General features: G+C 46.8%; 69 protein-coding genes and 1 other annotated feature (1 of these 70 cut by a window edge). Of the genes, 1 reads left to right on the top strand and 68 read right to left on the bottom strand.

The window, feature by feature from the left end; genetic code table 11:
- The 60 genes from AAIH57_RS28640 to AAIH57_RS28345 form a co-directional block, all read right to left on the bottom strand.
- Positions 1 to 369, bottom strand: partial view of a phosphoadenylyl-sulfate reductase gene (locus tag AAIH57_RS28640; protein ID WP_175394087.1) — the 5' portion only. Its footprint begins 324 nt before the window's first position; the window shows 369 of its 693 coding nt (coding positions 1–369); its start codon is at positions 367 to 369; the stop codon falls past the left edge of the window.
- Positions 370 to 980: 611 nt separating this feature from the next.
- Positions 981 to 1,373 (bottom strand): 30S ribosomal protein S9, encoded by a 393-nt coding sequence (rpsI, locus tag AAIH57_RS28635; RefSeq protein WP_056697740.1) that lies wholly within the window; start codon positions 1,371 to 1,373, stop codon positions 981 to 983.
- A gap of 19 nt (positions 1,374 to 1,392) precedes the next feature.
- Complete coding sequence (gene rplM / locus AAIH57_RS28630) at positions 1,393 to 1,830, bottom strand: 50S ribosomal protein L13 (RefSeq protein ID WP_175394088.1); 438 nt, start codon at positions 1,828 to 1,830, stop codon at positions 1,393 to 1,395.
- Between the two features lie 205 nt (positions 1,831 to 2,035).
- Positions 2,036 to 2,809: a tRNA pseudouridine(38-40) synthase TruA gene (gene truA, locus AAIH57_RS28625; RefSeq protein WP_175394118.1), complete on the bottom strand. Its 774-nt coding sequence runs from the start codon at positions 2,807 to 2,809 to the stop codon at positions 2,036 to 2,038.
- Between the two features lie 157 nt (positions 2,810 to 2,966).
- Positions 2,967 to 3,332, bottom strand: a complete 366-nt coding sequence (gene rplQ / locus AAIH57_RS28620) for a 50S ribosomal protein L17 (protein ID WP_017692102.1) — start codon at positions 3,330 to 3,332, stop codon at positions 2,967 to 2,969.
- Between the two features lie 34 nt (positions 3,333 to 3,366).
- Positions 3,367 to 4,311, bottom strand: coding sequence for a DNA-directed RNA polymerase subunit alpha (locus AAIH57_RS28615; protein WP_024633566.1), 945 nt, complete (start codon positions 4,309 to 4,311; stop codon positions 3,367 to 3,369).
- A gap of 136 nt (positions 4,312 to 4,447) precedes the next feature.
- Entirely contained in the window at positions 4,448 to 4,843 is a 396-nt protein-coding gene (rpsK, locus tag AAIH57_RS28610) for a 30S ribosomal protein S11 (protein ID WP_017692100.1), read from the bottom strand.
- A gap of 19 nt (positions 4,844 to 4,862) precedes the next feature.
- Positions 4,863 to 5,231, bottom strand: a complete 369-nt coding sequence (rpsM, locus tag AAIH57_RS28605; protein ID WP_095293406.1) for a 30S ribosomal protein S13 — start codon at positions 5,229 to 5,231, stop codon at positions 4,863 to 4,865.
- 20 nt (positions 5,232 to 5,251) lie between these two features.
- Entirely contained in the window at positions 5,252 to 5,365 is a 114-nt protein-coding gene (gene rpmJ / locus AAIH57_RS28600) for a 50S ribosomal protein L36 (protein ID WP_003333770.1), read from the bottom strand.
- A gap of 150 nt (positions 5,366 to 5,515) precedes the next feature.
- A complete protein-coding gene (gene infA / locus AAIH57_RS28595; RefSeq protein WP_017692098.1) occupies positions 5,516 to 5,731 on the bottom strand; it encodes a translation initiation factor IF-1 in 216 nt (71 codons plus the stop codon).
- A gap of 3 nt (positions 5,732 to 5,734) precedes the next feature.
- Positions 5,735 to 6,043 (bottom strand): KOW domain-containing RNA-binding protein, encoded by a 309-nt coding sequence (locus AAIH57_RS28590; protein ID WP_024633568.1) that lies wholly within the window; start codon positions 6,041 to 6,043, stop codon positions 5,735 to 5,737.
- A gap of 10 nt (positions 6,044 to 6,053) precedes the next feature.
- Positions 6,054 to 6,806, bottom strand: a complete 753-nt coding sequence (gene map, locus AAIH57_RS28585; RefSeq protein ID WP_175394089.1) for a type I methionyl aminopeptidase — start codon at positions 6,804 to 6,806, stop codon at positions 6,054 to 6,056.
- 4 nt (positions 6,807 to 6,810) lie between these two features.
- Positions 6,811 to 7,455: an adenylate kinase gene (locus AAIH57_RS28580; protein WP_175394090.1), complete on the bottom strand. Its 645-nt coding sequence runs from the start codon at positions 7,453 to 7,455 to the stop codon at positions 6,811 to 6,813.
- A 90-nt stretch (positions 7,456 to 7,545) separates the two neighbouring features.
- Positions 7,546 to 8,844, bottom strand: a complete 1,299-nt coding sequence (gene secY, locus AAIH57_RS28575) for a preprotein translocase subunit SecY (protein ID WP_095293410.1) — start codon at positions 8,842 to 8,844, stop codon at positions 7,546 to 7,548.
- Positions 8,844 to 9,284, bottom strand: a complete 441-nt coding sequence (rplO, locus tag AAIH57_RS28570) for a 50S ribosomal protein L15 (RefSeq protein WP_095293411.1) — start codon at positions 9,282 to 9,284, stop codon at positions 8,844 to 8,846. The genes secY and rplO overlap by 1 nt, the downstream gene beginning before the upstream one ends.
- 43 nt (positions 9,285 to 9,327) lie before the next feature.
- Complete coding sequence (rpmD, locus tag AAIH57_RS28565; protein WP_017692092.1) at positions 9,328 to 9,513, bottom strand: 50S ribosomal protein L30; 186 nt, start codon at positions 9,511 to 9,513, stop codon at positions 9,328 to 9,330.
- A gap of 12 nt (positions 9,514 to 9,525) precedes the next feature.
- Positions 9,526 to 10,023 carry a 30S ribosomal protein S5 gene (gene rpsE, locus AAIH57_RS28560; RefSeq protein ID WP_017692091.1) on the bottom strand — a complete coding sequence of 166 codons (498 nt, stop codon included), beginning with the start codon at positions 10,021 to 10,023 and terminating at the stop codon, positions 9,526 to 9,528.
- Between the two features lie 27 nt (positions 10,024 to 10,050).
- The gene (gene rplR, locus AAIH57_RS28555; RefSeq protein ID WP_175394091.1) at positions 10,051 to 10,419 is read right to left on the bottom strand and encodes a 50S ribosomal protein L18; all 369 of its coding nucleotides are present in this window, start codon (positions 10,417 to 10,419) and stop codon (positions 10,051 to 10,053) included.
- Between the two features lie 117 nt (positions 10,420 to 10,536).
- Positions 10,537 to 11,079 carry a 50S ribosomal protein L6 gene (gene rplF / locus AAIH57_RS28550; protein WP_017692089.1) on the bottom strand — a complete coding sequence of 181 codons (543 nt, stop codon included), beginning with the start codon at positions 11,077 to 11,079 and terminating at the stop codon, positions 10,537 to 10,539.
- A 30-nt stretch (positions 11,080 to 11,109) separates the two neighbouring features.
- Entirely contained in the window at positions 11,110 to 11,508 is a 399-nt protein-coding gene (gene rpsH / locus AAIH57_RS28545; protein ID WP_095293413.1) for a 30S ribosomal protein S8, read from the bottom strand.
- A 32-nt stretch (positions 11,509 to 11,540) separates the two neighbouring features.
- Entirely contained in the window at positions 11,541 to 11,726 is a 186-nt protein-coding gene (locus tag AAIH57_RS28540; RefSeq protein ID WP_013312154.1) for a type Z 30S ribosomal protein S14, read from the bottom strand.
- Between the two features lie 73 nt (positions 11,727 to 11,799).
- Positions 11,800 to 12,342, bottom strand: coding sequence for a 50S ribosomal protein L5 (gene rplE, locus AAIH57_RS28535; protein WP_111271027.1), 543 nt, complete (start codon positions 12,340 to 12,342; stop codon positions 11,800 to 11,802).
- Between the two features lie 32 nt (positions 12,343 to 12,374).
- Complete coding sequence (gene rplX, locus AAIH57_RS28530) at positions 12,375 to 12,728, bottom strand: 50S ribosomal protein L24 (protein ID WP_024633578.1); 354 nt, start codon at positions 12,726 to 12,728, stop codon at positions 12,375 to 12,377.
- A 46-nt stretch (positions 12,729 to 12,774) separates the two neighbouring features.
- Positions 12,775 to 13,143 (bottom strand): 50S ribosomal protein L14, encoded by a 369-nt coding sequence (gene rplN / locus AAIH57_RS28525; protein WP_090905289.1) that lies wholly within the window; start codon positions 13,141 to 13,143, stop codon positions 12,775 to 12,777.
- Between the two features lie 35 nt (positions 13,144 to 13,178).
- Entirely contained in the window at positions 13,179 to 13,445 is a 267-nt protein-coding gene (gene rpsQ, locus AAIH57_RS28520) for a 30S ribosomal protein S17 (protein ID WP_175394093.1), read from the bottom strand.
- A 48-nt stretch (positions 13,446 to 13,493) separates the two neighbouring features.
- Entirely contained in the window at positions 13,494 to 13,691 is a 198-nt protein-coding gene (rpmC, locus tag AAIH57_RS28515; protein ID WP_017692083.1) for a 50S ribosomal protein L29, read from the bottom strand.
- On the bottom strand, positions 13,681 to 14,115 hold the full coding sequence (gene rplP / locus AAIH57_RS28510; RefSeq protein WP_076292170.1) for a 50S ribosomal protein L16: 435 nt from the start codon (positions 14,113 to 14,115) through the stop codon (positions 13,681 to 13,683). The genes rpmC and rplP overlap by 11 nt, the downstream gene beginning before the upstream one ends.
- A gap of 2 nt (positions 14,116 to 14,117) precedes the next feature.
- On the bottom strand, positions 14,118 to 14,783 hold the full coding sequence (rpsC, locus tag AAIH57_RS28505; protein ID WP_090924673.1) for a 30S ribosomal protein S3: 666 nt from the start codon (positions 14,781 to 14,783) through the stop codon (positions 14,118 to 14,120).
- Between the two features lie 15 nt (positions 14,784 to 14,798).
- Positions 14,799 to 15,131: a 50S ribosomal protein L22 gene (gene rplV / locus AAIH57_RS28500; protein WP_095293416.1), complete on the bottom strand. Its 333-nt coding sequence runs from the start codon at positions 15,129 to 15,131 to the stop codon at positions 14,799 to 14,801.
- Between the two features lie 35 nt (positions 15,132 to 15,166).
- A complete protein-coding gene (rpsS, locus tag AAIH57_RS28495) occupies positions 15,167 to 15,445 on the bottom strand; it encodes a 30S ribosomal protein S19 (RefSeq protein ID WP_056697694.1) in 279 nt (92 codons plus the stop codon).
- Positions 15,446 to 15,516: 71 nt separating this feature from the next.
- On the bottom strand, positions 15,517 to 16,347 hold the full coding sequence (rplB, locus tag AAIH57_RS28490; protein WP_175394094.1) for a 50S ribosomal protein L2: 831 nt from the start codon (positions 16,345 to 16,347) through the stop codon (positions 15,517 to 15,519).
- Between the two features lie 31 nt (positions 16,348 to 16,378).
- The gene (gene rplW, locus AAIH57_RS28485) at positions 16,379 to 16,669 is read right to left on the bottom strand and encodes a 50S ribosomal protein L23 (RefSeq protein ID WP_024633586.1); all 291 of its coding nucleotides are present in this window, start codon (positions 16,667 to 16,669) and stop codon (positions 16,379 to 16,381) included.
- On the bottom strand, positions 16,669 to 17,292 hold the full coding sequence (gene rplD, locus AAIH57_RS28480; RefSeq protein ID WP_095293419.1) for a 50S ribosomal protein L4: 624 nt from the start codon (positions 17,290 to 17,292) through the stop codon (positions 16,669 to 16,671). Before rplD ends, rplW begins: the two co-directional genes overlap by 1 nt.
- A 25-nt stretch (positions 17,293 to 17,317) precedes the next feature.
- The gene (gene rplC / locus AAIH57_RS28475; protein WP_175394095.1) at positions 17,318 to 17,941 is read right to left on the bottom strand and encodes a 50S ribosomal protein L3; all 624 of its coding nucleotides are present in this window, start codon (positions 17,939 to 17,941) and stop codon (positions 17,318 to 17,320) included.
- A 44-nt stretch (positions 17,942 to 17,985) separates the two neighbouring features.
- A complete protein-coding gene (gene rpsJ / locus AAIH57_RS28470; protein ID WP_017692074.1) occupies positions 17,986 to 18,294 on the bottom strand; it encodes a 30S ribosomal protein S10 in 309 nt (102 codons plus the stop codon).
- 436 nt (positions 18,295 to 18,730) lie between these two features.
- A complete protein-coding gene (tuf, locus tag AAIH57_RS28465) occupies positions 18,731 to 19,921 on the bottom strand; it encodes an elongation factor Tu (RefSeq protein ID WP_175394096.1) in 1,191 nt (396 codons plus the stop codon).
- 97 nt (positions 19,922 to 20,018) lie between these two features.
- Positions 20,019 to 22,097: an elongation factor G gene (fusA, locus tag AAIH57_RS28460; RefSeq protein ID WP_175394097.1), complete on the bottom strand. Its 2,079-nt coding sequence runs from the start codon at positions 22,095 to 22,097 to the stop codon at positions 20,019 to 20,021.
- A gap of 47 nt (positions 22,098 to 22,144) precedes the next feature.
- On the bottom strand, positions 22,145 to 22,615 hold the full coding sequence (gene rpsG, locus AAIH57_RS28455) for a 30S ribosomal protein S7 (RefSeq protein ID WP_007432586.1): 471 nt from the start codon (positions 22,613 to 22,615) through the stop codon (positions 22,145 to 22,147).
- 88 nt (positions 22,616 to 22,703) lie between these two features.
- Positions 22,704 to 23,126 carry a 30S ribosomal protein S12 gene (gene rpsL / locus AAIH57_RS28450; protein ID WP_017692070.1) on the bottom strand — a complete coding sequence of 141 codons (423 nt, stop codon included), beginning with the start codon at positions 23,124 to 23,126 and terminating at the stop codon, positions 22,704 to 22,706.
- Between the two features lie 154 nt (positions 23,127 to 23,280).
- The gene (locus tag AAIH57_RS28445) at positions 23,281 to 23,529 is read right to left on the bottom strand and encodes a ribosomal L7Ae/L30e/S12e/Gadd45 family protein (protein WP_175394098.1); all 249 of its coding nucleotides are present in this window, start codon (positions 23,527 to 23,529) and stop codon (positions 23,281 to 23,283) included.
- Between the two features lie 205 nt (positions 23,530 to 23,734).
- Entirely contained in the window at positions 23,735 to 27,349 is a 3,615-nt protein-coding gene (rpoC, locus tag AAIH57_RS28440; RefSeq protein WP_175394099.1) for a DNA-directed RNA polymerase subunit beta', read from the bottom strand.
- A gap of 112 nt (positions 27,350 to 27,461) precedes the next feature.
- Complete coding sequence (rpoB, locus tag AAIH57_RS28435; protein ID WP_175394100.1) at positions 27,462 to 31,007, bottom strand: DNA-directed RNA polymerase subunit beta; 3,546 nt, start codon at positions 31,005 to 31,007, stop codon at positions 27,462 to 27,464.
- A 393-nt stretch (positions 31,008 to 31,400) separates the two neighbouring features.
- Entirely contained in the window at positions 31,401 to 32,018 is a 618-nt protein-coding gene (locus tag AAIH57_RS28430) for a class I SAM-dependent methyltransferase (RefSeq protein ID WP_430023819.1), read from the bottom strand.
- 96 nt (positions 32,019 to 32,114) lie between these two features.
- Entirely contained in the window at positions 32,115 to 32,477 is a 363-nt protein-coding gene (gene rplL, locus AAIH57_RS28425) for a 50S ribosomal protein L7/L12 (protein ID WP_175394102.1), read from the bottom strand.
- Positions 32,478 to 32,550: 73 nt separating this feature from the next.
- On the bottom strand, positions 32,551 to 33,054 hold the full coding sequence (gene rplJ, locus AAIH57_RS28420) for a 50S ribosomal protein L10 (RefSeq protein ID WP_095293427.1): 504 nt from the start codon (positions 33,052 to 33,054) through the stop codon (positions 32,551 to 32,553).
- A gap of 24 nt (positions 33,055 to 33,078) precedes the next feature.
- Positions 33,079 to 33,225 (bottom strand) — a sequence feature (ribosomal protein L10 leader region).
- Positions 33,226 to 33,292: 67 nt separating this feature from the next.
- Complete coding sequence (gene rplA / locus AAIH57_RS28415) at positions 33,293 to 33,985, bottom strand: 50S ribosomal protein L1 (RefSeq protein WP_175394103.1); 693 nt, start codon at positions 33,983 to 33,985, stop codon at positions 33,293 to 33,295.
- 95 nt (positions 33,986 to 34,080) lie between these two features.
- Positions 34,081 to 34,506: a 50S ribosomal protein L11 gene (gene rplK / locus AAIH57_RS28410; RefSeq protein WP_175394104.1), complete on the bottom strand. Its 426-nt coding sequence runs from the start codon at positions 34,504 to 34,506 to the stop codon at positions 34,081 to 34,083.
- A gap of 68 nt (positions 34,507 to 34,574) precedes the next feature.
- Complete coding sequence (gene nusG / locus AAIH57_RS28405) at positions 34,575 to 35,108, bottom strand: transcription termination/antitermination protein NusG (protein WP_056697652.1); 534 nt, start codon at positions 35,106 to 35,108, stop codon at positions 34,575 to 34,577.
- Positions 35,109 to 35,130: 22 nt separating this feature from the next.
- Positions 35,131 to 35,322 (bottom strand): preprotein translocase subunit SecE, encoded by a 192-nt coding sequence (secE, locus tag AAIH57_RS28400; protein ID WP_024633600.1) that lies wholly within the window; start codon positions 35,320 to 35,322, stop codon positions 35,131 to 35,133.
- 21 nt (positions 35,323 to 35,343) lie between these two features.
- The gene (gene rpmG / locus AAIH57_RS28395; RefSeq protein WP_072735843.1) at positions 35,344 to 35,493 is read right to left on the bottom strand and encodes a 50S ribosomal protein L33; all 150 of its coding nucleotides are present in this window, start codon (positions 35,491 to 35,493) and stop codon (positions 35,344 to 35,346) included.
- Between the two features lie 306 nt (positions 35,494 to 35,799).
- Complete coding sequence (gene sigH / locus AAIH57_RS28390) at positions 35,800 to 36,444, bottom strand: RNA polymerase sporulation sigma factor SigH (protein WP_024633601.1); 645 nt, start codon at positions 36,442 to 36,444, stop codon at positions 35,800 to 35,802.
- A gap of 171 nt (positions 36,445 to 36,615) precedes the next feature.
- Positions 36,616 to 37,137 carry an NYN domain-containing protein gene (locus tag AAIH57_RS28385; RefSeq protein ID WP_430023818.1) on the bottom strand — a complete coding sequence of 174 codons (522 nt, stop codon included), beginning with the start codon at positions 37,135 to 37,137 and terminating at the stop codon, positions 36,616 to 36,618.
- 5 nt (positions 37,138 to 37,142) lie between these two features.
- Positions 37,143 to 37,889, bottom strand: a complete 747-nt coding sequence (gene rlmB, locus AAIH57_RS28380) for a 23S rRNA (guanosine(2251)-2'-O)-methyltransferase RlmB (RefSeq protein ID WP_175394106.1) — start codon at positions 37,887 to 37,889, stop codon at positions 37,143 to 37,145.
- A gap of 76 nt (positions 37,890 to 37,965) precedes the next feature.
- Positions 37,966 to 38,400 (bottom strand): Mini-ribonuclease 3, encoded by a 435-nt coding sequence (locus tag AAIH57_RS28375; protein ID WP_430023824.1) that lies wholly within the window; start codon positions 38,398 to 38,400, stop codon positions 37,966 to 37,968.
- Between the two features lie 83 nt (positions 38,401 to 38,483).
- Complete coding sequence (gene cysS / locus AAIH57_RS28370; protein WP_430023817.1) at positions 38,484 to 39,884, bottom strand: cysteine--tRNA ligase; 1,401 nt, start codon at positions 39,882 to 39,884, stop codon at positions 38,484 to 38,486.
- A gap of 27 nt (positions 39,885 to 39,911) precedes the next feature.
- Positions 39,912 to 40,580: a serine O-acetyltransferase gene (gene cysE / locus AAIH57_RS28365; protein ID WP_175394108.1), complete on the bottom strand. Its 669-nt coding sequence runs from the start codon at positions 40,578 to 40,580 to the stop codon at positions 39,912 to 39,914.
- Positions 40,581 to 41,190: 610 nt separating this feature from the next.
- Positions 41,191 to 42,654 carry a glutamate--tRNA ligase gene (gltX, locus tag AAIH57_RS28360; RefSeq protein WP_175394109.1) on the bottom strand — a complete coding sequence of 488 codons (1,464 nt, stop codon included), beginning with the start codon at positions 42,652 to 42,654 and terminating at the stop codon, positions 41,191 to 41,193.
- 35 nt (positions 42,655 to 42,689) lie between these two features.
- The gene (gene ispF / locus AAIH57_RS28355; protein ID WP_095293433.1) at positions 42,690 to 43,166 is read right to left on the bottom strand and encodes a 2-C-methyl-D-erythritol 2,4-cyclodiphosphate synthase; all 477 of its coding nucleotides are present in this window, start codon (positions 43,164 to 43,166) and stop codon (positions 42,690 to 42,692) included.
- Positions 43,163 to 43,855, bottom strand: a complete 693-nt coding sequence (gene ispD, locus AAIH57_RS28350; protein WP_430023816.1) for a 2-C-methyl-D-erythritol 4-phosphate cytidylyltransferase — start codon at positions 43,853 to 43,855, stop codon at positions 43,163 to 43,165. Before ispD ends, ispF begins: the two co-directional genes overlap by 4 nt.
- Before the next feature lie 93 nt (positions 43,856 to 43,948).
- On the bottom strand, positions 43,949 to 45,034 hold the full coding sequence (locus AAIH57_RS28345) for a PIN/TRAM domain-containing protein (protein ID WP_413037735.1): 1,086 nt from the start codon (positions 45,032 to 45,034) through the stop codon (positions 43,949 to 43,951).
- A gap of 173 nt (positions 45,035 to 45,207) precedes the next feature.
- On the opposite strand from AAIH57_RS28345, the gene AAIH57_RS28340 reads away from it, so the two are divergent.
- A complete protein-coding gene (locus AAIH57_RS28340) occupies positions 45,208 to 45,603 on the top strand; it encodes a DUF1573 domain-containing protein (RefSeq protein ID WP_095293446.1) in 396 nt (131 codons plus the stop codon).
- Between the two features lie 133 nt (positions 45,604 to 45,736).
- On the opposite strand, the gene pssA is transcribed toward AAIH57_RS28340, so the two are convergent.
- From pssA to AAIH57_RS28300, 8 genes are all read right to left on the bottom strand, one after another.
- On the bottom strand, positions 45,737 to 46,468 hold the full coding sequence (gene pssA, locus AAIH57_RS28335; RefSeq protein WP_175394112.1) for a CDP-diacylglycerol--serine O-phosphatidyltransferase: 732 nt from the start codon (positions 46,466 to 46,468) through the stop codon (positions 45,737 to 45,739).
- Between the two features lie 61 nt (positions 46,469 to 46,529).
- Positions 46,530 to 47,606, bottom strand: a complete 1,077-nt coding sequence (disA, locus tag AAIH57_RS28330) for a DNA integrity scanning diadenylate cyclase DisA (RefSeq protein ID WP_175394113.1) — start codon at positions 47,604 to 47,606, stop codon at positions 46,530 to 46,532.
- A 13-nt stretch (positions 47,607 to 47,619) separates the two neighbouring features.
- Positions 47,620 to 48,987: a DNA repair protein RadA gene (radA, locus tag AAIH57_RS28325; protein ID WP_095293438.1), complete on the bottom strand. Its 1,368-nt coding sequence runs from the start codon at positions 48,985 to 48,987 to the stop codon at positions 47,620 to 47,622.
- A gap of 213 nt (positions 48,988 to 49,200) precedes the next feature.
- Positions 49,201 to 51,663, bottom strand: coding sequence for an ATP-dependent protease ATP-binding subunit ClpC (gene clpC, locus AAIH57_RS28320; protein ID WP_430023815.1), 2,463 nt, complete (start codon positions 51,661 to 51,663; stop codon positions 49,201 to 49,203).
- Positions 51,664 to 51,845: 182 nt separating this feature from the next.
- Entirely contained in the window at positions 51,846 to 52,919 is a 1,074-nt protein-coding gene (locus AAIH57_RS28315; RefSeq protein ID WP_430023814.1) for a protein arginine kinase, read from the bottom strand.
- Between the two features lie 28 nt (positions 52,920 to 52,947).
- Entirely contained in the window at positions 52,948 to 53,466 is a 519-nt protein-coding gene (locus AAIH57_RS28310) for a UvrB/UvrC motif-containing protein (protein WP_175394115.1), read from the bottom strand.
- Between the two features lie 32 nt (positions 53,467 to 53,498).
- Positions 53,499 to 53,960 carry a CtsR family transcriptional regulator gene (locus tag AAIH57_RS28305; protein WP_095293442.1) on the bottom strand — a complete coding sequence of 154 codons (462 nt, stop codon included), beginning with the start codon at positions 53,958 to 53,960 and terminating at the stop codon, positions 53,499 to 53,501.
- Between the two features lie 481 nt (positions 53,961 to 54,441).
- Positions 54,442 to 55,617 carry a GNAT family N-acetyltransferase gene (locus AAIH57_RS28300; RefSeq protein ID WP_430023813.1) on the bottom strand — a complete coding sequence of 392 codons (1,176 nt, stop codon included), beginning with the start codon at positions 55,615 to 55,617 and terminating at the stop codon, positions 54,442 to 54,444.
- Positions 55,618 to 55,882 lie beyond the last annotated feature (265 nt).

Raw genomic sequence — 55,882 nt, 5'->3', positions numbered from 1 at the left:
AACTTTGCGAATATTGCAGCAAGCATTAGGGTCCGATTTCCATAATTCCTCTCCATGTTGAGCTGCCTGTTCTTCAGGAGTGATTTTGGGAGAGACCCGTACGAAATCAAGATTGTATTTCTCCTTCATGGCGTCACGCGTCTCATACGTTTCCTTAAAATGAAAATCGGTGTCGAGATAAAAAATATCCGTAGATGGACTGATCTTTTGAAGCATATCAACAAGTACAACATCTTCCGCACCAAAGCTGCATGCAAAAGTGATATTTGGGAATGTCTCAACAGCGTAACGGATAATATCCTCAGGGCTTGCGTTTTCCAATTCTTCTGCTTTCACCCGCGCAAGATTTTCTTTTTCCAACAAGTTCATTCTGAATTTCCCCCATTCTGCTTTTCCCCAAAACTTTAATGCCGACTAATCTAATATGAATTAAGTATAGTATAAATCTTTCAGGGGGGATGTCAATGCCTGCCACATGGTAAAATGATTCATTTGCAGCCCATTTTTGTGAGTGGATTACCAATCATTTTGTAAACACTTAGATTCTCTTCAAATGAATCCATTGCAATTAACTTAAGCAGGTTAGAAGGTATTAGAGTCCAATTCGCTATGCTAATTGTGAAATCCTTTGTCCCTACTGGGCTATTTGGATTAAACTGTACTAAAATTCGTAATGATAATGCTCGTGCCAAAAACCAAATATGAGATGCATAGAGATAAACCGAACATGAAAAAACTTTAAATTCTCCGTGCTTACATATAAGTGTCTTTTATTGATTTCATAGGAAATGCTGATGGTTGTGGTCTCGTATACCCTGTCCGGAATGATCTATCTTGAGCCAAGTTTAAGATGAGAAATAAGCTATGTTAGATCACATACATATGACAAATTGTCCGCATCATCCTATTGGATTAACTAATCCATGTTTTATAGACAACAAAAAAGCCTCTGGCTGAAGGCCAGAGGCTTGTAAAACATCTTAACGTTTGGAGAACTGAGGAGCGCGACGAGCGGCTTTGAGACCGTATTTTTTACGTTCTTTCATCCGTGGGTCACGAGTCAGGAATCCTGCTTTTTTCAGGGAAGCACGGTATTCCGGATCTGCTTTCAACAGAGCACGGGAGATACCATGACGGATTGCGCCGGCTTGACCGGAGATTCCGCCACCATGAGCGATAACCAGAACGTCATAGTTGCTGAGCGTTTCTGTCAAAGTCAGTGGTTGTTTTACGATCAGTTTGAGTGTTTCCAAACCGAAGTATTCATTAATATCACGTTTATTGATGACAATGCGTCCTTCACCCGGTACAAGGCGAACACGAGCTACCGAATGTTTACGACGACCTGTCCCATAGTATTGTACTTGTGCCATGAAACTGTCCTCCTTTTAATTAACCGCGAAGTTCGTAAACTTCTGGTTTTTGTGCTGCATGTGGATGCTCAGTGCCTCTGTACGCTTTAAGTCTCAGCTTCATTTTTTCGCCCATGCGAGTTTTAGGAAGCATACCGCGAACAGCCAATTCCAACATACGTTCCGGTTTGTTTTTAACCATCTCTTCAGCAGTAGTTACTTTCAAACCACCTGGGTGCATCGAGTGACGGTAGTATTTTTTGTCTTGCATTTTTTTACCAGTCAATACGATTTTCTCCGCATTGATGATAACTACGAAATCGCCAGTGTCCACATGTGGAGTGAATTGTGGCTTATGTTTGCCGCGGATCAAAGCAGCTGCTTCGCTTGCCAAACGTCCGAGCGTTTTGCCTTCGGCATCAATGATGTGCCATTGGCGCTCAACTTCGTTAGGCTTCGCCATGTACGTGGTACGCATGAAAAGTTCCTCCTTAAAATGTTCAAAATCATCATTTTCATTTATCTTCGTTCATTAAGTGATAACTTTAGGTGTTGATGGATAGTTGTTGCGATGTGAACCTCTTAATTGGGGCTGTGGGAAAGCCATTAAGAAAACACAACTTTTATATTACATGATAGCAGCTTAAATCGCAAGTGTTAATTAACCTTTTCACTCACCAAATTTAATCTTTTTTATATTCAAGATCCCAGAGCATTAAACCGCTGCTTACCGCAGTTGGTCCTGCAGCAGAACGATTGCATGCAGCAATCATATCCGGTACATCAGAGGCTTTCCGTTTACCCTCTCCGATCTCCAGCAGTGTACCAACAATGATGCGTACCATATGCTGCAAAAAGCCGTTGCCGCTCACATAAATATGAATGACACCTTGATCGCGCGGATGGTCTCTGCACATTGAGCGGTCCACATCTATCCATGCATCATATACCGATCGCACATGATTGTCTTTCTGAGACTTGCGAGAAGCAAAGGAGGTGAAATCATACGTACCGATAAAATGACGGAGCCCCTCCTGCATTGCAGTTATGTCCAACCTGGCATGATGGTGGTATTGCAGTCTTCTGTTGAATACATCCGGGAATTGATTTGCATTGACAGTATAGCGGTACGTCTTCGTTTTCGCTGCATAGCGAGAATGAAAATCGAGCGGCACTTCCATGGCGTCAATAACAACAATATCCGAGGGTAGTCTAGAGTTAAGCGCAATACACCAGCGTTCAATCGGGATTTGAGATTCCGTGGTAAAATTGAAGATCTGTCTACGGGCATGAACACCCGCGTCCGTTCTACCAGACCCCGTGATCTTTACCTTCTCACCTGTTAATGCACAAATGGCATCTTCAAGATGATCCTGAATGGTATTCCCTCCCGGCTGTACCTGGAAGCCATAATAAGCAGTGCCATCATAAGTTAGCGTCATGCACAAGTTGCGCATCATTACCACACCTTTGTTCCATACTATACATGCCTATCCCGAACAGCAAAAGAAGCCCCTTCCGGAGCTTCTATTACAGCACGAATTCCGAAATGAAGTGAAAAAAAGGGTTAACCCAGAATCAACGACTCTGTCCCCTTTCCTCATCTCATCTGTTTTACGCGCGGTCAACCAGTTCCAAGTAAACCATAGGCGCAGCGTCACCACGACGAGGTCCCAGTTTCAGGATACGAGTGTATCCACCTGGACGCTCAGCGTAACGACCGGACAATTCGCTAAACAGTTTTTGGATTGCATCTTGCTCCCCATCGATAGTTTCGCGGCGAACATAAGCTGCCACTTGGCGACGGGCATGAAGATCTCCCTTTTTCGCTTTAGTGATCAGTTTTTCAGCAATAGAGCGAACCTCTTTTGCTTTCGCTTCAGTTGTCTGAATGCGTTCGTATAAGAACAGGTCGGTTACCAGGTCACGGAACAAAGCTTTACGTGCGCTGGAGTTACGGCCCAACTTTTGGTATGCCATTGTTTTCCCTCCTTCACTTCAAGCACTCGGCTGTCTATTCTTCTGTACGGAGTCCCAAACCGAGTTCCTCGAGCTTCTCTTGAACTTCTTCCAAAGACTTGCGTCCGAGGTTACGGACTTTCATCATGTCTTCTTCCGTTTTCGTAGTCAGCTCTTGTACGGTATTAATACCGGCACGTTTAAGGCAGTTGTAGGAACGAACAGAGAGATCCAGCTCTTCGATCGTCATTTCGAGTACTTTTTCTTTTTTGTCTTCTTCTTTTTCGACCATGATCTCAGCGTCTTTCGCTTCGTCTGTAAGACCCACGAAGAGCATCAAATGCTCGGTCAAAATTTTAGCGCCAAGGCTTACAGCCTCTTCAGGACGAATACTTCCGTCAGTCCAAACTTCCAACGTGAGCTTGTCATAGTTGGTTACTTGGCCGACACGCGTATTTTCCACAGCGTAGTTAACGCGGCTGATCGGGGTGAAGATGGAATCGACAGGGATGACGCCGATCGGCTGGTCATCGCGTTTATTCCGATCTGCCTGGACGTAGCCGCGACCGCGATTGGCAAAAATACGCATGTGAAGTCTCGAACCTGGTCCGAGCGTAGCAATATGCAAATCCGGGTTAAGGATTTCCACATCAGAGTCAGCACGGATATCTCCAGCCGTGATTGCTCCTTCGCCTTCAGCATCAATCTCGAGCACTTTCTCCTCATCCGAATGAATCTTAAGCGACAAAGCTTTCAGGTTAAGAATAATCTCCGTTACATCTTCCATTACGCCAGGAACTGTAGCAAATTCATGCAGAACGCCATCGATTTGAACCGAAGACACTGCCGCACCCGGCAGTGACGAGAGCAAGATTCGGCGAAGCGAGTTTCCAAGCGTCGTACCGTATCCGCGCTCCAGCGGTTCTACTACGAATTTCCCATAGGTGCCATCATCGTTGACGTCTACCGTCTCAATTTTCGGCTTTTCGATTTCAATCACTGCAATACCCCTCCTTCAAAACGTCGGTCCTCTATGAAACATTTACCTTCTCTTGCGAAAACATGTAGTAGTATGCCTAAACAACCATTATTAGCAGATTGTGCTGGATTTATACCACACGCAGGGGCAAATCTCATTAGACACGACGACGTTTTGGAGGACGGCATCCGTTATGCGGGACTGGAGTTACGTCTTTGATCAGGTTAACTTCAAGACCTGCAGCTTGCAAAGAGCGGATCGCTGCTTCACGGCCTGCGCCTGGTCCTTTAACCATAACCTCAACGGCTTTCATCCCATGTTCCATTGCAGCTTTGGCAGCAGTCTCAGCAGCCATTTGTGCAGCAAACGGAGTCGATTTACGGGAACCTCTGAATCCGAGGCCGCCGGAGCTTGCCCACGAAATTGCATTTCCGTGAGGATCCGTAATGGTAACGATAGTGTTATTGAAAGTGGAACGGATATGTGCCACGCCAGATTCAATATTTTTACGGTCACGACGTTTAGTACGTACGACTTTTTTCGGTTTAGCCATTTTCTCTTATCCCCCCTTATTATTTCTTCTTGTTCGCTACTGTACGACGAGGACCTTTACGAGTACGAGCATTCGTTTTCGTACGTTGTCCACGAACAGGCAGACCACGACGATGACGAACTCCACGGTAACAACCGATCTCCGTCAAACGTTTAATATTCAAAGAGATTTCACGACGCAGGTCACCTTCTACTTTGACCTCTTTGTCGATACTTTCACGCAATTTGCTGACTTCATCTTCCGTCAAATCACGAACACGAGTGTCCGGATTGATGCCTGTAGAGCTCAGAATTTTCTGGGAAGTCGTTTTACCGATTCCGAAAATATAAGTCAAGGCGATCTCAACGCGCTTATCACGTGGCAAATCCACACCAGCTATACGTGCCATTTTACGCTACACCCCCTTCATTAACCTTGTTTTTGTTTGTGTTTCGGATTTTCACAGATAACCATAACATTCCCTTTGCGGCGAATGACTTTGCATTTTTCGCAAATCGGTTTGACCGAAGGTCTTACCTTCATGTGAATTACCTCCTCAAAGTTCTGCTTAGCAAAACTCTCTTCGTAAGCATTGACCTCGTTTTACCATTGTAAAACCGGCTTCGAAGCTTTCGCAAGTTTTGCCGGGCAAAACCCGCTTCAAGCTTCACAGTTCATTGCAACTGTCTACTACTATTTACGGTAAGTTATACGTCCTTTTGTCAAATCATAAGGCGATAACTGAACAACTACTTTGTCACCAGTCAGGATACGGATAAAGTGCATCCGCAGCTTGCCGGAAACGTGAGCGAGAATTTGATGACCGTTCTCAAGCTCAACCTTGAATGTTGCATTCGGCAGCGGTTCAAGAACCGTACCTTCCACTTCAATGACATCTTCCTTGGCCATTAGTCAGTCTCCTTTCTCTTCAGCTTGAATGTTGGTGGATTCCAGAAACGAATGAACCGCATAGCGGAGCTTTCCGTTTGTCACCCGACCACTCTCGTTTAAACTGTTTACGACCTCACTGCTGATCATTGGCTGGAGCTCCAAATGAAGAATATTCTTCTTCTTAGGCTGATCAAACTTTCGTTTGTCTCCATCCGCAATATACACGAACTTACTGTCCGCTATAGCAACAATTACCGCGGCTTGGTCCGCATTGCGGCCTTTACGGATCTTCACAAGTTGACCGAGCTGCGGATTAGACTGATTGTTCATGCCTCATCACCTACGCATTCAGTTTTGTGAAAATTTCCATGCCATCTGGTGTAACTGCTACGGTGTGTTCAAAGTGGGCACATAACGATCCGTCAACAGTTACGACAGTCCAGTTATCTTCCAACGTTTTCACATACCGTCTGCCTGCGTTAACCATCGGCTCTATGGCCAGCACCATGCCCGCTTTAAGCCGTGGTCCCCGATCAGGAAGACCATAGTTCGGAATTTGTGGTTCTTCGTGCAGATCTGCGCCTATGCCGTGACCGACATATTCACGAACTACAGAAAAACCGGCATCCTCAATATATTTCTGAATCGCATGAGATATAGTAAACAAGCGAACGTCCGGTTTAACCAGCGCCAGACCTGCGTATAACGAAGCCTCGGTAACGTCCAGAAGACGACGGGCTTCTTCGGAAATACGGCCGACCGGATAAGTCCAGGCAGAATCTCCATGATACCCCTGGTACTGCGCGCCAATGTCAAACGTAACAATATCGCCCTCGTTCAACTTGCGTTTGCCGGGAAATCCATGCACCAACTCTTCATTTACTGAAGCGCACACACTGGCAGGAAAACCGTTATAACCTTTGAAAGACGGCACAGCTCCTTGACTGCGGATGTATTGATCGGCCATATGGTCAAGTTCTCCAGTCGTAATACCGGGAGCGATATGCTCTGCCAAGAGACGATGCGTTTCCGCAACAATTCTCCCTGCTTCCCTCATCAAGCCCAGTTCCGTTTCGGACTTACCAATGATCATTCAATTAACCTCGCAGTAAGGACACGATCTCTTGAGAGACTTGATCAATATCCTGTTCTCCGTCCATTTGACGAAGAAGACCTTTGTTCTCATAAAACGTGAGGAGTGGTGCTGTTTTGTTGATATATTCGTCGAGACGGGTGCCCACGCTCTCTTCGTTATCATCCGAACGTTGGTACAACTCGCCGCCGCATCTATCACAAATACCTTCCTGCTTAGGCGGATTGAATACGACATGATAAGTGGCGCCACAGTTTTTGCAAATGCGACGACCCGTCAGACGGGCTAGCAATTTGTCGCGGTCCACTTTCAGGTTGATTACATGATCGAGACCTGAGTTCAGTCGGTCCAGAATGCCATCGAGCGCTTCAGCTTGAGACAGGGTTCTCGGAAAACCATCCAAGAGGAAACCTTCTCTGCAGTCAGGCTGCTGCAATCGTTCTTCAACGATGCCAATGGTTACATCATCTGGTACAAGCAATCCTTGATCCATATATTCCTTGGCTTTCAGGCCAATGGGAGTTCCCTGCTTAATCGCGAGACGAAATGCATCGCCTGTTGAAATGTGGGGAATACCGAACTCTTTCACGATGACGTCTGCTTGCGTTCCTTTTCCTGCCCCCGGAGGGCCCATGAATAGGATGTTCACGTTATGTCACTCCCTCCAAGACTACCCTACATCAACAAACAGCACAATAGGTGCCGGCAAGTAAATCTTAGCTTGACCGGTACCTATTGCCTATTTATTGATAAAACCTTTGTAGTGGCGTTTGATCAATTGGCTTTCGATTTGCTTCATGGTATCCAGCGCAACACCGATAACGATCAGGAGAGATGTTCCTCCAATTTGCGCTGATTGAGGCAAACCAGAAAGTGCCCCTAAGAATACAGGCAGAACGGAAATGACTGCCAAGAAGATGGCTCCGGCCATTGTCAAACGAGTCATGACACGGGTCAGATATTTCTCGGTTGCTTTACCCGGGCGAATGCCTGGGATGTAACCGCCGTTCTTTTTCATATTATCAGCCATCTGCTGTGGATTCATCTGTACAAAAGTATAGAAGAAAGTGAAACCGAAGATCATCACAACATACAATAACATACCCAAAGGTTTGTGAGTAGTCAGATTTTGTCCGATCCACTGTGCCCATAAACGATCAGCCCAGAAGTTGGCGATAATCGTAGGGAACATCAACAGAGATGAAGCAAAGATGACAGGGATAACACCTGCTGCGTTAATCTTCAGCGGGATATGTGTATTCTGTCCACCGTACATTTTGTTACCTACAACACGTTTAGCGTACTGTACAGGAATTTTCCGAATCGCCTGCTGAATGTAAATGACACCGATGATAATCAGCACAATAACAATTGCGACGATTACCCCTTTAAGGATGTTCATAAACAACTGATCAGGTTGGATGAAGTCGGACTCGATTGTTTGTTTGATAATGTTAGGCACCGTTGATAGGATACCTGCGAAGATCAAGATCGAGATCCCGTTTCCTATGCCCTTCTCGGTGATCTGCTCACCAAGCCACATCAGGAATGAAGTACCGGCCGTAAGTACAATCGCAATCAAGATATAATCAGCAAAAGTGGCGTTAGGCACCATCTCTGTATTGTACAAGCGGTTGAATCCGATCGACGTACCAAACGCTTGAATCAATGCCAGCCCAATCGTCAAATAACGAGTAAGCTGTGCTGATTTTTTCTTACCTTGTTCACCTTGCTTTGCCCATTCCGCTAACTTAGGGATAACGTCCATGGAAAGCAACTGTACTATGATAGACGCAGTGATGTAAGGTACGATCCCGAGTGCAAAGATCGAGAACTGGAACAGTGCTCCACCCGAGAACGTATTGAGAAGTCCAAAAACTTCTTTACCCGCAGAATTTGTCGCTTCGAAAACCTCTTTGTTAACTCCAGGTACTGGAACGAAGGATCCGATGCGGTAAATGATCAGTACAAAAAGGGTAAATAATACCCTTTTGCGCAGATCTTCAACCCGCCAGATATTCTTTAGGGTCTTGAACATTAAATCACCTCGGTTGTACCGCCGGCAGCTTCAATTTTCTCCACCGCAGATTGAGAAAACTTGTTAGCTTTAACAGTCAGCTTCACAGTGACTTCACCGTTACCCAGGATTTTGATTCCGGATTTAGCGTTTTTAACTACGCCATTCGTCATCAAGAATTCTGGAGTTACTTCAGTACCCGCAGCAAAACTGTTCAGGTCTTCAATATTCACAACCGCATATTCTTTGCGAGTTGGGTTTACGAAACCGCGTTTTGGCAAGCGACGATACAATGGATTTTGTCCACCTTCGAAGCCCGGACGCACACCACCGCCGGAACGAGCGTTTTGTCCTTTGTGACCGCGACCTGATGTTTTACCCGTACCACTACTTGGACCGCGACCAAGACGTTTGCGTTCTTTGCGGGATCCAGGAGCTGGGGAAAGCTCATGTAACTTCATCGTTCGTTGCACCTCCTTAAAGATTTGTGGGATTATCCCGATATTAAGCTTCTACTTCTTTAACAGCAACCAAGTGACTTACTTTGTTAATCATGCCACGAATAGCAGGATTATCGTTTTGAACCACTTTGCTGTTGATTTTGCGCAAGCCCAATGTTTTCACAGTTGTTCTTTGCGTCTCCGGACGTCCGATCAAGCTGCGGACGAGGGTAATTTCTAATTTAGCCATGAGATTCCCTCCTTAACCCAGAAGCTCTTCGACGGATTTTCCGCGCAGTTTAGCCACGTCTTCAGCACGCTTCAAACGGGACAAACCTTCCAAAGTCGCATTGACCATGTTCATGGAATTCGAAGAACCCAGAGATTTTGTCAAAATGTCACCTACACCAGCAAGTTCGAGAACCGCACGTACAGGACCACCAGCGATAACACCAGTACCTTCAGATGCTGGTTTCAACAGAACGCGTCCTGCGCCGAACTTACCTGTTACCAAGTGAGGAATCGATGTTCCTACGAGTGGAACGTGTACAAGGTTTTTCTTAGCGTCTTCAATACCTTTGCGAATTGCATCAGGTACTTCGCCCGCTTTACCGATACCAGCTCCAACCCAGCCGTTGCCGTCGCCGACTACAACCAGTGCGCTAAAGCTGAAACGGCGTCCGCCTTTTACTACTTTAGCTACGCGATTAATATTTACAACTCTTTCAGTCAGTTCCAAAGTATTCGGATCTACACGCAAGTCGTTAACCTCCTTTTGAAAAATATCTTAAAACTCAAGTCCTGCTTCACGAGCCGCTTCAGCCAATGCTGCGATACGACCATGGTACAGATATCCGCTACGGTCAAATACGATGTTGGAAACACCTTTGTCTTTCGCACGTTTAGCAACGAGTTCGCCGACTTTACGAGCTGATTCAACAGATGCACCATTTTTGATGTCGCTGCTCAATTCTTTGTCTACGGTAGACGCGGAAGCGATTGTTACACCAGCTACATCATCGATAATTTGAGCATACATATGTTTACCAGAACGGAATACGTTCAAACGAGGACGTGCTGCCGTTCCTTGGATTTTCTTACGAACACGAAGGTGTCTTTTCAGACGAGCCTTGTTTTTATCTGGTTTCGTAATCATCTCAGGGATTCACTCCTTTCAGGTTACCTCGCTGGCTTCAAACCGGAAGCCACGGGGTATATTAGAAACACACGAAGCAAGCAAGCCGAAAGCCGCGCAAAGGCGGTAAGAGAAATCTTATTTCTTCTTACCGGCTTTACCTTCCTTACGGATGATACGCTCGCCTTCATATTTAATACCTTTACCTTTGTACGGCTCAGGTTCACGAACGGAACGAATTTTAGCAGCGTAAGCACCTACACGCTCTTTATCGATCCCGCGAACGATGATTTTCGTATTCGAAGGAACTTCGAATTCGATTCCCGCTTCCGGTGTAATTTCAACCGGGTGAGAGTACCCAACGTTCAGAACGATTTTATCTCCGGATTTGCTTGCACGATATCCGACCCCAACCAGCTCCAGAGATTTTGCGAATCCTTCAGTAACGCCACTCACCATGTTGTTTACAACGCTGCGCGTTGTGCCGTGCAAAGAACGATGAGTTTTGTTATCGGAAGGACGCACAACTGTAATTTCGTTGTTCTCAACTGTAACCTTCATGTCTTTATGAAGTTCACGAGTCAGAGTTCCTTTTGGTCCTTTTACCGTAATAACGGTGTTGTCCAGTGTGATGTCCACACCACTTGGTACTGTAATTGGTTTGCGACCAATACGAGACATATGTTGCACCTCCTATCTTGTGACGTTATATTACCAAACGTAGCAAACGACTTCTCCGCCGGATTTCGATTGACGAGCTTCTTTGTCCGTCATAACACCTTTGGATGTCGAGATGATCGCGATACCCAGGCCACCAAGTACACGAGGTACTTCGTTGCTTTTCGTGTAAACACGAAGACCAGGTTTACTGATTCTTTTCAGACCAGTGATAACGCGCTCGTTATTTTGACCGTATTTCAGGAAAACACGGATAATCCCTTGTTTGTTATCATCGATAACTTCAGCGTCACGGATGAAACCTTCACGCTTCAGGATATCGGCGATTTGTTTTTTCATTGTCGAAGCAGGCATTTCTACTGTTTCGTGACGAACTGTGTTCGCATTACGAATACGAGTAAGCATATCTGCAATTGGATCAGACATAGTCATTGTGAGTTAACCTCCTTCCCGTTCAGGACTTTTTACCAGCTTGCTTTTTTCACGCCAGGAATCTGGCCTTTATAAGCTAATTCACGGAAGCAAATTCTGCAAATTTTGAACTTCTGCAGTACCGAATGTGGACGTCCGCAACGCTCACAGCGTGTATAAGCACGTACTTTAAACTTTGGTGTGCGTTGTTGTTTAACTTTCATCGAAGTTTTTGCCACTTTAGCCTGACACCTCCTAAATAATTTCGGAGAAAAGGGAGTCCTTCCAGACACCCGGAAACGTTATGCCAACTTATTTTACGAAAGGCATTCCCAGTTGCGTGAGCAATTCACGGGACTCTTCGTCTGTTTTCGCCGTTGTTACAATAACAATATCCATACCGCGGACTTTGTCTACTTTATCGTACTCGATCTCTGGGAAGATCAGTTGTTCTTTCAGACCCAGTGTATAGTTACCACGTCCATCGAACGCTTTGCTCGATACACCACGGAAGTCGCGGACACGAGGCAATGTAACGTTGAACAGTTTATCGAGGAAGTAGTACATACGCTCGCCGCGCAATGTAACTTTCACACCGATAGGCATGTTCTCACGCAGTTTGAAACCTGCGATAGATTTTTTAGCACGAGTGATTACAGGTTTTTGACCTGCGATCAGTTGCAAATCGTTTACTGCGGAATCCAACACTTTGGAGTTTTGGACAGCGTCGCCCACACCCATGTTGATAACGATTTTCTCGATTTTCGGCACTTGCATTACCGTTGTATAGTTAAACTTCTGCATCAAAGCAGGAGCGATTTCTTGCAGGTAACGTTCTTTCATTCTTGATGCCATGAATCATAGCCCTCCTTTCTCATTCGGTTCAATTAGTCGATAATTTCTCCGGAACGTTTAGCAACGCGCACTTTCTTTCCGTTATCCAACACTTTGTAACCTACACGGGTTACTTTTCCGCTCTTTGGATCGATGTGCATTACGTTGGAAACGTGAATCGGAGCTTCCTTCTCGATAATGCCGCCTTGCGGATTTTGCTGGTTAGGCTTCTGGTGTTTTTTGATCATGTTAACACCTTCCACAAGGACGCGGTTCTCACGAGGATAAGCAGCGATGACACGGCCTTTTTTACCTTTGTCTTTACCGCTGATCACCATAACCGTATCTTCTTTTTTAACGTGAAGTTTGTTGTTATGGGATTCCAGAACTTTTTTCACTCTTGGCATTTCGTACACCTCCTGTTTCTAACATCACGAGATTAAGCTTTACGCTTTAGATAACTTCTGGGGCCAAGGAAACGATTTTCATGAAGTCTTTCTCGCGAAGTTCACGAGCAACAGGTCCGAAAATACGTGTTCCACGTGGGCTTCTGTCGTCTTTTACAACAACTGCTGCATTTTCATCAAAACCGATGTAGGAACCGTCTTTACGACGCACAGAACGTTTAGTACGAACGACAACCGCTCTAACTACATCACCTTTTTTGACAACGCCGCCTGGTGTTGCTTGTTTTACAGAACAAACGATCAGATCACCGATTTGTGCTGTACGACGTCCCGTACCGCCGAGTACGCGGATACACATCAGTTCCTTCGCACCGGAGTTGTCGGCTACAGCCAAACGTGTAAATGGTTGAATCATTTAGTATTCCTCCTTTCAGCTATGCTGCTGATGCATTAGATGATAACCGCTTTTTCAACGATTTCAGCAAGTCTCCAGCGTTTATCTTTCGAAAGCGGACGAGTTTCCATGATTTTCACCGTGTCACCGATTTTCGCAGTGTTTTCTTCGTCATGCGCTTTGAATTTTTTAGTGACTTTGATACGTTTATGGTACAATTCGTGTTTTTTGTAGGTTTCTACAGCAACAACGATCGTTTTATCCATTTTATCGCTGACCACTTTACCGATTTGCACTTTACGTGCGTTACGTTCTTCGCTCATTGTTGGCCTCCTTCCTGATTACGGACGGACTGTACATCCGATCCCTAATTAACCGATTCCCAGTTCTCTTTCACGGATAATGGTTTTAGCACGAGCTATTTCTTTCCGCACATCACGGATTCGAGTCGGGTTATCCAGCTGACCGGTAGCGAGTTGAAAGCGGAGGTTAAAGAGTTCTTCTTTAAATCCGGCAATCTTTTGCTCGATTTCAGCAGAGGTTAGGTTGCGAAATTCACTAGCTTTCATTTGCTTCACCACCCAATTCTTCACGTTTCACAAACTTCGTTTTGATTGGCAGTTTGTGAGCGGCAAGACGCATCGCTTCGCGTGCGATATCCTCCGGTACACCAGCAAGTTCAAACATGATCTTACCTGGTTTCACAACTGCAACCCATTTTTCTACGTTACCTTTACCGCTACCCATCCGAACCTCGAGAGGCTTTTGAGTGATTGGTTTGTCAGGGAAAATTTTGATCCAGACTTTACCACCACGTTTGATGTAACGAGTCATCGCAATACGAGCCGCTTCGATCTGACGGTTCGTAATCCAAGCCGGTTCCGTAGCTTGCAGACCGTATTCGCCAAAGTTCAGCGTAGTTCCGCCTTTAGCTTGGCCTTTCATATGTCCGCGTTGTTGCTTACGGTGTTTTACACGTTTTGGTACCAACATGATTAGTTGCCTCCTTCCTTAGCAGCTTGTTTCTTAGCCGTAGGAAGAACCTCTCCACGATAGATCCATACTTTTACGCCGATACGGCCGTAAGTTGTATGAGCCTCTGCTGTACCGTAGTCGATGTCGGCACGAAGCGTGTGCAGTGGAACAGTTCCTTCGCTGTAGCCTTCCGAACGTGCGATCTCAGCTCCGCCAAGACGTCCGCCCACTTGAGTTTTAATACCTTTTGCACCAGAGCGCATAGTTCTTTGAATAGCTTGTTTCAGAGCACGACGGAAAGAAACGCGACGTTCCAGTTGTTGTGCAATGCTTTCTGCAACCAGGATTGCGTCCAGGTCTTGGTTCTTAATTTCAGAGATGTTGATGTGTACTTTTTTACCGCCAGCAATTTTCGTAATTTGATTACGAAGATTCTCAACTTCAGATCCACCTTTACCGATTACCATACCTGGTTTCGCTGTGTGAATCGTTACGTTTACGCGGTTTGCCGCTCTCTCGATTTCAACACGAGACATAGCGGAGTCTTTCAATTTATTTTTCAGGAATTCACGAATTTTCACGTCTTCCATCAAAAGATCACCGAAGTCTTTGCCTGCATACCATTTAGATTCCCAGTCACGGATTACTCCGACACGGAGTCCGACCGGATTTACCTTTTGGCCCACACGTTTTCCCTCCTTCTACTTTTCAGATACCACCAAAGTGATGTGGCTAGTACGTTTGTTAATACGACTTGCACGTCCCATTGCACGAGGGCGGAAACGTTTCATTGTCGGTCCTTGGTTCACGTAAGCTTGCGAGATGACCAAGTTATTAACATCCATAGAATAGTTATGTTCCGCATTCGCAATAGCGGAGTTAAGCAACTTCTCAACGATTGGAGAAGCGGATTTCGGAGTGTGACGGAGAATGGCAACCGCCTCACCAACTTGCTTGCCGCGAATCAAGTCAACAACGAGTTGAACTTTACGAGGAGCAATCCGGATAAACTTAGCATGTGCTTTTGCTTCCATTGTGTAACCTCCTCTCAAACATTAAAGATGATCATTTATCTTCTTGTTTTCTTGTCATCATCAGTATGGCCCTTGTACGTACGGGTTGGAGCGAACTCACCCAGTTTGTGTCCGACCATGTCCTCAGTCACGTATACAGGTACGTGTTTACGTCCGTCATATACGCCAAATGTGTGTCCGATGAATTGCGGGAAAATTGTAGAGCGACGGGACCAGGTTTTAATAACGTTCTTTTTACCGGAAGCTTCCATCTCTTCTACCTTTTTCAGCATGTAGCCATCAATGAATGGCCCTTTTTTCAAACTGCGACTCATGTGGAGATCCTCCCTTCAAACGTAGCTATTGTGCATCCGCAGATGCCTCACGAAGTTATGCACAGTGTGTATTACTTCGTGCGGCGGCGAATGATGTATTTATCAGAAGCTTTATTTTTCTTACGCGTTTTGTAACCAAGAGTAGGTTTACCCCATGGTGACATTGGCGATTTACGTCCGATTGGAGCACGACCTTCACCACCACCGTGAGGGTGATCGTTAGGGTTCATTACTACACCACGAACTTCAGGACGTTGTCCCAACCAACGGCTACGACCGGCTTTACCGATTTTGATGAGCTCGTGGTCTTGGTTACCAACAGATCCGATTGTTGCGCGGCAAACTTTCAGAATACGGCGAACTTCTCCGGAAGAGAGACGAACGGAAACGTATTTATCTTCTTTACCAAGCAATTGAGCTTCTGTACCAGCAGCACGAACCAATTGTCCGCCTTTACCTGGTTTCAACTCGATGTTGTGGATAACGGTACCTACTGGAATATTTTCAAGTGGCAGTGCGTTACCGATTTTGATGTCAGATCCAGGACCGGAGAAGATTTGATCTCCAACTTTCAATCCTTTTGGAGCGATGATGTAACGTTTCTCACCATCAGCATAGTGAATCAGGGCGATGTTCGATGTACGGTTCGGGTCATACTCGATCGTAGCAACGCGGCCCGGTATTCCATCTTTAGTGCGTTTGAAGTCGATGATACGGTATTTACGTTTGTGTCCACCACCGTGGTGACGAACTGTAATTTTACCTTGGTTGTTGCGGCCTGCTTTTTTGCTCAGTGGGGCCAACAACGATTTCTCCGGCTGATCTGTGGTGATTTCCTCAAATGTAGATACGGACATGTTCCGTCTTGCCGGGGATGTCGGTTTATACTTTTTGATTGGCACTGGGTTTCCCTCCTTACTTCAACAATTTCAATTATACAGTTTCAAAGAACTCAAGCGTTTTGCTGTCTTGTGTCAGTGTTACAAACGCTTTTTTCCATTCGCTAGTATATCCGGAATAACGTCCGTACCGTTTTGGCTTAGCTGGAACACGAAGAGTGTTCACGTTTTTCACTTTTACGTTGAAAATAGCTTCCACGGCTTTTTTGATCTCGGTTTTGTTTGCACGGATATCGACTTCAAATACATATTTCAAGTCATTCATCATGTCAGCAGTACGTTCCGTAATAATCGGACGTTTAACAATATCACGAGGATCCTTCATTACGCGAGCACCTCCTCTACCTTCTGAACTGCTTCTTTCGTAATGATCAGTTTGTCGTGCGCAAGCACGTCAAGAACATTAATGCCGTCAGCTGCTACGAATTTCACGCCAGGAATATTCCGTGCGGAAAGAGCCACATTATCATCATAGCTAGGAGCTACGATCAAAGCTTTGCGTCCAACTTTTAAGTTGTTCAAGATGGCTGCGAATTCTTTAGTTTTAGGCGTGCTCAGTGAGAGAGCGTCCAAAACGATAATGTCGTTGTCGAGCACTTTGGATGAAAGAGCTGATTTGATCGCCAGACGGCGAACTTTCTTAGGCAGTTTGTACGCATAGCTCCGTGGTGTCGGACCAAATACGATACCGCCGCCTTTCCATTGTGGAGAACGAATCGAACCTTGACGAGCACGACCTGTACCTTTTTGTTTCCAAGGCTTACGTCCACCGCCACGTACTTCAGAACGTCCTTTTACTTTGTGGGTACCTTGACGAAGGGAAGCGCGTTGCATAAGCACTGCATCGTAAAGAACGGATGTGTTCGGCTCTACTCCGAATACTGCATCGTTCAGTTCAACTTCGCCCACTTGGCTACCATCTACATTGTAAACTGATACTTTTGGCATTTTGTGTTCCTCCTTTCTTCAGTGGTTATTTTTTCACCGTTTCTTTAACTTTTACAAGACTGTTTTTCGGTCCAGGAATGGAACCCTTCACGAGCAACACGTTACGCTCAGCGTCTACTTTTACAACTTCCAGACGTTGAATTGTAACAGTCTCATGTCCCATGTGTCCTGGCAAGTGTTTGCCTTTAGGAACGCGGTTAGCTTGGATCGAACCCATCGAACCCGGGCCACGGTGATAACGAGAACCGTGAGACATAGGTCCAGTGCTTTGTCCCCAACGTTTGATTACGCCGGCAAAACCTTTACCTTTAGAAATACCCGTTACGTCAACGAATTCGCCTTCTGCGAAAATGTCAGCTTTCAATTCTTGGCCAACTTCATATTCCGCGATGTTGATGCCGCGAAGTTCACGAACGTAGCGCTTAGGGGCAGTATTCGCTTTTTTAGCGTGTCCTGCTTCTGGCTTATTGGCATTTTTCTCTTTCTTATCGGAATAACCGATTTGAACTGCTTCATAGCCATCGTTCTCAATATCTTTCTTTTGCAAAACAACACAAGGTCCTGCTTCGATAACCGTTACTGGAACTACGTTACCTTCAGGGGTAAACACTTGAGTCATTCCAAGTTTTTTTCCTAAGATACCTTTCATGTTGACACCTCTTTTCCTTTATACATGGTCTTTGTTGCTTTATATTACAGTTTGATTTCGATATCTACACCGGACGGCAGATCCAAGCGCATCAAGGCATCCACAGTTTGTGGAGTCGGGTTAACGATGTCGATCAAACGCTTATGTGTGCGTTGCTCGAACTGTTCCCGAGAATCCTTGTACTTGTGTACCGCACGAAGAATAGTAATGATTTGTTTTTCAGTTGGAAGCGGAATCGGACCGGATACACCTGCACCCGAACGTTTTGCTGTTTCAACAATTTTCTCCGCGGATTGATCAAGAATTCTGTGGTCGTAAGCTTTCAAACGAATACGAATTTTTTGCTTTGCCATTTTAGTCCCTCCTTCTATCGCCCAATTTATTATCGGACATACTCCGTGAAAATTTTCCGACAACCCTCCCATGGCAAAGGGGCCGGGTGTGCCAGTAACCTCTCACATCATCGCAACGTCTCAGAACAACATTCATTATTATATAGAAAAAATGGGCGTAATGCAAGCATATTTAAGAAAAACATTTAAACTAATCTTTCAATAGAATCGAAGTTGTTTAATGTGCTGTTATCTTAGCTATGCAAGCTGCCTTAACCAATCTCTTTTATATACTTGAATGTCCTTCTTTTTAATGACGCAGGTTCCGAATCCTTTATACATAATAAAAGAGTTCTTTATCCGATGTCGGATAAAGAACTCTTCCGAAGCTTCGTTACAATACAATGTTACTCGTTACAGTACACTGTTGCATATGCTTATTCAGCAGTAGGCTGAATTATTTTTGGATGGATGCTACTGCACCGGCACCAACTGTACGTCCACCTTCGCGAATCGCGAAGCGTGTACCTTCTTCAATCGCGATTGGATTGATCAGTTGTACAGTTACTGTGATGTTGTCGCCTGGCATTACCATTTCAGTACCTTCTGGCAGGTTGATGATACCTGTTACGTCAGTTGTACGGAAATAGAATTGTGGACGGTATCCTGTGAAGAAAGGTTTGTGACGTCCACCCTCTTCTTTAGTCAGAACGTATACTTGAGCTGTAAATTCTGTGTGTGGCTTAACAGAACCTGGTTTGGACAATACTTGTCCACGCTCGATGTTGTTACGGTCAACACCACGCAGCAATGCGCCGATGTTGTCACCCGCTTGAGCGGAATCCAGCAATTTACGGAACATTTCAACGCCCGTAACTACGGATTTTTTAGTTTCTTCGTGGATACCCACGATTTCGATTTCTTCACCGACTTTAACAGTACCACGCTCTACACGACCTGTAGCAACTGTACCACGACCAGTGATGGAGAATACATCCTCAACTGGCATCAAGAATGGTTTGTCAGTGTCGCGCTCTGGAGTTGGGATGTAAGTATCGATCTCTTTGAACATCTCAACGATTTTTTGAGCCCACTCACCATCAGGGTTTTGCAGAGCTTCACGAGCGGATCCACGAGTGATTGGAGTATCGTCACCTGGGAACTCATATTCGTTGAGCAGGTCGCGAACTTCCATTTCAACCAATTCCAACAACTCTTCGTCTTCAACCATGTCGCATTTGTTCAAGAATACAACGATGTAAGGTACGCCTACTTGACGGGAGAGCAAGATGTGCTCACGAGTTTGTGGCATTGGGCCGTCAGCTGCGGATACTACCAGGATAGCTCCGTCCATTTGTGCCGCACCAGTGATCATGTTTTTAACATAGTCGGCGTGACCTGGGCAGTCTACGTGAGCGTAGTGACGAGCGTCAGTTTCGTACTCAACGTGAGCTGTGGAGATTGTGATACCGCGTTCGCGCTCTTCTGGAGCTTTGTCGATTTGATCGAATGCGATTGCTGCACCACCGTAAGTTTTGGACAATACAGTTGTGATTGCAGCAGTCAGAGTTGTTTTACCATGGTCGACGTGACCGATAGTACCAATGTTAACGTGTGGTTTATTACGTTCGTATTTAGCCTTTGCCATTTGAACGTGGCCTCCTTAAAATGTTATATTTTATGTTTTCACCGGACAATAAGGCTCAGAACATTAATCCTATGCGCTTACGTCCAGTGTGAGAAAACTACTCGGTGCCTTTTGTTTTGGCAACGATCTCTTCAGCGATGCTCTTAGGAACTTCTTCATAGTGAGAAAGCTCCATGGAGAATACGCCGCGACCTTGAGTACCGGAACGAAGAGTTGTAGAGTATCCGAACATTTCAGACAAAGGTACCTTAGCACGAATAATTTGAGCTCCACTACGGGAATCCATACCTTCGATGCGGCCACGACGGGAGTTAAGCATACCCATAACGTCACCCATGTACTCTTCTGGAACGGTTACTTCTACTTTCATGATTGGCTCAAGCAGAACTGGACTACATTTGTCTTTCGCCGCTTTCAGCGCCATGGATCCGGCAATTTTAAATGCCATCTCGTTGGAATCGACATCATGGTAAGATCCGTCTACGATAGTAGCCTTAACGTCAACAAGCGGGAAGCCTGCGATAACGCCGTTTTTCATTTGCTCTTCAATTCCTGACAGTGCAGGTTGAATGTATTCTCTCGGAACAGATCCACCGACAACCTTACTTTCGAACTGGCTGCCTGTACCTGGCTCGAGTGGTTCGAACTCAACCCATACGTGACCGTATTGTCCACGACCACCAGATTGACGAACGAATTTACCTTCAACACGCGCTGGTGCACGGAATGTTTCGCGGTAAGCTACTTGTGGTTTACCCACAGTAGTTTCAACCTTGAATTCACGACGCATACGGTCGATGATGATATCAAGGTGAAGCTCACCCATACCAGCCAAGATCGTTTGGCCTGTTTCTTCGTCAGTGTGAGCACGAAGAGTTGGATCCTCTTCAGTCAACTTACCGAGAGCAACACCCATTTTATCTTGGTCAGCTTTGGTTTTAGGTTCAACAGCGATTTCGATAACCGGATCAGGGAAGTTCATTGATTCCAGGATAACCGGGTGTTTCTCATCACATAGTGTATCACCTGTACCTGTATCTTTCAAACCAACGGCAGCTGCAATGTCACCGGAGTAAACTTCAGTGATTTCTTGACGGCTGTTCGCGTGCATTTGAAGGATACGACCGATACGCTCACGTTTGTTTTTAGTTGCATTCAATACGTAAGAACCGGATTGAAGAACCCCGGAGTATACGCGGAAGAATGTCAATTTACCAACGTAAGGGTCAGTCATGATTTTGAAGGCCAATGCGGAGAATGGCTCTTCATCGGAAGACTTGCGAACTGCTTCTGTTCCATCTTCAAGGAGACCCTTGATTGCTGGAACGTCAATAGGAGCTGGCAAGTAGTCGATAACAGCATCCAACATCAGTTGAACACCTTTGTTACGGTAAGAGGATCCACAGATAACTGGGAAGATCTTAACTTCAACAACACCTTTACGGAGAGCGGCTTTGATCTCATCAACTGTGATCTCTTCGCCTTCCAGGTATTTCATAGTCAATTCTTCGTCAAGTTCTGCAACCCGCTCAACCAATTCATTGCGGAGTTCTTCAACTTGATCTGCAAATTCCGCAGGAATTTCGGTTTCTTCGATATCTTGACCAAGGTCATCTTTGTACATATGAGCCTTTTGTCCAACGATATCAATGATACCTTTGAAATCATTTTCAGCGCCGATTGGAAGTTGGATCGCAACTGCGTTCGCTTGAAGGCGATCACGCATGTCAGAAACAACATTCAGGAAGTCAGCACCGATGATATCCATTTTATTTACGTAAGCGATACGAGGTACGCCGTACTTGTCAGCCTGTCTCCATACGGTTTCGGACTGAGGCTCAACGCCTTCTTTCGCACTGAATACACCAACTGCTCCGTCCAATACACGAAGGGAACGTTCAACTTCAACAGTGAAGTCAACGTGTCCCGGGGTATCAATGATATTAACGCGGTGGCCCTTCCAAGCAGCGGTAGTCGCAGCGGAAGTAATCGTAATTCCGCGCTCCTGTTCCTGTTCCATCCAGTCCATTGTCGCAGCGCCTTCGTGAACTTCACCGATTTTGTGCGTACGGCCTGTGTAGAACAAGATCCGCTCAGTTGTCGTGGTTTTACCCGCATCAATATGAGCCATGATCCCGATATTACGTGTATTTTTCAAGGAGAACTCTCTAGCCATGAAATGGGTCTCCCTTCAAAATTGAAGTTATTATTGTGAACTGAATCCTACCAACGGTAGTGAGCAAACGCTTTGTTCGCTTCAGCCATTTTGTGCGTATCTTCACGTTTCTTAACGGAAGCGCCTGTGTTGTTGGAAGCATCGATGATCTCTGCTGCCAAACGCTCTTCCATTGTTTTCTCACCGCGGTTGCGGGAGTAGTTCACGAGCCAACGTAATCCCAAAGAAGTACGTCTCTCTGGTTTTACCTCGATTGGTACTTGGTAGTTGGCACCGCCGACACGGCGAGCTTTAACTTCCAGGACTGGCATGATATTCTTGATTGCTGCTTCAAATACTTCCATCGGGTCATTACCCGTACGTTCTTGAATCAACTTGAACGCATTATACAGAATGCTTTGAGCAACACCGCGTTTTCCGTCGAGCATGATGCGGTTGATCAAACGAGTAACCAACTTGCTGTTGTATACCGGATCTGGCAACACGTCTCTTTTCGTAACTGGACCTTTGCGTGGCATGGATATCCCCCTTTCTTTCTTGTTAAGCCGATCCTAATCCTCTGGGCATTAACCCGGAGAGATATTTAGGATTGCTTCTTATAATGTGTTAGGCTTTTTTAGCTTTAGGACGTTTAGCACCGTATTTAGAACGAGCTTGCATACGGTTGTTTACGCCTGCAGTATCAAGTGCACCACGAACGATGTGATAACGAACCCCTGCAAGGTCCTTAACTTTACCTCCGCGAATCAAAACAACACTGTGCTCTTGAAGGTTATGTCCGATACCCGGGATATAAGCAGTTACCTCGAGACGGTTCGTCAAACGAACACGGGCATACTTACGAAGTGCAGAGTTCGGTTTACGTGGAGTCATTGTACCTACACGAGTGCAGACACCACGTTTTTGTGGGGCACTGATGTTAGTTGATTCACGTTTCAAAGCGTTGAACCCTTTTTGCAATGCTGGTGATTTGGACTTTTCAACTTTAGCTTGACGTCCTTTACGTACCAGTTGGTTAATAGTTGGCATGTGATTGCCACCCCCTTCCTCAATTGTTCATGTTTCTTTATAAACCTCTTTTCGCTAAGTCCACAGACCCAGGCGGTTCATAAAAAGACAAATGAAAAGTTTTTGCCTTGGAGAATCACTAAAAAGTTCTCGGACAAAAACGTTCCTTACCCTATCATTTTGCGACAGCAGCCATTGCTGCTCCCACTCCAATCCCGCAAGCTTTGCCGAGATTTTTCATTGTGTCCACTCTCGTGTACTTTACATTGTGTTGTTCACACAAGGCAATGATTTTGGAAGTGAGCTGCGGATCACTATCTTCAGCCACATAGACCTCAGCAGCCATTCCTGACTGGACCATCCGCATGGTCTGTTTAGTACCTATTTTGACATGAGCATCTTGCAGGCCTTTTTCATTAGACATTGTTCATTCCTCCGAATAGGACATATACAATCAGCTGCTCACGCACCTTTGATATATTAGCATCTAGCGCAAGCAATGTCAATGCTAATCCCAAAACATTTATTCAAAGATTTCGCACATCAGGAAACGTCCGTCTGTATTAAACAACCGTCCGCTCCCTGACGCACAAAACTTCTATCCCTCAATCTAGCGAGAGAAAATCTATTTAATCAACAGAAACCGGCTCAAGTTCTTCTACTGAAGATTGGCCATCTTCCGGCTCAGCAAACTTGATGCTGCGGTAACGGTTCATACCTGTACCCGCAGGGATCAGTTTACCAATGATTACATTTTCCTTCAGACCGAGCAACTGATCGACTTTACCTTTGATCGCTGCATCTGTCAGTACACGTGTAGTCTCTTGGAATGACGCCGCAGAGAGGAAGGAGTCTGTTTCCAGGGACGCTTTTGTAATACCAAGCAGGATTGGTTTCGCAACCGCTGGCTCTTTATCACTAAGAATCGCTGTTTTGTTAGCTCTTTCGTACTCATGCGTATCCACGAATGATCCCGGCAGCAGCGTTGTATCCCCTGCATCAACGATGCGGATTTTACGCAGCATTTGACGGATCATAACTTCAACGTGTTTATCGTTGATTTCTACGCCTTGGTTACGGTATACGCGTTGTACTTCCTGCAAAATGTAGTTCTGTACGCCACGTACGCCTTTAATGCGCAGCATTTCTTTTGGATCGATAGAACCGTCCGTCAACTCGTCGCCTGCTTCAATTTCCATGCCTTCGCTAACGCGCACACGGGAACCGTAGGTAACAGAGTACACTTTGGATTCTGCTTCACCTTGAATTTCGATCTCGCGACGATCTTTTGCTTCGCGGATCTCTTTGACAATACCGTCAATCTCACTGATCGTTGCTTGACCTTTAGGATTACGAGCTTCAAACAACTCTTGGATACGCGGCAAACCTTGCGTAATATCGTCTCCGGCTACACCACCGGTATGGAATGTACGCATTGTAAGCTGTGTTCCTGGCTCACCAATGGATTGGGCAGCAATAATACCAACTGCTTCACCGATCTCCACATGTTTACCAGTCGCCAGGTTGCGACCGTAACATTTTTTGCAGACACCGTGACGAGCGCGGCAGCTGAGTACGGAACGGATTTGCAATTTGGTTACACCCGCTTTGATGATCGCCTCTGCTTTGTCAGAGTCAATCAGTTCATTGCGATGTGCGATAACTTCTTTTGTTTCCGGATGACGAACAGTCTCGAAGCAGTATCTGCCTTCAATACGGTCATAGAGATCTTCAATAACCTCTTTACCATCCTGGATACGGCTTACCGTAAATCCTTTATCTGTACCACAATCATCTTCACGCACGATCACGTCTTGTGCCACGTCTACGAGACGACGAGTCAGGTAACCTGAGTCGGCTGTACGCAGGGCCGTATCGGCCAAACCTTTACGGGCACCGTGAGTCGAGATAAAGTACTCGAGTACTGTCAGACCTTCACGGAAGTTCGATTTGATTGGGAGCTCGATGATACGACCGGACGGGTTGGCCATCAGACCACGCATACCGCCCAATTGGGTGATCTGCGATTTGTTACCCCGTGCTTTGGAGTCAACCATCATCATGATGGAGTTGTAACGATCCATCGACTTCATCAGAATCTCGGTGATATCATCTTTCGATTTCGACCAGATATCAATGATGCGGTCATAGCGCTCTTCGTTCGTGATCAGACCACGACGGTACTGGTTCGTAACGATTTGTGCTTTTTCTTCGGATTGTCTAAGGATATCTGTTTTCTCATCTGGAACGATAACATCCGACACCGCAACCGTAATACCGGCACGAGTGGAGTATGTGAACCCGAGTTGTTTGATTTTATCCAGAATAACGGCAGTTTCCGTTGTATGGTAAATTTCAAAACAACGAGCGATGATTGTACCCAGATATTCCTTACCAACACCACCAGCTAGAGGTGCGTTCATGATCGCTTCTCTCAGGTCAGTCCCCTTCTCATATACAAAGAAATGCTCCGCAGTACCTTGGTAGAGGTTCGAACGAGTTGCATCATTGATATAAGGGAAACTTGCCGGGAAGATTTCGTTAAAGATGATTTTACCGACAGTTGTCAGCAACATTGCATCTTGTTGTTTTTCAGTAAAGCTTGTTTTGCCAAGCGCTTTAACCGGAATCGCTACACGTGCATGCAACCCAGCAGTACCACGTTGATACGCAGATACAGCTTCGTTAACAGTACGCAGGATCATGCCTGTTCCCTTTTCTTCCTTGTTGTCCATAGTCAGGTAGTAAGAACCCAAAACCATATCCTGGGAAGGGGTAACAACCGGTTTACCGTCTTTCGGGTTCAAAATGTTACCTGATGCAAGCATCAGGATACGTGCTTCCGCTTGTGCCTCAGCGGACAATGGAACGTGCACGGCCATTTGGTCACCGTCAAAGTCGGCATTGTATGCTGTACATACAAGCGGGTGAAGACGAATAGCTTTACCTTCAACCAGAATCGGTTCAAATGCCTGGATACCGAGACGGTGAAGCGTAGGGGCACGGTTCAGCAAAACCGGATGCTCCTTGATTACTTCTTCAAGAACATCCCAAACTTCAGGACTTACACGCTCTACTTTACGTTTCGCGCTCTTGATATTGTGGGCAAGCCCTTTATTTACAAGTTCTTTCATAACGAAAGGCTTGAACAGTTCAAGTGCCATATCTTTTGGCAGACCACACTGATACATTTTCAGGTAAGGTCCAACAACGATAACGGAACGACCGGAATAGTCAACACGTTTACCGAGCAAGTTTTGACGGAAACGTCCTTGTTTACCTTTCAGCATGTGGCTGAGCGATTTCAATGGACGGTTACCAGGACCCGTTACCGGGCGTCCGCGACGACCGTTGTCGATCAATGCGTCAACAGCTTCCTGCAGCATCCGTTTTTCGTTTTGTACGATAATGTCTGGTGCACCCAAATCCAGCAGGCGTTTCAGACGGTTGTTCCGGTTAATTACACGGCGATACAGATCATTCAGGTCAGACGTTGCAAAACGTCCACCATCCAGTTGTACCATTGGGCGAAGTTCCGGCGGGATAACAGGAAGTACATCCATGATCATCCACTCAGGTTTGTTACCCGAGTTGCGGAAAGCTTCAATAACTTCCAAACGTTTGATTGCACGGTTACGACGTTGTCCTTGTGCAGTGCGGAGCTCTTCCTTCAGGAATTCAAGCTCTTTGTCCACATCAAGGTCTTGAAGCAGTTTCTTAACCGCTTCTGCACCCATGCCAGCCTGGAACCCATATCCGTATTTTTCACGGTAGCTGCGATATTCCTTCTCGGACAACAGCTGTTTTTTCTCCAGTGGAGTTTCTCCTGGATCAGTTACTACATAAGATGCAAAATAGATAATCTCCTCAAGTGATCTTGGAGACATATCCAAAGCGAGACCCATGCGGCTCGGAATACCTTTGAAGTACCAGATATGCGATACCGGAGCAGCGAGCTCAATATGGCCCATCCGTTCGCGGCGTACTTTTGCACGTGTTACTTCAACGCCACAACGGTCGCAGACAACGCCTTTATAACGGACGCGTTTGTATTTACCACAGTGACATTCCCAGTCTTTCGTAGGGCCAAAAATCTTTTCGCAGAACAGCCCTTCTTTTTCCGGTTTCAACGTACGATAGTTGATCGTTTCCGGTTTTTTCACTTCTCCGCGGGACCAAGAACGAATTTTTTCTGGGGAAGCAAGCCCGATCTTCATGTATTCGAAATTGTTGACGTCCAACAAGGAGCAACCCTCCTTAACCAATTCCTGTATTCTAGGTTACGCCCTCTCCGGCCGAAGCCGGAGCAAGACGCGAGCCTGATGAAAAACGCCGGTCATCATGCGCCCGAAGCGGTTACTCCACTCCGACCTCTGAACCCTCAAGGTTGAGGCTGAGCTTGTCGCTCGCAGCGTCATCTTCATCGTCCATTTCTTTCATTTCAATCTCTTGCTCATCTTCGCTCAAAATCTTAACGTCCATACCCAAGCTTTGCAGCTCTTTGATCAATACTTTGAATGATTCAGGAACACCTGGTTCCGGAACATTCTCACCTTTGACAATGGACTCATACGTTTTCACCCGACCAACAACATCATCGGATTTAACTGTCAAGATTTCTTGCAGAGTATAAGCAGCGCCGTAAGCCTCAAGCGCCCAAACTTCCATCTCCCCGAAACGTTGTCCACCGAATTGGGCTTTACCACCAAGCGGCTGTTGCGTAACGAGTGAGTAAGGACCTGTGGAACGGGCATGGATTTTATCATCAACCATGTGCGCCAGCTTGATCATGTGCATGACGCCGACAGTTACTTCACGTTCAAATTCTTCACCCGTACGGCCATCGTACAGAACGGTTTTACCATTACGCTGCATACCTGCTTCTTCCATCGTATCGAAGACGTCATACTCCTTCGCTCCGTCGAATACAGGGGTAGCTACGTGAATACCGAGCTGCATGGCAGCCATACCCAAGTGAACTTCGAGTACTTGACCGATGTTCATCCGGGAAGGTACGCCCAGCGGGTTAAGAACGATTTGAACTGGTGTACCGTCCGGCAGGAAAGGCATATCTTCTTCCGGCAGGATACGGGCCACGACCCCTTTGTTACCGTGACGTCCGGCCATTTTATCACCCTCGGAGATTTTCCGTTTTTGAGCGATATACACACGAACGAGTTGGTTAACACCAGGAGGCAGTTCATCACCGTTTTCACGGGTAAATACTTTCACATCAACTACGATACCGTCAGTACCGTGAGGCACACGCAAGGAAGTATCACGTACTTCACGTGCTTTCTCACCGAAAATCGCATGCAGGAGACGTTCCTCTGCAGTCAGTTCAGTTACACCCTTAGGTGTTACTTTACCAACCAGAATATCGCCAGCGGCAATTTCAGCACCGATCCGGATAATACCGCGCTCATCGAGGTTACGCAGCGCTTCTTCCCCAACGTTCGGGATATCACGTGTGATCTCTTCAGGTCCGAGCTTGGTATCACGCGCTTCTGACTCATATTCCTCGATGTGGATGGAAGTATAAACATCTTCCTTAACGAGTTTTTCACTAAGCAGAATCGCATCCTCATAGTTGTAACCTTCCCAAGTCATGAAGGCAACTACGACGTTGCGTCCCAGAGCCAATTCACCCATTTCCGTCGAAGGACCATCGGCGAGGATGTCACCAGCTTTGACAACAGCACCCCGTTTGACGATCGGACGTTGGTTAATGCATGTTCCTTGGTTCGAACGCATAAATTTGTGTAATTTATATTTAACGATATCGCCTTTAACTTCCTGACCATCTACCTCTTCCACACGACGGAGCCAGATCTCATTCGCAGAAGAGCGCTCAATAATCCCGTCATATTTGGAGACAATACATACACCGGAATCTTTTGCAGCTTTGTGTTCCATACCTGTTCCTACAAGCGGAGCTTTAGGAATCAAGAGTGGAACCGCCTGCCGCTGCATGTTCGATCCCATGAGCGCACGGTTGGAGTCATCGTTCTCAAGGAACGGAATGAGCGCCGTAGCGACGGATACAACCTGTTTAGGAGATACGTCCATGTAGTCAACTCGCTCACTCGGCATCGTAAGGATGTTATCCGATTGCTTGTTGTAACGTACAATGATCGCTTCTTCTTCAAATGTACTATCTTCATTCAACTTCGCATTCGCTTGAGCGATAACATAGTTATCCTCTTCGTCTGCTGTCAGGTAATCGATTTGCTCGGTTACAACACCCGTCTTCGGATCTACCCATCGATACGGAGCTTCAATGAAACCATACTCGTTCACACGGGCAAATGTAGACAAGGAGTTGATCAAACCAATGTTTGGTCCCTCTGGTGTCTCGATCGGACACATCCGTCCATAGTGGGATGGATGGACGTCACGGACTTCCATGCCTGCACGCTCACGCGTCAAACCACCTGGTCCGAGTGCGGACAGACGACGTTTATGCGTCAATTCACCCAATGGGTTCGTTTGATCCATAAACTGTGACAGCTGGGAGCTACCGAAGAACTCTTTAATGGATGCGATAACAGGACGTATGTTAATCAGAGCCTGCGGCGTGATTACGTTAGCATCCTGAATGGACATTCTCTCACGAACGACACGTTCCATACGGGACAAACCGATACGGAACTGGTTTTGCAAGAGTTCACCAACCGAACGCAGACGACGGTTACCCAGGTGATCGATATCATCTGTGCTTCCGATGCCGTGCAGAAGGTTAATGAAATAACTGATCGAAGAAATGATGTCAGCCGGTGTTACGTTTTTCACTGATTTATCAATGTTTGCATTGGCAATCAGCTTAACGACTTTACCATCTTCAATTGGTGAGAATACATCAATGGTTTGCATTGGGATATCATTTGCATCCAGAACGCCGTTAGCCACGTGATACGTGCGGAAGCCAACGCTTTTCTCCAGATGCGGCATAATTTCATCCAGCAAACGACGGTCAACCATTTGACCTGCTTCGGCGATAATCTCACCTGTTTCAGTATCAACGAGAGACTCAGCCAAACGTTGATTGAACAAACGGTTTTTGATGTGGAGCTTTTTGTTGATTTTGTAACGACCCACGTTAGCCAGGTCATAGCGTTTTGGATCAAAGAAACGTGCTACGAGCAAGCTTTTCGCATTATCCAGCGTTGGCGGCTCGCCCGGACGGAGACGCTCATAAATCTCAATCAGCGCTTTCTCCGTGGAGTCAGTATTGTCTTTGTCCAGCGTGTTGCGAATATATTCGTCATTACCGAGCAGATCCAGAATCTCAGCGTCTGTGCCAAAACCAAGTGCACGCAGGAGAACCGTAACTGGTATTTTACGTGTACGGTCGATCCGGACGTATACGACATCCTTCGCGTCCATCTCCAGTTCGAGCCAAGCGCCGCGGTTAGGAATAACTGTAGCGGTATACGTTTTTTTGGCGTTCTTATCTACTTTGGTACTGAAGTAAACGCTAGGAGAGCGAACCAACTGGCTGACAATAACCCGTTCCGCACCATTAATAATAAATGTGCCGGTTTCGGTCATCAGCGGGAAATCTCCCATGAATACTTCCTGCTCTTTGACTTCTCCGGTTTCCTTATTAATGAGCCGGACTTTGACCCGAAGCGGTGCTGCATAAGTAACGTCACGCTCTTTCGCGTCGTCTACTGTATACTTCGGTTCACCGAGACTGTAATCGATAAATTCCAAAATCAAGTTTCCTGTAAAATCCTGGATCGGCGAGATATCCTGGAACATTTCGCGCAACCCTTCCTCCAAAAACCAATCGTAAGATTTTTGTTGGATCTCAATCAGGTTCGGAACTTCGAGTATCTCGTTAATTCGTGCATAACTGCGCCGAGTGCGTCGACCATATTGAACAAGATGTCCTGCCAACTTAAACTCACCCCTCAATGTCTACTCACTTTAAAAATTTCGTTGCGAACCTCTGTTTGTAACCTTATAATGGTACACATACAGAGCAAAGCAATGCATCCACAAATAAAGAAAAGCCCTTACTCGAATGTCGTTCGAAAAAAGAGCAACTTTGATCGGCGGATGTCTTTCCAAATCATACTTATCCCCAGTTTGCCCAAAATGTACATATTATACGCCAAACGTAGGCATAATAAGCCCGTTCGGCGTAAAAAAAGCTTGACATTTTTAGTTAGCTAAAGCCAAGTAGGGCATCTTAATACTGACATTTTACAATAATACCACGACCTGATTTTCAAGTCAATAGTCCTATTGCAAAAAAAATCATCCCCTGCTTACTTTACAAATCGGAAACTAGTCTATGGACGAATCCTCCGCTTTCACCGCTTTGAAAATCCGGTAGCCTTTATCCTTCGTCACTTCTTCCACTCTGCCAAACAAGGATTCCAACTTCGCTTTTGCGGAAGGAGCTCCCTGCTTTTTCTGAATGACAACCCACAACGATCCGCCTACCTTCAAATGCTGATATGCCTGCTCAAATATGGCATGAACCGTTTCTTTTCCCGCTCGAATTGGCGGGTTGGTCAGGATTACATCAAAGTCTTTCTTATTTACTTCAGCCAGTAGATTGCTTTGCATTACTGTTACATTTGTAATTCCATTTGCTTTTGCATTTTCCCTGGAAAGTTCAACCGCTCTCTCGTTGATATCGATCATGGTGACATGTCCTTCCGGTGCAAGCTTGGCTGCCGTAAGACCAATCGGTCCATACCCACAACCCACATCCAGAACATGAGCTCCAGCAGTTAACTCCATTGCATCAATCAGCACTCTGCTGCCGTAATCAATTCCGTTTTTGGAAAATACACCTGCATCCGTAACGAGTCGCAATTTCCATCTACGAAGCTCCGCCTCAGTTGCCCGTCTGTCATGTGCGACCTGCGGTTTGTCCGAATAATAATGATTGGACATGTCCTCACTCACTTTCCATATACAATTACAGCAACAAACCCCTTGATATAAGTCAAGGGGTTTGTTGTTTTGTTCATTTAGCTAATGAAAGCCAAATTATTTAACTTCGATTGAAGCGCCTGCTTCTTCCAATTTAGCTTTGATGGATTCAGCTTCTTCTTTGCTAACTTTTTCTTTCAATGCTTTTGGAGCATTGTCAACTACTTCTTTAGCTTCTTTCAGGCCAAGACCTGTGATTTCGCGAACTGCTTTGATAACGTTGATTTTGGAAGCGCCAGCGCTTGCCAAGATTACGTCGAATTCGGATTGCTCAGCTTCTGCAGCTGCAGCGCCGCCACCAGCAACAGCTACTGGAGCTGCAGCAGTTACGCCGAATTCTTCTTCGATTGCTTTAACAAGATCGTTCAGTTCCAGTACAGTCATGCCTTTGATTGCTTCCAAGATTTGCTCTTTACTCATGATTGAACCTCCATATATAATTTTATTTTTTTTGTAATTCAGTGCCACCTAAGCAGCTTTCAGATCAAGTAGCTTACGCGCCTTGTTCTTCTTTTTCCGCAACAGCTTTAACCGCAAGCGCGAAGTTGCGCACTGGCGCTTGAAGCACGCTGAGGAGCATGGAGAGGAGACCTTCGCGGGATGGCAGTTCTGCCAATGCTTTAACTTCTTCTACTCCGATTACACGACCTTCAACAACTGCACCTTTCAATTCCAGTGCGTCGTTCTTTTTCGCGAAGTCGTTCAGAATTTTGGCTGGAGCCACAGCATCTTCGGCGCTGAATGCAATTGCAGTAGGACCTGTAAGAACGCTATCGAGTTCTGTCAGTTCTGCTGCAGCAGTCGCACGGCGAAGCAATGTGTTTTTCAGCACTTGGAATTCGATTCCGGCTTCACGAAGCTGCTTACGCAGCTCAGTTACTTGGGCAACGTTCAGACCGCGATAGTCAACAACAACTGTCGTAGCGCTCTCGCGCAACTTTGCTGTAACTGCATCAACGGACTCTTGTTTTGCTTGAATCACTTTTGCGTTTGCCAAACTGTACACCTCCTGATCAAATTTATCCCATTAAGAAAAGCCTCCGTAGAATCACGAAGGCTTGATATATACTCATCATCGATTTACATCGTTCTAAGTTCTATAATCACACCTCGGTAGGAAATTAAGCCTGATGGCACCTACTGTCTACGGCAAGCATATTCAAATGTCAACGGTCAGTCACTCGGACTCACAACTTTTATAGAATATCAGAACAGGACAAGCCTGTCAAGAACTATTATCTAAAAGCTGCTGCGTTCACGCGTGCGCCAGGGCCCATCGTGGAAGAAAGACTTACATTCTTCAGATAAACACCTTTTGCTGCCGCCGGTTTAGCACGGTTCAAAGCATCCATGAGAGCTTTAAGGTTCTCATTCAGTTGCTCAGAAGAGAAAGAAGCTTTACCGATCGGTGCATGAATTTGACCTGCACGATCCAGACGATATTCGATTTTACCGGCTTTGATTTCTTGAACAGCCTTGGATACATCGAAAGTTACCGTTCCGGCTTTAGGGTTAGGCATCAGACCTTTACCGCCGAGCAGTCGGCCCAATTTACCTACTTCACTCATCATATCTGGTGTCGCTACGCAGACGTCGAATTCGAACCAGCCTTGTTGGATTTTGTTGATCATGTCTGCATCACCAACATAGTCCGCGCCAGCCGCTTCCGCTTCTTTCGCTTTGTCACCTTTTGCAAATACCAATACGCGTTGTGTTTTACCTGTGCCGTGTGGCAAGACAACAACACCACGTACAGCCTGGTCTTGTTTACGTGGGTCAACGCCCAAGCGTACTGCTGCTTCGATGGTTTCATCGAATTTTGCAGTGGCTGCCTTTTTCACAAGCTCTACAGCTTCTGAAGGCTCGTAAGTTGCTTCGCTGTCAATCAGCTTAGCAGCTTCCAGGTATTTTTTACCGTGTTTAGCCATGTTATATTCCTCCTTTGTGGTGTTAGCGGATATACCTCCCACATCAACCGGCCGCGAATCGGCCGGCTTTACGAAGCCATGTTTCAAATGAAAGATTAGTCTTCGATGGTGATACCCATGCTACGGGCAGTACCTTCGACCATACGCATTGCGGACTCAACGCTCGCTGCATTCAGGTCAGGCATTTTTTGTTCTGCGATTTGACGTACCGCATCACGTTTAACGGTAGCAACTTTTTTCTTGTTCGGTTCGCCGGATCCTTTTTCAACTTTAGCTGCCACTTTCAACAGAACTGCTGCTGGTGGAGTTTTAGTGATGAAAGTAAAGGAACGGTCTTCGAATACTGTGATTTCAACAGGAATAATCAATCCCGCTTGATCGGCTGTACGAGCGTTGAACTCTTTACAGAATGCCATGATGTTGACACCTGCTTGACCCAAAGCTGGACCTACCGGAGGCGCTGGATTCGCTTTACCTGCTGGAATTTGCAGTTTTACCATTTTGATTACCTTTTTTGCCATGATTGACACCTCCTTGCAAAATAGTGGTTAACGAACCTTTCGGTCCTCCCACAAGAAACTTGAAGAGACTATATCTTCTCCACTTGCGTATATTCCAACTCAAGCGGTGTTTCCCGTCCAAACATGTTCACATGCACTTTCAACTTGCTTTTGTCTACCAAGATTTCTTCCACGGAGCCCACAAAATTCGCAAAAGGACCAACTTTGATACGTACGGATTCCTTAATGTCGAATTCAATTTTCGGCTTCGGCTCAACCATGCCCATATGCTTCAGAATTTGTTCCACTTCTTCAGGCAGCAGAGCGGTTGGTTTGGACCCGGAACCTGTCGAACCGACAAATCCCGTAACACCTGGTGTATTGCGAACAACATACCAAGAGTCATCCGTTTGGATCATTTCCACCAAAACGTAACCGGGGTAAACTTTACGCATTACGGTCTTTTTCTTACCGTCCTTGTTTACCACTTCTTCTTCCATAGGAACAAGAACGCGGAATATTTTGTCTTCCATGCCCATGGACTCTACGCGTTTTTCCAAATTGGCTTTGACCTTATTCTCATACCCTGAGTAGGTATGAACGACGTACCATCTTTTTTCCATATCAAGCCACCTGGGACCCTTCTTAAATAATCGCTTCGATCACAGCGGAGATGCCGATATCAACGACCCAAAAAAACAGCGTCATAACCACAACAGTACCAAGAACGATCAATGTGTAGTTGGTCAGCTCTTTACGATTAGGCCAGCGAACTTTTTTAAGTTCAGCCCAGCTTTCTGAGAAAAAGGAAATCAGAGATTTGAAACTACGTTTCACGCCGACTACACCTCCCAAAAACTATCTGGTTTCGCGATGAGAAGTCTGCTCGTTACAAAACTTGCAAAATTTCTTCATCTCCATGCGGTCGGGGTGATTACGCTTGTTTTTTGTCGTAGTGTAATTTCTTTGTTTGCAGTTTGTACAAGCCAAAGTAATAATTACCCGCATGATGTACACCTCCCGAAGACTTCCACTTTAAAGGAGAGTCTCTAAATTGATCCTAAAAAAAAGCCGCGAATTTAGGCCTACCTAAAACACTTTATCACAAGGGTATAACCATGTCAATGAAAGAATAGCCTTTCATTACTGGGTAAAAGTTCCGTACAAAAAACGTGTAGTTCGGGCGTCTCTGATTTTTTCTCTTCTCCTGCTTGGACCAAGCGATTACTAGTATTATCAATCTTTTGACTTATAAACTTAAAGCAGCAAAAAAAGACTCAAACCCCGAGCCTTTTCCGTCATCAACAACATTGTTCAATTATCTCGAACTTCCAGGTACTTTTCAAGTTTGCGCTTAACACGCTGGAGTGCATTGTCAATGGACTTCACATGCCGATCCAAATCTACTGCAATCTCTTGATAAGATCTCCCGTCCAGATACAACATCAACACTTTTCGCTCCAAGTCACTTAAAATCTCTGACATCTTATCTTCCAGGCCCACAAATTCTTCCTGATTAATGATAAGCTCCTCAGGATCACTGACCTGGGTTCCACAAATCACATCGAGTAACGTACGATCGGATTCTTCGTCATAAATGGGCTTGTCCAATGATACATAGGAATTAAGCGGAATATGTTTCTGACGTGTTGCCGTCTTGATTGCCGTAATAATCTGTCTGGTGATACACAGCTCGGCAAAAGCTTTGAACGAAGCCAGTTTGTCCCCTTTGAAATCACGGATGGATTTGTAGAGGCCAATCATTCCTTCCTGAATAATATCTTCCCGGTCTGCCCCAATCAGAAAATAAGATCTTGCCTTGGCGCGTACAAAGTTGCGATATTTGTTAATCAAAAACTCCAGCGCTTCGCTTTCACCTTCACGGACCGCTTCGACAATGTCTTCGTCACTTTGGTAATCATACTTAGATAACATGATATCTTTGAGGTCGACACTCACAGACAATCCCTCCGGCTGCAACGCAAGGTACACCGTTACTCTACTCTATGAAATATACGAACAGTATATATGATGGCACCTCACACCGTCAACCACGCTCTGCCTAAAAAAGAACATCAATAACATAATTGTCAAGACTTTCAATATTGAAATATTTGTAAAACCATACTCCTATTCCCTTCGCCAACGCTCAAACTGCTTCAGAACTTCCGGGCTGAGCTTGGCTCCAAGTGTATTACGCTTGGACTTGGCCTGGTCTTCCTGCAGACGTTTCTGCAGTTCTTTTTCATTCTGCTCGACTTCAATCAACAGTTCCCTTGCAGATACACGCAGTGCTCCCTGTCCAAAAATGACATGCTGTTCTACCATATCGCTTGTGGCCACATAGATTTGGCGTCTCCGCGAGCTTAGTTCCCGTACGAGTCTCTCAATGCATTCGTCAGCCGTCTCTTTTTCCTTGGTGAAATATATCTGCACTTTGCTCTGTGTAAATGTTTTACCAAGTCCGGGTACGAGATAGGCATCAAAAACAACGATGACCTTGCGACCAGAGAACGCCTGATAATCAGCAAGACGGAAGAGGAGACGATTCCGCGCCTCCTCCAGCCCGCTTTCCGCCAGTCTGGACAGCTCTGGCCAGTCGCCAATCATGTTATACCCGTCTACCAGAAGCACATCCCGGGAATCAGCCATACCATCTATCCCTGTGCTTGGCGCGAACGGAGCACTTCGTACATGACAACACCCGCCGCCACGGAAGCATTCAGAGAGTTAATCTGCCCTTGCATCGGCAGCTTGATCAGCACATCGCATTTTTCCCGAATGAGCCTTCCCATACCTTTGTTCTCGTTCCCGATCACCAATGCCACTGGACCAGTAAATACCCCGTTACCAAATACACTTTCCTGCGCAGCTACATCTGTACCCACAACCCAAACGCCTGCTTCCTTGAGACGATCGATCGTTTGTCCCAGATTGCTCACACGTGCCACGGGTACATACTCCACAGCCCCGGCGGATGTTTTGGATACCGTAGCCGTCACTGCAGCCGAACGACGTTTGGGTACAATCACGCCATGAGCCCCCGTGCAGTCCGCTGTCCGCAAAATCGAACCAAGGTTATGCGGATCCTCAATCTCATCCAGTAGAATCAGAAACGGTTGTTCATTTTTGGCATGTGCCGCTGCGAGGATGTCATCTACCTCCACATAAGCGTATGGCGCTGCTTGGGCAACAACCCCTTGATGCTGAATACCTGGTACCGTTTGGTCCAGTTTACGCTTGTCCACATGCTGAATCACGATACCGAGTTTCTTCGCCTCCGCGATAATCGGTTGAGTCAAATGCTTCTGTGCTGTATCCGCGATCCATATTTTATTAATGGTCCGGCCTGAACGCAGCGCCTCCGTCACGGAGTGCTTACCAGCAATCCATTCTTCTTCCATTTTGTTCGATCCTCTCTATTGCGCCTTGCAAGTACTCCCTTGCAGGCTTGTACCACAAGGACGGCTATGTTTAGTTTTATTTTGTCGGTGATTGCGAATTGTTTTCTGCATGCTCGATGCCCTGGGTAATCAGTTGGATCATGCGATCATGCCGACCACTACTGTACAGGTAACCAATAAGGCACTCCAGCGCCGTGGCATGTCTGTATTCCAGTACATCCGCATTTTTGGGGATACTGCCAGACTTGGCGTTACGCCCCTGCCTTACAATGTCGCGCTCTTCCTCGGTCAATACTTCCTCTATCCCTGTCAGAATGCGGCTCTGTGCCTTGGCTGATACCAAACCTGTTGCACTGCGGTGCAGATGGTTTGGGCGCATATTGGCTTTGGACAACAAATACTGCCTTACCGCTACCTCATACACCGCATCACCGATGTAAGCGAGGGCGATCGGAGGAATCAGCCTTGCAGGACGGGAAGGCGGGTATGGAAACCACCCTCCCTGTGCCATTACCTCTGTTTGTTCTCCACCTGAACGTTCACTCTGCTCAGATTGTTCGACAGTTTCAGACAACTTTTTCAGCTGTTCCTCGCTCATTTGCGCCGCCATCTCATCCCTTGAGCCGTATCCTCAAGCAATATGCCCTGCGCAGACAATTCATCTCTGATTTCATCAGCACGTGCCCAGTTCTTGGACTTGCGTGCCTCCGTACGCTCTTCAATCAGGCGTTCAATCTCTTCATCCAGAAGCTCTGGCTCAGCGTCCGTATAAATGCGAAGTACCGCATTCAATTCACTGAAGAGTTCAAGCAGCGCACGGATTTCCGCAGCGTTCACGACTTCTTTTTGCACCAGCTGGTTTGCTTCAGCAGCCCATTCAAACAAAGCTGTAATCGCATCCGGAGTATTGAAATCATCCTGCATTTTCTCATGATACTGCTGACGGATCTGCTCCAGTTTGGCAGCAAACTCTGCCGTAATATCCTGATCTACCGTTACTGCCTGCAAACGATGCTTCAGATTGCCTACGGCATTCGCGATCCGATCCACACTGTTTTGCGCTTGTTCCATTGTATCTTCGGTAAAGTTCAGCGGATTGCGATAGTGTGTCGACAACATGAAATATCGAATGGCTTCACGTTTGTACTGTGTCCGAAGGTCTTTTACAAGCACTCCGTTACCGAGCGATTTCGACATTTTTTCGTTATCGATGCGGATAAATCCGTTATGCATCCAGTAGTTGGCGAGCGGTTTGCCTGTCAACACCTCGGATTGGGCGCATTCGCACTCATGGTGCGGGAACTGCAGATCCTGTCCGCCTCCGTGTATATCGAGCGTATCACCCAGGTATTCACGCGCCATGGCAGAGCACTCGATATGCCAGCCTGGTCTTCCATCCCCCCAAGGGCTGGACCAATAGATCTCACCCGGTTTAGCCGCTTTCCAGAGTACGAAGTCTTCCGGATGTTCCTTGCGTTCATCTACACCAATCCGGATCCCAAACTGCAATTCCTGCAGGTTCTGCTTTGACAATTTGCCGTACTCCTCGAATTTGCCGGTGCGATAATACACGTCGCCACCATTTTCATAGGCAAATCCCTTCTCAACCAGCTCACGGATAAAATCAATAATGGGCGGCATATTCTCCGTTACTCTCGGGTTACTGCTCGCCTTTGGAATCCCCAGTCCCTCAAGATCTTCGTAGTACGCCGCAATAAACTTCTCTGCGACATGAGGAACATCCGTACCAAGCTGTTCAGCTTTGCGAATCAGTTTATCATCAACATCCGTGAAGTTTACAACGTAGTTCACTTCATGTCCTGTCTGTTCCAGATAACCGCGAACTGTGTCGAAAAAAATAACCGGACGTGCATTTCCGATGTGAATGTAATCATACACTGTCGGTCCGCATACATACATTTTCACTTTCCCAGGCTCTTGGGGAACGAAATTCTCTTTGGTACGACTCATCGTATTGTAAATTTGAAGCGTCATGGTCACTTTCCTTTCATCCATACTTCCTTATTTATTTATTGTATCACGGGAATTCTCACTCTTGCGGGTATCCTGTAGTGTACGCACCTCTTCACGCAACCGTTCAATCTCTTGCTGCATACTGCGCAGGGAGTCAATGACCGGATCGGGCAGCTGCTGGCTCAAACGGTCTACCCGTCGTCCATCCTGTTTGACGATTCTTCCCGGTATGCCTACAACGGTGCTGTTGGATGGCACTTCTTTGAGTACCACGGAGTTGGCTCCAATGTTACATTGATCACCAACGCTGAATGAACCGAGTACTTTGGCTCCGGATGAGATAACCACATTATTGCCAATCGTCGGGTGTCTCTTTCCTTTTTCTTTCCCTGTTCCGCCAAGAGTAACCCCCTGGTAAATAACAACATCATCGCCAATTTCACAGGTTTCTCCAATAACGACGCCCATTCCATGGTCAATAAACAACCGATTCCCAATGGTAGCTCCAGGGTGAATCTCGATTCCTGTCATAAAACGGCTGATCTGCGAAATGAACCGGGCGACCGAGAACCAACTGCGTTTGTAAAAAAAGTGTGCGATCCGGTGCGCCCATATCGCATGCAGCCCCGAATAGGTGAATACGACCTCGAACCATCCCCGGGCAGCCGGATCGTTTTCAAACACCGCCTGGATATCTGATCTGATCTTCTTAAACATGCTCGTTCCCCTCTTGTTCAGGTCTTCGTCCTCCGGCATCCCGGACGGCGCAGCCCTCTTGGTAGTGTACTGCTGACTCGCCCTAAACAAAAAACGCCCCTGCAGCATAATGCTGCAGAGGCGTTAATCGCGGTCCCACTCTGCTCGGTTCACTCTTACATAACAGGATTGGTCAGCCAAGTACGCTGTTCCTTTCCTGCACAAATAAAAATGCACCCTCAAGCGGTTCGGTAACGGAAACCAACCGTCACAACCTATCCTGACGTTTTCCTCTTCTGCACGTTCAAGAGGCGGGGCCGGATTCGGCTGTGCAGCTCACGGGCGCATTTCGACTGACGGACAGCGGATGGCTCACAGCCACCGCAGCCAAAGAAATTCATTCTTTGCCGCGGGGCCATCCTCTCTGAATCTGTCCGGTTCAGTCTACTCCTCCCGGTCTTTGCTGTTCTATGGATTAATGTAAAATGTTTAAATAATGATTAATGTCATTTAACCTTCGTGTTGCTATTATAGCGAAAAGGTTATGGACTGACAACAGCCTTGCGGCATCTTTGGCCAAACTAAATACCTGAGTTCAGGAACAGAAATACACGGAGCTAACCGTCCTGTATTACGCGCCTTTCACCTGTGCATGCAGACGCTCGATAACCGTATCCCGGCCAAGCAGCACGATCGTCTGATTCAGGTCACGTCCATGAGTCTGCCCAGTCAGCGCAACACGAATAGGCATAAAGAGCTGTTTGCCTTTAAATCCGGTTTCCTTCTGTACTTCCTTGATCAACGCAGCCATTTTGCTTGGTGTAAACTCTTCGCTTGCCTGCACTTTATCGGCAAAGGCCTTCAGAACCGTTGGTACCTGTTCTTCCCCAAGTACTGCGGCAGCTTCTGCATCAAGCTCCAGATGGGAGCGGAAGAACACCTCAGACAATTCCACAATGTCGGAAGCTGCCGTCATTTGCTCCTGATACAAGTGAACGAGCGTATTTGCCCATTCCTTCTGTTCAGGTGACAACTCAGAAGCAATCCGGCCTGCCTTTTGCAGATGTGGAATAGCCATTTCAGCAATACGTTCCGGGTCTGCATGTTTAATATAGTGATTGTTCAAGTGCGCAAGCTTATGCGTATCAAATACAGCAGGGCTCTTGGACAAACGTTTGGTATCAAAGATGGAAATCAGCTGCTCCTGCGAGAAAATTTCCTCTTCACCTTCTGGCGACCAGCCAAGCAGGGAGATGAAGTTAAACATCGCTTCCGGCAAATAGCCGAGCTGATCATATTGTTCAATAAACTGAATGACGGATTCATCCCGTTTACTCAGCTTCTTGTGATTTTCATTCACGATCAGCGTCATGTGACCGAATTGCGGCGGCTCCCAGCCCAGCGCTTCATAGATCATCAGCTGGCGAGGTGTATTGGAGATGTGATCTTCCCCACGGAGAACGTGGGAAATCTTCATTAGGTGATCATCCACTGCAACTGCATAGTTGTAGGTGGGAATGCCGTCCTTTTTCACAATGACGAAGTCGCCCGATTCCTTGCTGTTGAATGAAATTGTGCCTTTAACCATGTCATCGAACGTATATGTACGTTCTTCCGGTACACGGAAACGAATACTTGCAATACGGCCCTCAGCTTCAAACGCACTGATTTGCTCTGGGGTCAGGTCACGGTGCTTGCCCGAATAACGCGGGGTTTCTCCACGTGCCGTCTGCTCCTCACGCTCCTGCTCCAATTCTTCTTCCGTACAGAAGCAGCGGTAAGCCAAACCTTTGTCCAGAAGTTCCTGGGTGTATTTGCGGTAAATGTCCAAACGTTCCGTCTGACGGTAAGGTCCGTATTCTCCGCCCACATCAATACTTTCATCCCATTCGATTCCGAGCCATTTCAAATATTTCAGCTGGCTTTCTTCACCACCGGCAATGTTCCGTTTCACGTCAGTATCTTCAATACGAATGATGAATTTCCCGTTATTATGCTTAGCATACAAATAGTTGAACAGCGCCGTACGGGCATTCCCGATATGCAGGTGTCCCGTTGGACTTGGCGCGTAGCGCACACGAACTTCTGTGCTCATAAAATATCCCCTCCGTATCTAGTTGGTTGATAATATCATACACGAACAAGGCAAACAACCGATTGGGCGGCAATGCCCTCTCCCCGTCCAGGGAATCCGAGCTGCTCTGTGGTCGTTGCTTTCACATTTACCTGGTCAACATCCGCTTCCAGCGCTTTGGCAATAACCTCAGCCATCTGTGGAATGTATGGAGCCATTTTCGGCTTTTGTGCAATAATGGTTGAATCGATATTGCCCAAACGATATCCGCGGTCTTTCACGAGCTGCCATACATGCTCCAGCAGTTTGAGGCTGTCCGCATCCTTGAACTCCGGATCGGTATCCGGAAAGTGTTTGCCGATATCCCCGAGTGCAAGAGCACCCAGAATCGCATCACTTATAGCATGCAGCAGCACGTCTGCGTCCGAGTGTCCAAGCAAGCCTTTTTCATAAGGAATGGTTACTCCGCCAATAATGCACGGACGTCCTTCCACCAACTGGTGTACATCAAATCCCTGTCCTACACGTATCATCGCTTCTTCTCTCCCCCAAGCAAAAACGCGGCATATTTCAAATCTTCCGGCGTCGTTAATTTGATGTTGGTATAACTGCCTTCCACAACCTTGACGGGCAAACCCTGGCGCTCAGCCAGCATCGCATCATCTGTCCCAAGGAATCCGTCGTTTGCCGCCGACTCGTAAGCACGCAGCAGCGAAGAAAGACGAAAAGCCTGCGGGGTTTGAATACTCCACAGACTGCTGCGGTCAGGCGTCGCCGTAACGATCCCCTCCACATTCACTTGTTTAATCGTATCCTTAACGGGAACGGCGAGTACAGCGGCTCCCCCCGACATCGCGGCCTCCATGCAACCTGTAATCTGCTTACGGTCAACAAAAGGACGTACCCCGTCGTGAACGAGAACCCAATCCGTCTTCAGGGCCTTCAGGCCTTCATGAACAGAATGCTGTCTCTCTTTCCCTCCGGGGATGACACGGACACGCGACTCCAGTCGGTATTCTTTTACCCAATCCAGGCAGCGTTCAACATCTGCGGCTCCGGTTACCAGCACCATTTCACTGATCTCCTTCAGAGCGGCAAACACCTCAAGCGTATGTATGAAAACGGGCTTGTCCTGCAGCAGCAGAAACTGCTTGCTCTCGGTTGTGCCCATTCGGGTTCCCCGACCTGCTGCCACAATGACGACACCCCACCCTTTATCCATGCCGCAATCCCTGCCTTGTCTGTCAGTTTATCGTCCCGGAGATATCATTCACTTATAATATACTCGTAACGATACACTACCCATCATACCGCTTTATTGGGCTTTTTCCAACAGTTTCGGCTTGGCAAAAATCATTCGTCCCGCGGAAGTTTGCAGCACACTGGTCACCAGCACTTCCATCATCATGCCGATGTACTCTCGTCCGCCTTCCACAACGATCATCGTACCGTCATCCAGATAAGCAACACCTTGACCATGCTCCTTACCGTCCTTGATGATTTGAACCATAATCTCTTCACCAGGAAGCACCACAGGCTTCACCGCATTCGCGAGATCGTTAATGTTGAGCACGGATACACCCTGAAGCTCACAGACCTTGTTCAAGTTAAAGTCATTCGTGACGACCTTGCCCTGAAGCACTTTCGCGAGTTTGACCAGTTTGCTGTCCACTTCCGATATTTCTTCGAAATCACCCTCGTAAATGAGTACCTTGACGTCGAGTTCTTTCTGAATTTTGTTTAAAATATCAAGCCCGCGCCGTCCTCTGTTCCGCTTCAGCAGATCCGATGAATCAGCAATATGCTGAAGTTCCTCCAGAACGAATTCCGGAATGACAATAGTGCCTTCGATAAAACCGGTTTTGCATATATCAGCGATGCGGCCATCAATAATGACACTGGTATCCAAAATTTTATGCTCTTCCATCCGTCTGTCTTCGTCCACCTCAGGGTGACCCCACCGCCCAGACATCCAGAATGCCCCCAGATCGTCTTTCTTGGCCATGGCCAGCATGTACCCCGAATATCCACTAACTGCCGTCAGTGCCACCTGAAGCACCTCTCCTGCTGTCCCCAGCCAAGCCAAACATGGATAGAGCAGCAAGGCTACCAGCAATCCTGCAACCGTCCCTGCTGCGCCGGCCGCCAGTTCGTTCATCGGTACTTTGGCCAGAGCATCGATCCCATTCTGCAGTCTGTTTGCCAACAACGCTCCACCAATATTGCACACGGCCATAAACAATACAGCTCCCAGTGCCGTTGCTACCCCTGCTCCCAGCAGCCCTGCCGACTGAATCCATTCAGCCATCCAAGGGACGGATTTTCCTGCCAGATGATATGCCGTGTAGCCAAACCATGCACCGCACAATCCTGTAAAAGTTAAAATGCCTTTTTTCCACATATGTCCCTGCACCTCCTTCAAAAGTTCTTGATCTTCATATCCAGTATGATCCAATTCTCTGAATACTAATCCCGCTCAGAAGAACTTTTTGGAATTGTTGCAATCGTCAGTTGAAAGAAGGTAAATTATTGGCATATAATGAATTCAATTCATATCCCGAGGTGAGTAGCAAAATGAGTACGCTAAGTTTACAGGCTTTTCAGGATCAGGTTTCCGAGCTGTTGCTGCGTCATCGCAGTCTGATTGATGTACTGTCCAAAACAGGACAAGCCGGAGCTTCTGTCAACCGAGCCGTGTCCAAGGCCATTACCGAATGCGGCTGCATTGAGCTGCACGCCACCAAGCAGAAATATGCCCCCGAGAGCGGTATCGCTCAAACCAAAGGCCTGCTGGAGACGCATGTGGAAGGTGAATTGTGTGAGAATTGCAAAGAGGTCATCAGCTCCGAACTGGGGAGGAACCTGTTTTATATGTCAGCTCTCTGCAATCTGCTGGATATCAACATGGAAGAAGTCGTGAATCACGAGTCACAGAAATGTTCGACGTTAGGGATGTTCAATTTGTCGTAATGAACTGCAACTTCGCTGTACAAAGATAGGTACTGTATAGATTTGAATAACAAAAAAAAGCACGTACACTCCTGAAGGAGAATGCGTGCTTTTTATTATGCATTTTTGGGGCATTGATGCGAATTAAAAGAATTCACCGATCGGAAGACCGGGAAGACTTCTCTTCCTTGCGCTTCTTCGCCCGGTTACGCGAGGCTGCCGTCCGCATATTATGCTTCATTCCATACAGGGCGTACAGCACCAGAGGAATGAAGATCAACTTCGACAACTGTTCCGGGAAAATGACAGCAACCGCCACAGCGAAAACGACCACCCAAGGTGCAATCCAGATCGCTTTTCGCGGCAGACCCACCTTTTTGAAATTCGGGTATTTAAGTGAACTTACCATCAAATAGGATAATAACAATGTGGCTATCATCATGCTAACCGGACCAATATCCTTGTTAAACAACGTTAGCGTTGCAAGCACACCTCCGGCTGCCGGAATGGGCAGACCCGTAAAATATCCGGGAATCCCAGGTCTTACGTTGAAACGTGCTAGTCGAATGGCTCCGCAGATGGGAAAGCTTGCTGTGGCTACCCAGGCGAGAACCGGAGAGGCATCCTGAAAGGATACCATAAACATAATGAGCGCCGGAGCTGCGCCAAACGAAACCATGTCGGACAGGGAGTCGAGCTCTTTGCCGAATTCACTCTGTGCATTAAGCGCACGCGCAACCCTGCCATCCAAACCGTCCAGCAGCATGGCAACGATCACCATAATGGCGGCCAGGCTGTAGTTCCCATCGATTGCAAGCAGTATCGCCATCATTCCAAGAAACAGATTACCCAAGGTAAAGAGGTTCGGAATGAATTTGGTTAACATCGTTGCTTCACCTCATCATCTTCAAGCCGTTATAGGCAAATCTATCCATGATCGCTCTGGATTACATTTGTCTGTCAATAAACATCTGCTCCTGCAGACGCTTCAGACCTTCCTTAATGGTCCGGGCACGTACCTCACCAATACCGTCTACTTCATCCAGCTCTTCAATCGTTGCCATAATCACATGAGGCAATTGTTCAAATTGATCCACCAGGTTATGGATAATGACATTTGGAAGACGTGGTATCTTATTCAATACCCGATATCCGCGTGGTGCAACCGAATCTTCCGAAGTGGCAGCCGACGATGGATAGCCGAGCAGACGAACGATATGATGTGCATCGAGCAACTCATCATCCGAAAGTCGTTTGAGGCCCACGATAATTTCGCGGATTTTCTCGTCACTGTCGTCCCGAGCATAGTCCTTGTAGAGCAACCACGCCTCTTCCTCCGTTGTTCCGACCAATTCTTCCATCTGCATGGAGATCAGCCGCCCCTCATTCCCAAGTTCATGGATGTAGCGCTTAATTTCCGTTTTGATGCGCATCACCATTTCGGTACGCTGAATCACATTCACTACCTCAGGGATGGTTACCAATTCCTCGAACTCGGAGGCGCTCAGATTCGTAAGGGATTGCGTCAGTACAGCTTTGTATTTCTCAAGCGTTTGGATCGCCTGATTCGCCTTCGTTAAAATAACTCCGATTTCCTTCAGCGAATATCTAAGCGTTCCCTGATACAAGGTAATAATATTCCGGCGCTGCGATATCGATACGACCAATTTACCCGTTTGCTTTGCTACCCGCTCTGCCGTCCGGTGACGGATCCCTGTCTCTGAGGAAGAGATGGACGAATCCGGGATCAACTGGGTATTGGCGTACAGAATACGCTTTAAATCCTCACTAAGAATAATGGCACCGTCCATCTTGGCGAGCTCATATAGATAGTTGGGGGAGAAATCACAATTAATTGAGAATCCCCCGTCAACGACTTCCATTACTTCAGGGCTGTATCCTACAACAAGCAGTGCCCCCGTCTTGGCGCGCAGCACGTTTTCCAGACCTTCGCGGAAAGGTGTACCTGGTGCGATCAGCCTCAACAAATCATTCATCTTATCCAGTTGGCTCGTATCCTTCATCTTGTTATGCCCCCTAATCTAAAGCAACCGCTAGTGCATCTGCCACGGTATTCACACCGATCAGTTGTATCCCGCGAGGATGTTTCCAGCCCTTTAAGCTTTTCTCCGGTAAAATGACTCGCTTGAAGCCCAGTTTCTCGGCTTCCTTCACACGTTGTTCAGCCCGTGATACGGCCCGAACCTCACCTGTCAAACCAATCTCGCCAAAAATAACGTCATCCGGCTTGGTCGGCACATCTCTCAAACTGGATGCAATGCTCACCGCAACCGCCAAATCTACTGCCGGTTCATCGAGCCGCACGCCTCCGGCTACATTCAGGTATGCGTCCTGTGTTTGCAAAAACATGCCCATCCGCTTCTCGAGAACCGCAATAATCAGGTTCAGCCTGTGATGGTCTATCCCTGTTGCCATACGGCGGGGAGATGGAAAATGAGTTGCCGAGATGAGTGCCTGCAGCTCAACCAGCATAGGCCTTGTGCCTTCCATACTGGCGACTACGGTAGAACCGGCTACACCTAGCGGACGTTCGGACAAAAAGAGTTCCGAAGGGTTGCCCACTTCGCGCAATCCATCCTCACCCATTTCGAAAATACCAATCTCATTGGTTGAGCCAAAACGGTTTTTCACCGCACGCAACAATCGATACGTATGATGTCGTTCTCCTTCAAAATAAAGAACACAATCCACCATATGTTCCAGCATCCGCGGACCGGCAATCGCCCCTTCTTTCGTAACATGCCCCACAAGGACGGTTGCAATGCCTCGCCCTTTGGCGATGCGCATAAACCGGGAAGTACATTCCCTTACCTGCGCTACACTGCCGGGTGCACTGGTGACTTCTGGCAGATATACCGTCTGAATGGAGTCGATGACAAGAAAATGCGGCTGGATCTGCTCCACCGCTTCCTCTACACGTTCCATATTTGTTTCACACAGCACATACAGTTCAGGAGAGAGCGCATCCAGACGGTCAGCCCGTAATTTGGTTTGCTTCACCGATTCCTCACCCGAAACATATAACACGCGCAAACCTGAATGGGTTAGAGCATGAGAAGTCTGCAACATCAGCGTTGACTTTCCGATTCCCGGATCTCCGCCCACCAGCACGAGAGAACCCGGAACAATTCCGCCGCCCAATACCCGGTTTAGCTCACCGATTCCAGTCTGCACACGCGGTTCCTGACCGCTATCTATATCTATGATGGGAAGGGGTTTATCTTTACTGTCAAAGAGGGGGGAATTTCTCCCTTGTGTTTTGACAACCGTTTCTGTTTCTTCCACCATGGAATTCCATGACTGACAACCCGGACATTTGCCATACCATTTGGGGGCTTCATAACCACATTCCGTACATTGAAACTTGGTTTTAACTTTGGCCACTTCAGCACTCCTAGGATTTATTTTATAACAGCATTTTGCATTTTTCGACGAATTTTGCCTAACTTCCTGACGTGCAGGGTTAATAAAAGTTTACCATTGTTTGAGATTTTTCGTAAAGGATTATCGTAAACTTTACACATGTTCCATGAACAGCAAAAAATCCTCCCCGGCCGAAGCCGGAAAGGATCATTTTCAATCATGTTAAAACTTTACTTACTTTGTTTCGATTTCTTCATTGGAAGGAACGACTGCGTCCTTTTTGGTTACAGAAAGCGCGCCATTCTCTTCATCGATTAACAATGAATCGCCTTTGGTCACCGTACCTGTGAGCAATTCCTCAGACAATTTGTCTTCAATATGCTTCTGGATCGCCCGACGAAGCGGACGGGCACCATACGCTGGATCGAAGCCGGCTTTGGCCAGGAAGGCCTTGGCGTTGTCGGTGAGTTCGAAGTCGACCTCGTATTCACGCAGTCGTTTGCGAAGCTCTTCGCTCATCAGTGTAACAATCTCAGCAATGTGTTTCTCTTCAAGAGAGTGGAACACGATAATTTCATCAATCCGGTTAAGGAACTCTGGACGGAAGCTTTTCTTCAGCTCATCCATGACCTTACCCTTCATGTTATCGTAATCCGCACCTGCATCCACAACAGCTGTGAAACCAAGTGTAGAGTTGCGTTTAATCGCTTCGGCACCCACGTTGGATGTCAGAATGATCAATGTGTTGCGGAAGTCCACGACACGACCTTTGGAGTCTGTCAGACGGCCATCCTCAAGCACTTGCAGCAGGATGTTGAACACTTCTGGATGTGCTTTTTCGATCTCGTCGAGCAGGACTACGGAATATGGTTTGCGACGAACCTTCTCTGTCAGCTGGCCGCCTTCTTCATATCCTACATATCCTGGAGGCGCTCCGACGAGTCTTGAAGTCGAATGCTTCTCACCATACTCGGACATATCGATCCGGATCACTGCATTCTCATCTCCGAACATGGCTTCTGCGAGTGCACGAGCCAGCTCGGTTTTACCTACCCCAGTAGGACCAAGGAAGATGAATGAACCCATTGGACGTTTCGGATCTTTCAATCCGGCACGTGCCCGACGAACCGCACGGCTGACCGATTTCACCGCTTCATCCTGACCGATGACACGTTCATGCAGGATGGACTCCAAGTTCATCAATCGTTGTGTCTCTTCTTCTTTCAGCTTGTTCACCGGAATTCCTGTCCAGTTGGCTACCACTTGTGCGATATCCTCAGGAGTCACTTCGGAATCCGTGCGACCTTGTTTTTCTTTCCATTGATTCTTCGTTACATCCAGCTCTTCACGGATTTTTTGTTCCGTATCACGCAGAGCTGCTGCTTTCTCGAACTCCTGACTTTGAACTGCTGCGTCTTTTTCCTTACGGATATCTTCCAGACGGCTTTCCAGTTGTTTCAGGTTTGGCGGGATGGTGTATGAGTTCAATCTTACTTTGGAACCCGCTTCATCAATCAGGTCAATCGCTTTGTCTGGCAGGAAACGGTCTGTGATGTAGCGATCAGACAATTTAACCGCCTGTACAATGGCTTCGTCTGTGATTTTTACGCGGTGATGTGCCTCGTAACGATCACGCAAACCGTGCAGGATTTGAATTGCTTCTTCCGGAGAAGGCTGATCTACTGTAATCGGTTGGAAACGACGCTCCAGCGCGGCATCCTTCTCGATATATTTGCGATATTCATCCAGTGTTGTTGCACCGATGCATTGCAGTTCTCCACGGGCCAGAGCCGGTTTCAGAATGTTCGAAGCATCAATGGCACCTTCTGCTCCGCCAGCACCGATCAGGGTATGCAATTCGTCGATAAAGAGTACAATGTTACCCGCTTGACGAATCTCATCCATGATTTTTTTCAAACGATCCTCAAATTCACCACGATACTTCGTTCCGGCAACAACCGAACCCATATCCAGGGTCATAACCCGTTTGTCGCGCAATGTTTCCGGAATTTCGTTAGCGATGATTTTCTGTGCAAGACCTTCGGCAATTGCCGTTTTACCTACACCTGGTTCACCGATCAATACCGGATTATTCTTGGTACGACGGCTCAGCACCTGAATGACACGTTCGATTTCCTTGCTGCGGCCGATCACCGGATCCAGGTTGTTTTCCTTCGCGTAAGCAGTAAGGTCACGTGCCAGACTGTCCAGAGTTGGCGTGCTTACGTTAGCAGGAGTTCCGTTATGGCTGGATACTGCCTCACTGCTGCCAAGCAATTGCAGCACTTGTTGACGTGCTTTGTTCAAGCTGATACCAAGGTTATTGAGCACACGTGCCGCAACACCCTCGCCTTCACGAATCAATCCGAGCAAAATGTGCTCTGTGCCTACATAGGTGTGACCCAATTTGCGAGCCTCATCCATAGACAATTCAATTACTTTTTTCGCACGAGGCGTATATGCAATGTTGGTAGGCTGCTCCTGGCCGCGGCCAATTAGCGTTTCTACTTCATCCTGAATTTTTTCCAATCCGAGTCCCAGGCCGATCAGTGCTTTGGCTGCAATGCCTTCGCCTTCACGAATGAGGCCGAGCAAAATGTGCTCAGTACCGATGTTATTATGACCGAGACGGACAGCTTCTTCCTGGGCGAGTGCGAGCACCTTCTGGGCCCGTTCCGTAAATCTTCCAAACATCATATCTCCTGCACCTCCATGGTTTTGGATAAAACGGGGCCTACTAACGATCCCGCCGTATTCTTCATATCATTTTTGTCTGCAGCCGTGCTGCGAATAAAATCATTCAGCATTTATGGAAATGCTCGTTATATAAAAGCCGCAGAAGCGGCATGAAACCTTAGGACAGTTCAATCCAAATGGAACTACTGGGATTGACTGGCTGAATTGATCGTATCACGAATCAACTGAGCCCGGTAGATGTCACGCTCATCCGTGCGCATATCTTCCCCGAATGTTTTCTGCAGGAAGCCTGGCTGGGTCATCACATTCAGCTCATTCATTATAGTGATGGACAAGCCATTCAACAAGCCCAGATCCACACCAAGGCGAACATCAGAGAGACGCTGTGCGGCTTCCTTGGAATCCATGATGGCTGCGTGCGACAAAATTCCATACGATCGCATCACTCTATCGGTAATCCGCAGTTTGGAGTCTGAAATTAACCGCTCTCTGGCAGTACGTTCATGCTCAATAATTTGCTGCACTACGCCGTGCAGATTGTCGATAACCTCTTGTTCCGTCTGTCCAAGCGTAATCTGATTGGAGATCTGGAAAAGGTTGCCCATCGCCTCGCTGCCTTCACCGTAGATTCCACGTACGGTTAACCCCACTTGAGAAACAGCGGTCAGAATACGTCCAATCTGCTGTGTCATCACCAGAGCGGGCAGATGCATCATAACAGATGCTCTCACACCTGTACCTACATTGGTAGGACAGCTGGTCAAGTATCCTCTGCGGTCATCAAAGGCATAATCCACATGCGCTTCAAAAGCATCATCTATGGCGGAAGCTTTCTCCCAGGCTTCTTTGACCTGGAACCCCGGATAGAGGCATTGGATACGAAGATGGTCTTCTTCATTTATCATAATACTGACGGATTCATCCTCACTGAGAATGACCGCACCATTTTTGGATTCATTCACAAGATTGGGGCTGATCAGATGTTTCTCCACCAGCACCCGCTTGTCGAGATCATCAATATCCATCAAATCCAAGGTGTGGAAATCTCCAAAGGCATGAACGTCATCATATTGAAGTACTTCGCTCAGCTTATTCAGCACTTCTTCCGATTGCTCATTGGAAGCCAGCATCGGAAACGGATAATGCTGCAGGTTGCGTGCGATCCGGACACGGCTGCTAATGACGATTTCGGAATCAGCCGCATCACTGCGCATCCAGTCGCTGAGCGCCTTCTCTGTAAAACGCAGATTAGGCATTACGCATCCCTCCTACTCATGGCAAACTTTACTCCTGGGCTATTTCTTTTTCAAGTTCCCTGATCTGATCACGAATCTGAGCCGCCTCTTCAAATTCCTCTTGGGCGATACTCTCCTGAAGATCACGTTTCAGGTCGGCAATCTGCCGTTTCACCTTGATGCGTCCCCCGGCACGTGCAGGAACTTTGCCTACATGGGTTGTGCTGCCGTGGACTCTTTTAAATAATGGATCCAACCGACTGTCAAAATATTTATAACAAGAACTGCAGCCGAACCGGCCGATTTTGCTAAACTGTGAGTAAGTCATGCCGCACTCTTCACAACGAAGGGCTTGAGCAGGGGGTGCCCCCGCATTCCCATTCTTGGGTTCAAAATCAAGCAACCCGGACAACAGATTATGAATGGAAAATCCTCCTGCTGTTCCAGGAATCATTTCTCCCTTTTCACGGGCACATGACTCACAAATATGGAATTCCGTCTTCTCTCCATTCACGATTTTCGTAAAGTGAAGTGTAGCCGGACGTTTGTCGCATTCTTGGCACAGCATTTATAGATGTACCTCCTTGATCCCGATAGTTTTCATTTACCGAGCAAAGATATTAACATCGCCTTCAACATTCTGGCACGAATTTGATCCCGGTAAGGAAGTTTGACCAATAAAATTTCTCTTGATACAGCTGCACGCATCAACCCGGCTTCCCGTTTACTTAGAAAACGCGCTTCTTCCAGTTGATAAATCAGGCCTTCGGCAGCTGTCTGTCCAATCTCATCCCCGATACTATGGTGCAAATGATTATGCAGAGCAGAGTGAGCCGGCAATTCAATCCGCTGAATGCGGACATAACCGCCACCGCCACGTTTGCTCTCGACCAGGTACCCTTTTTCAAGAGTAAAACGTGTGCTAATTACATAGTTGATCTGGGATGGTACGCATGAGAATTGATCTGCGAGATCATTGCGCTGAATTTCAACCATTCCTTCGGGACTTTCATGCAAAATACTCTTCAGATATTGTTCGATAATATCAGAGATATTACGCATCCACTCATCCTCCACTGTCTGAAACGTTAAGTCAATAAGGACCCACACGCCCCCACAGAGTACACCTTCTCAACCCATTTAACCAATTGGGGAAACAGCGAATCTTGAATTCCACTGGCTTATTCGGGAGAGCAAGGACGCACGAAGGTCCTTTGATATTGCCTCTTTCCGATGATTCTTTAGATGTGGCATTAAAGATGTGATCACCGGATTGTAGAAAGAAAGCTACGTAAGTATTAAACCTTCAGTTGACTTTGACTTTCTTTGACTTTATATACATTATAGCATATTTTGTGGTTTTGCCAAGTGGGGTCACTATTCATTTTTTACGATTTTACACGAAATATTCCCCGGACACAAAAAAACCTCTCCAAAACAGCCGGAGAAGTTCATTTGTCTTACTGTAGCGCGGTTTCTCTATAAAGGTTGAAAGGGGGCAGAATCGATGTTATCGACTTACATATAAGTGTCTGGAATGTACTTAGAAAAAATCAAGCAAATAGGTTTCCCGTTCAGGAATCGCGTGTTCCAGTGCACTAATTACTTCCGCAGGACCATCAATTCGGCCCATCCGTGCCATCTCTGCAGGTCTGCGATATCCCATAAGCATCGCTGTAAGTGCTTGGATGTCGACCTTAAGCGTCTGATCTTCCAAGACAGGTTCCGATGTTTTCCATATGGAAGCCGTACCATTCATCGCTACATTCAGCTGCCATACCCCCTCATTCCACGGTGCATGTGCATCTTCTACCTCAAGCTGAATCTGTAACGGAGAATCTTGATTTGCAAAAGGATACTGCGAAATGAACTGCTCCACACTAACGATTCTCGCCATAAAGTATGGGGAAATCTCCTGCTGAATCCGTGGATTATCCAGTTGAAAGGCCAGTGTATCGTTCGCAGGCGCTTTTAACGTCACCTCATCAATCATCGAATCATGATTGGCGATAAACGTCCACAACCCTTGTCTGGCCTCTTCATTTAGGTGCACCAACTCACCGATGGTAAATTTTCTTTCCTTGACCTCGTAGAGTACGTAGCCTTGAGGTAGTCCCGCCTCATCATAGTAAACAGCCCGCTGGCTCCCTTTCTTGGCAAAAACTGAATTTTCCCACCAGGCATCCTCTCGACTTAAGGTTCCGTTATAACGTTCTGCATACGTGTCATAAACCTTCTTCAGCACCGATAGCTCTGGATTACCCCGCCGAAGGGTGCCTAGAGTTGGCTTCTTCGCAGGTAATTGATCGGTGGACAGCTTATATTGCTTAAACTCTACGTAGGTCTCCCACCCATATTTCCGGTAAAAAGCAAACGAGAACGGATGCAGGAAGGAAATGCTCTGTTTATTCCGATTCATTTCTTCCAGTGCAAATTTAAGCAGCCCTGCTACCCAACCTTTTCGCCGGTATTCCGGCCAAGTTGCCACACCCGCTATACCTCCCATCGCAAATGATCGACCTTGTATATAGGTTTGAAAAGGAATGATCTGAAGTTTGGCTCCAACTTGGCCATCCTCATACACTCCCAACACATTGTGTGAGGCGAACTCCTCTCGGCGTTTTTCAATCTGTTCCTCGTTTAATACAAACTGAAAAGCGTACTCCGAAAGCGTCATACACGCTTCGAAATCATCAGTGGTTAGTTTGCGAATGTCCATGTCGTTCTGCACCCCGTTCTCTAGAATTGTAAGTGACTCAAAATCGTGTGCGGAAATGTGATGTATGTACTTCTATGAGTGTGTCAGAGGTGTGAAACAAAGTCAAATAAGAGATGCATGTGCATCTCCCGGTAAGAACATATATTCAATATATAGGTGTGTTATACATAAAGCCTACGGCAAGAAAAATAAACAAATAAAAACCACCACCGAATATCATCGGCAGTGGTTCTTTGCTTGGCAACGTCCTACTCTCCCAGGACCC

Source organism: Paenibacillus sp. MABNR03 (assembly GCF_050455445.1).
GTDB classification, from domain to species: Bacteria; Bacillota; Bacilli; order Paenibacillales; family Paenibacillaceae; genus Paenibacillus; species Paenibacillus xylanilyticus.
Note: the sequence above shows the minus strand (reverse complement) of the source record. Positions and strands in the feature narration are given on the sequence as shown.

What these genes read in the sequence shown, in the direction of transcription:
- AAIH57_RS28310 (WP_175394115.1), bottom strand. Translation starts at nt 53,466, where the DNA reads ATGCTGTGCCAAGAATGCGACAAACGTCCGGCTACACTTCACTTTACG.
- truA (WP_175394118.1), bottom strand. Translation starts at nt 2,809, where the DNA reads ATGCGCAACTTGTGCATGACGCTAACTTATGATGGCACTGCTTATTAT.
- AAIH57_RS28430 (WP_430023819.1), bottom strand. Translation starts at nt 32,018, where the DNA reads ATGTCCAATCATTATTATTCGGACAAACCGCAGGTCGCACATGACAGA.
- clpC (WP_430023815.1), bottom strand. Translation starts at nt 51,663, where the DNA reads ATGATGTTTGGAAGATTTACGGAACGGGCCCAGAAGGTGCTCGCACTC.
- disA (WP_175394113.1), bottom strand. Translation starts at nt 47,606, where the DNA reads ATGAAGGATACGAGCCAACTGGATAAGATGAATGATTTGTTGAGGCTG.
- AAIH57_RS28445 (WP_175394098.1), bottom strand. Translation starts at nt 23,529, where the DNA reads ATGTCTAATGAAAAAGGCCTGCAAGATGCTCATGTCAAAATAGGTACT.
- rpmC (WP_017692083.1), bottom strand. Translation starts at nt 13,691, where the DNA reads ATGAAAGCTAGTGAATTTCGCAACCTAACCTCTGCTGAAATCGAGCAA.
- rplM (WP_175394088.1), bottom strand. Translation starts at nt 1,830, where the DNA reads ATGCGTACCACGTACATGGCGAAGCCTAACGAAGTTGAGCGCCAATGG.
- AAIH57_RS28590 (WP_024633568.1), bottom strand. Translation starts at nt 6,043, where the DNA reads ATGAACAATCAGTCTAATCCGCAGCTCGGTCAACTTGTGAAGATCCGT.
- rplA (WP_175394103.1), bottom strand. Translation starts at nt 33,985, where the DNA reads ATGGCTAAACACGGTAAAAAATACCTGGAAGCTGCTAAGCTGATTGAC.
- ispF (WP_095293433.1), bottom strand. Translation starts at nt 43,166, where the DNA reads ATGATACGTGTAGGACAGGGATTTGATGTACACCAGTTGGTGGAAGGA.
- ispD (WP_430023816.1), bottom strand. Translation starts at nt 43,855, where the DNA reads ATGGATAAAGGGTGGGGTGTCGTCATTGTGGCAGCAGGTCGGGGAACC.
- rpsS (WP_056697694.1), bottom strand. Translation starts at nt 15,445, where the DNA reads ATGAGTCGCAGTTTGAAAAAAGGGCCATTCATTGATGGCTACATGCTG.
- cysE (WP_175394108.1), bottom strand. Translation starts at nt 40,580, where the DNA reads ATGTTTAAGAAGATCAGATCAGATATCCAGGCGGTGTTTGAAAACGAT.
- gltX (WP_175394109.1), bottom strand. Translation starts at nt 42,654, where the DNA reads ATGAGCACAGAAGTTCGTGTGCGCTACGCGCCAAGTCCAACGGGACAC.
- nusG (WP_056697652.1), bottom strand. Translation starts at nt 35,108, where the DNA reads ATGGAAAAAAGATGGTACGTCGTTCATACCTACTCAGGGTATGAGAAT.
- rplW (WP_024633586.1), bottom strand. Translation starts at nt 16,669, where the DNA reads ATGAAGGATCCTCGTGATATTGTTAAACGTCCGATTATTACGGAACGT.
- rplL (WP_175394102.1), bottom strand. Translation starts at nt 32,477, where the DNA reads ATGAGTAAAGAGCAAATCTTGGAAGCAATCAAAGGCATGACTGTACTG.
- rplE (WP_111271027.1), bottom strand. Translation starts at nt 12,342, where the DNA reads ATGGCATCAAGAATGAAAGAACGTTACCTGCAAGAAATCGCTCCTGCT.
- rplF (WP_017692089.1), bottom strand. Translation starts at nt 11,079, where the DNA reads ATGTCTCGTATTGGTCGCAAACCAATTACAGTACCAAGTGGTGTGGAC.
- rplX (WP_024633578.1), bottom strand. Translation starts at nt 12,728, where the DNA reads ATGCCAAGAGTGAAAAAAGTTCTGGAATCCCATAACAACAAACTTCAC.
- rplV (WP_095293416.1), bottom strand. Translation starts at nt 15,131, where the DNA reads ATGGAAGCAAAAGCACATGCTAAGTTTATCCGGATTGCTCCTCGTAAA.
- rpmG (WP_072735843.1), bottom strand. Translation starts at nt 35,493, where the DNA reads ATGCGGGTAATTATTACTTTGGCTTGTACAAACTGCAAACAAAGAAAT.
- rpsK (WP_017692100.1), bottom strand. Translation starts at nt 4,843, where the DNA reads ATGGCTAAACCGAAAAAAGTCGTACGTACTAAACGTCGTGACCGTAAA.
- rpsG (WP_007432586.1), bottom strand. Translation starts at nt 22,615, where the DNA reads ATGCCACGCAAAGGTCCAGTTACGAAAAGAGACGTGTTGCCAGATCCG.
- rpsL (WP_017692070.1), bottom strand. Translation starts at nt 23,126, where the DNA reads ATGCCAACTATTAACCAACTGGTACGTAAAGGACGTCAAGCTAAAGTT.
- AAIH57_RS28300 (WP_430023813.1), bottom strand. Translation starts at nt 55,617, where the DNA reads ATGGACATTCGCAAACTAACCACTGATGATTTCGAAGCGTGTATGACG.
- rplD (WP_095293419.1), bottom strand. Translation starts at nt 17,292, where the DNA reads ATGCCAAAAGTATCAGTTTACAATGTAGATGGTAGCCAAGTGGGCGAA.
- pssA (WP_175394112.1), bottom strand. Translation starts at nt 46,468, where the DNA reads ATGTTAACCAAATTCATTCCGAACCTCTTTACCTTGGGTAATCTGTTT.
- AAIH57_RS28345 (WP_413037735.1), bottom strand. Translation starts at nt 45,034, where the DNA reads ATGTGGAAAAAAGGCATTTTAACTTTTACAGGATTGTGCGGTGCATGG.
- AAIH57_RS28305 (WP_095293442.1), bottom strand. Translation starts at nt 53,960, where the DNA reads ATGCGTAATATCTCTGATATTATCGAACAATATCTGAAGAGTATTTTG.
- AAIH57_RS28375 (WP_430023824.1), bottom strand. Translation starts at nt 38,400, where the DNA reads ATGGCACAGGGAGGGTGGTTTCCATACCCGCCTTCCCGTCCTGCAAGG.
- tuf (WP_175394096.1), bottom strand. Translation starts at nt 19,921, where the DNA reads ATGGCAAAGGCTAAATACGAACGTAATAAACCACACGTTAACATTGGT.
- rpmD (WP_017692092.1), bottom strand. Translation starts at nt 9,513, where the DNA reads ATGGCTAAATTAGAAATTACCCTCGTCCGCAGCTTGATCGGACGTCCG.
- rpsH (WP_095293413.1), bottom strand. Translation starts at nt 11,508, where the DNA reads ATGACTATGTCTGATCCAATTGCAGATATGCTTACTCGTATTCGTAAT.
- rpsM (WP_095293406.1), bottom strand. Translation starts at nt 5,231, where the DNA reads ATGGCACGTATAGCTGGTGTGGATTTGCCACGTGATAAGCGCGTTGAG.
- rplK (WP_175394104.1), bottom strand. Translation starts at nt 34,506, where the DNA reads ATGGCAAAAAAGGTAATCAAAATGGTAAAACTGCAAATTCCAGCAGGT.
- infA (WP_017692098.1), bottom strand. Translation starts at nt 5,731, where the DNA reads ATGGCCAAGGAAGATGTCATTGAAGTGGAAGGTACGGTTCTTGAACCG.
- rpsQ (WP_175394093.1), bottom strand. Translation starts at nt 13,445, where the DNA reads ATGAGCGAAGAACGTAACGCACGTAAAGTGCAAATCGGTAAAGTGGTC.
- rplP (WP_076292170.1), bottom strand. Translation starts at nt 14,115, where the DNA reads ATGTTGGTACCAAAACGTGTAAAACACCGTAAGCAACAACGCGGACAT.
- AAIH57_RS28315 (WP_430023814.1), bottom strand. Translation starts at nt 52,919, where the DNA reads ATGCCTAATCTGCGTTTTACAGAGAAGGCGCTCAGCGACTGGATGCGC.
- rplC (WP_175394095.1), bottom strand. Translation starts at nt 17,941, where the DNA reads ATGAAAGGTATCTTAGGAAAAAAACTTGGAATGACTCAAGTGTTTACC.
- rpsJ (WP_017692074.1), bottom strand. Translation starts at nt 18,294, where the DNA reads ATGGCAAAGCAAAAAATTCGTATTCGTTTGAAAGCTTACGACCACAGA.
- rplR (WP_175394091.1), bottom strand. Translation starts at nt 10,419, where the DNA reads ATGATTACGAAACCAGATAAAAACAAGGCTCGTCTGAAAAGACACCTT.
- AAIH57_RS28340 (WP_095293446.1), top strand. Translation starts at nt 45,208, where the DNA reads ATGAGTACGCTAAGTTTACAGGCTTTTCAGGATCAGGTTTCCGAGCTG.
- cysS (WP_430023817.1), bottom strand. Translation starts at nt 39,884, where the DNA reads ATGACGCTTCAAATTTACAATACGATGAGTCGTACCAAAGAGAATTTC.
- rplO (WP_095293411.1), bottom strand. Translation starts at nt 9,284, where the DNA reads ATGAAGTTACATGAGCTTTCCCCAGCTCCTGGATCCCGCAAAGAACGC.
- map (WP_175394089.1), bottom strand. Translation starts at nt 6,806, where the DNA reads ATGATCATTGGTAAGTCCGAAACGGAACTGGGCTTGATGAGGGAAGCA.
- rlmB (WP_175394106.1), bottom strand. Translation starts at nt 37,889, where the DNA reads ATGGAAGAAGAATGGATTGCTGGTAAGCACTCCGTGACGGAGGCGCTG.
- fusA (WP_175394097.1), bottom strand. Translation starts at nt 22,097, where the DNA reads ATGGCTAGAGAGTTCTCCTTGAAAAATACACGTAATATCGGGATCATG.
- secY (WP_095293410.1), bottom strand. Translation starts at nt 8,844, where the DNA reads ATGTTCAAGACCCTAAAGAATATCTGGCGGGTTGAAGATCTGCGCAAA.
- rpsI (WP_056697740.1), bottom strand. Translation starts at nt 1,373, where the DNA reads ATGGCACAAGTACAATACTATGGGACAGGTCGTCGTAAACATTCGGTA.
- rpmJ (WP_003333770.1), bottom strand. Translation starts at nt 5,365, where the DNA reads ATGAAGGTAAGACCTTCGGTCAAACCGATTTGCGAAAAATGCAAAGTC.
- AAIH57_RS28385 (WP_430023818.1), bottom strand. Translation starts at nt 37,137, where the DNA reads ATGGCTGATTCCCGGGATGTGCTTCTGGTAGACGGGTATAACATGATT.
- rplN (WP_090905289.1), bottom strand. Translation starts at nt 13,143, where the DNA reads ATGATTCAACCATTTACACGTTTGGCTGTAGCCGACAACTCCGGTGCG.
- rplQ (WP_017692102.1), bottom strand. Translation starts at nt 3,332, where the DNA reads ATGGCATACCAAAAGTTGGGCCGTAACTCCAGCGCACGTAAAGCTTTG.